We start from the raw sequence: 55924 nt of genomic DNA on the forward strand, positions 1-55924 counted from the left end.
CCCGTGACGGTCCACGTCTGGACGTCGCCGTTTGAAAGCACGACCTCGACGGTGTCACCCTCCTTCAGCCGGGCGAGGTGCAGAAACACCCCGGGGCCCGTCGTCGAGTCGATGTGGCCGGCAATGATCGCCGGGCCGACCGCACCCGGCACGACGCCCTTCGCGTACCAGCCGGCGTCGGTCGCGTTCGTCGGCGGATCGAGCTCGCCCGCGGCCCCGATGGCGAGGTCTTGCATGCCGGCCGAGACATCCAGCGACGGGATGACGATCTTCGACGGGACCACCCCGGCAGCCGGGGCGTCCGAGAGCGACTCGGTGTCGGGATCCTGAATCCGTCCGGCCGCGCCTGCACCCGGCGTCGCGGAGGCGGTCGGCGACGCGGTCGTCTTCGGGGCGGAGCCATCGGCCTCGCCGGAGCCCGCCGAGCATCCGGCGACACCGAGCGCGACGATGGCGGCGAGCGCCGCAGCACCCAGGGCCGTCTTCATTCGGGAGAGCATCTACTGTCCTTTCAGGGGAGCGCACGCTCCGAGCGAGTCGGTCTGCAGCTGGAGCGCGCCGAGCGCATCCCATGCCGCTCCGTAGTACGTCGGCGTCGACTGCGCGAGTTCGTCGGCCCGCTGGAGGTCGCGCTGGGCTGCGCCGTCCTGCCCGTCGGCGGCCAGGGCGCCGGCCCGAGCGACGTAGCCGAGCGGACTCTGGTCCTGGCTGAGGGGCGAGCCCCCGAGATCGAGTTGCATCGGCAGCGGATCCTTGCCCGAGAGTGGTGCGGCGAGCTTCGCCGCGATCTTCTGGTCGGCGGGGGTGCACGACTCAGCGAAGCGAATGGCTACGCGGCCGGCGTCGTAGCCGTACTCGACGGTGCCCGAGTCGCCGGTGGGGCCGGGCAGGGGCACGACGGTGCCGTCGGTCTTGACCTGGGCCCAGTCGCTGGGAAGAGCGGCGGACTCCAGGATCCTGGTGGTCACCTTCCGCGACCCGCTCGCCAGCTCGCTCCACCGCGCGTCTCCGGTCGACTTCGCGAGCTCATCGAAGGCCGCCGGGGCCGCGTACGACGGGTTGTACGACCACGGGCCAGACCCCTGGGCCCAGACCCCGGGCAGCAGGATCCGACCGAGCGGTGTGACGGCCGTCATGTCGTCGAGCACGTGCGCGCCCAATGTCTTCCCCTCGCGGGTGTAGGTCGGTGAGTCGAAGGTCTTCCCGGCCAGCAGGAGCGCGCGGGTCATGTCCATGTCGGCGTCAGAGGCGGGCTCGTCGTCGACGATTTTCCCGTCATCCCAGCGCCAGGCCATGAGCCCGTCTTTCTGCTGCAGGTGGGTCGTGGTCCACGACCAGATGGAGTCGAACGTCTTCTCGTCGCCCAGGGCGACCGCGACGAGCATGCCGTAGGCCTGCCCCTCGCTGACGGTGTCGCCACCCTGGTCACGGCGGACCACGCGGCCCGCCGCCGCCCCGGAGTCGATGACGTAGTCGTCGAGGAACGCCCGTCCGATCTCGGTGGCCGACCGGGTGGGGTCGGCCGACTCGGACGGCTGCGGGGTGCTGGAGGCGGACGGAGCGGCGGTCGACGAGCCCGGGAGCCCGCCGATCGCCGCCGTGGCGATGCCACCCGTGACCAGGACGGCGAGAGCGATTCCTCCGGCGATGAGTGCTTTCGTCTTCGCGGTCATACAGCCCCTAGCGGGTTGCCTCGCTCAGGTCGGCGAAGCGGTCGAAGCTCTGGAAGCCTCCGAAGTACTCGACGTGAGTGGCCTCGTAGCCGCCGCCCGTCTGCACTCCGCCCTTCGGCGTGGTCGTCGTCGCCGCGCTGTCGACCACGGGAACGACCGTGATGCCGTTCTGGGAGTTGTCGAGCACGAAGAGAGTGGTGATGCTGCCCGAGGCGAGGTTGACCGTCTTCGTCGCGTCGACGGCCTTGTCGCGCCCCTGGATGTCGAGGGTCCACTTGCCCGCTCCGACCGAGGCGTAGCCGGACGCGCTGCCGAACGCCGCGTCTTTCGCGATCGCGACGCCGGTCGACGTCTCGATGCTGACGGTCTTCGACACGTTGGCCGCCTGGACGAGGCGGATTCGCGACTTGTCGGTGGCGGGCTTCGTGAGGTCGTCCTCGAAGACGGTGGTCTTCAGGTTGGCGTTGGTGCCGTAGGCCACGACGGTGATCGGCTTGCCGGTCGCCACGGTGATCGATGCGCTGATGACCGGCTTAGCGGTGCTGGAGGCACCCGCCGTCGTCATCGCGACCGTGTATTTTCCGCTCGGGAGCTGCTTGTACGGGCTGATCTGGCCGTACTTCACGTTGTCGAGCTCGTACACCGTCTGACCGCCCGAGAAGGAGGTGAGGCGGACGTCGACCGACTTGGTGTCGGGCGAGAGATGGCCGACCCGCACCCAGCCTTTGCCCGCGGTGGTTGCGTTGGCATTGGTGGCGGCGTTGGCAGCGGGCGCGGAGCCGAGGAGGGCGGTGCCGACCGCGATGGCGACGGCTACGACGAGAGCCAGCACGAGGGCGAGTCGGCGGTAGTGGAGGAGACGCGATTCGGTGTTCTCGGGGAGTTCGGACGTTCCCAGGGCGGAGGCCATGGTGGTTCCTTTCTTCGGGTGGGTGCTGCTGCGGGTTGTGCGACGGGTTTTTCGGGTGGAGCGTGCGTGGGTGCCCATCAGCCGAGGAGGCCGGTCGGCTCGATCGCCGGGAAGACGACCTCGGTGCCCGCGCCCGTGGTGCGGATGGTCGAGGGGGCGTAGGTCGATCCCACGTTCTTCAGCCAGTCGGTGAGCTGCGAGCCGGGTTCGCCGGCTGCCGACTCGATGACGAGGCGGCGGAACGACGACCCCTCCTCGCCCGGGAGCGGCTCCAGGTCGGCGACAGTGACCTTGCCTGTGCCCAGCAGCTGTCCGAGCACGACGAGTGCCCGAGAGTTCAGCTGCCCGGCGGCGAGCTGCTTCTTCAGAGCGTCGGAGGCGACGAGGTTCGGGTTCTCCGAGATCTCGGTGCCGGCGGCCGTCTGTGCCGCTTTCTCGGAGTCGGCCGTCTGCTTCGCGGTCGCGGCACCCTCGGGGGTGATGCGACGGACGTCGACCAGCTGGTTGCCGGTGCCGAACGAGGCGACGATGGTCGAGTTCTTCAGCGCGTTCTGCACATCCGGGCTGCCCGCGGCGGAGGTCCGGATCGAATCGGTCGTGACGATGTAGTCGCTGTCCTTCCAGCCGTTCGGCGACTGCGCCTCGACGGCCCCGTCGGTGTCGATCTTGTAGAACCAGATGACGTTGTCCTGATCGAAGCCATCGTTCACGAGGTCGACCCACATGGAATCGTCGACGAGCAGCCGGGAGTCGTGCGGCACGTTGTCGTCGACCCACTGCTCGGCACTCACCATGGGCTGGTCGAGGTCGGTCTGCAGGAACCCGCGGAGCTGGACGGTCCACAACGGCACGAGTGCCGCGATCGCGACCGCGCAGGCCACGAGCCACGCGGTACCGCCGACGCGGCTGAGGGTCGTGGTGACCTTCCCCGCCCGGCGAGCGCGGTACGTCTTCACGGCCGCGTCGGCGACACCGGCGAGGAGGAGCGCGGCGAACGGGATCAGCATGATGACGTACGGCACCGGCACGTAGCTGTTCGGGCGGAACATGACGGCGACCGCGAAGAGCACGAGCACGGCCAGGGGGCGGAAGCGCTTGAGGAACAGCGCGACGACGGCCGAGAGGACACCCATCACGATGAACACCTGGTCGAGGACCCACCACTGGTCGACGACCTTGAAGAACAGGCTTCCGGTATCGAAGATCGATCCGCTGTCGGCGCGGGTGCCGAGCTGGAAAGTGAGCCCGGAGATCAGGCTCGTGTGGCCCGGGCCGGGGATCAGCTCGCCGCGCACGGCCGCCAGCACGACGTAGCTGAGCCCGACGAGGGCCAGGACGGCCCCCGAGGTCGCGAGGGTGTAGCGGCGGGTGCTCTTGTCGGAGTTCCGGATCATGACCCACGCTAGGAACGGCAGGGCAAGGAGGAACGTCTCTTTCGAGAGCACGGCGATCCCGAAGGCGAACGCCGCGCCGATGAACCCGGCCAGCTGGTTCTTCCGGCTCAGAGCCAGGAGGAAGGCCAGCAGCAGCCAGGGCACGGCCACGTTGTCGAGGTACACGGTGCGGTGGAACTGCACGGCCAGCGGCGAGACACCGAACACGAGCGCGGCGACGGCTGAGGCCGGACGGCTGAGGCCGAGACGACGACCGAGCAGCCACACCAGGAGCACGGAGACGAGGGCGAAGAAGAGCATTGCCTCGCGGCCGGCCATGACGGCCTGGTCGTAGCGCCCGAAGGCACCGGTGAGGCCGGTGTAGCCCGCGATCTGAATCCAGCCGAGCGGCGGGTGGTCGTACCAGTAGGTGTAATGCGTCAACTCACCCAGGTGGCCGATGGCCCAGGCTTGCGCCGTGTAAGTGCCCTCGTCGTCGATGCGCTGGGGCGACCCGGCCATGTTGATGCGCTGGACGATGCCGGCGAGGGCGAGGACGGGCAGGATCCAGACGAGGGAGGCTCCGTGACGAGCCAGCCAGCCTCGGATCCTTCGGTTCTTCGGCGCAGCCGCGGGCGGGCCCGCGAGGTCGCGGCTCGCCTGGCGCGGCGGGGCCTGGACCGTGGGACGTTCCTGCGTGGCGGTCATCGCTCGTCTCCCGACACCATCGCGAGCGCGGATTCGGGCTGCTTACGGCCCTCGCCGATCGGCACGACGTTCGATTCGGAGGTGGGCACTTCAGCGTCGCGGTGCAGGCCGCTGTGCTCCGTCTTCTCCCAGCCGTTCTGGCCGCGGAGCTGGCGGTAGACCGCCCGCACTGCGCCGAGCGCGAGGAAGATCTGGTACGGAATCAAGCCCCAGACGAGACGGAAGTAGTCGAGGGCGCGGACCTTGATGCCGTAGGTCCGGCCGAACTCGGCGAGTCCGGTGATCTCGACCGCGAGCAGCACGAGGGTCGGTGCCACCGGGATGAAGGTGATCAGGGCGATGCCGGTCGGAACCTTGATCGTGAAGATCAGCACGACCGAGATGGGGATCAGAAGACCCGTGACGGCCTGGATGAACGGCATCGTCAGGAGGTAACGGGCGTAGAAGCGCTGACGGAAGGTGGGCAGTTTGCGCCACTCCCCCTTGCCGAGCACCTGCATGAAGCCCTGGTTCCAGCGCGTCCGCTGCTTGAGCAGGGAGGTGAAGGTTCCCGGCGTCTCCTCGCGGGTGACGACCTCGGGCGTGTAGGCGACGACGACGTTGGCACCGGCGCTCGAGAGCCGCACGCCGAGCTCGCAGTCTTCGGCGAGACATCCGGCGTCCCAGCCCTCCGACCAGTCGAGCCACTTTTTCGTGACGAAGACCGTGTTCCCGCCCAGCGGGATGAACTTCGACTTGGCGTGGAAGTGCAGACGCGACCGGAACCAGAAGTAGTACTCGAGCACGTTGCGGAGGCTCCACCACGACGACTGGAAGTTCATCAGCTGCACGCCGCCCTGGACGACGTCGGCATCGGTCTCGGTGAACTTCGAGTCGACCAGTGTCAGCAGGCGCGGGTGCACCTCGTCCTCGGCGTCGAACACGCCGACGATCTCGCCGCGGGCCGTCTGCAGCGCCAGGTTCAGGGCCTTCGGCTTGTTCTTCGGCTCGGAGTCGTCGACGATCACCCGGATCAGCTCGGGGTGTCGGGCCGCCGCCTCGCGAGCGACCCGCTCGGTGCCCGGGTCGTCGTGGCCGACGATCGCGATGATCTCGAAGTCGGGGTGGTCTTGCAAGGCCAGACGGTCGAGCGTCTGCCCCATGACCTCCTCTTCATGCCGGCCCGGTACGAGCAGCGTGAACGAGTGGCGGGCATCCAGCGGGTCATCGCTGAACGACGTGCCCTCGAGGTTGTCCTTTGAGCGCCAGGCGTGGAGCATCCACCAGAGGGTCGACACGGCGACAGCCGTCAGAAGCAGCGACACGACGACGAGCGCCGAGTAGCCGATCCATTCCGCCGGCGTCCAGGCGGGGAACTGGAATCCGAAGACGGAGCCGTCGGCACCCGTCGAGACCCCGCGGTTGGGAACGAAGGATCCGTCGGACGGCGCCTGGGGAGTGAGCAGCGGCGCGGGTTCGCTGGCTGCGGGCAGGCTGAGGTGACGCGTCGGGTCAGTCGACACGGAGGTCTCCTTTTCGGGGGGAGATCGGGAATGATGCTCGGGTGGGTGAGATCGTCAGCGATCAGAGGGAACTTCCGACCCCCAACAAGGGGGCAGGGAGTCCGGCCATGCCCCTCGTTCGGGTACCCCCAGGGGAACGGTTTGGTCGGGGTACAGCAATTGGACGGGATTGCCAGACAAAGGTCACAAGTTGTTCATATGCGGGCCTTGGCCCGTGGCGCGTAAGTTGGGGGCCATGGAATTCAGATACCTCGGCAACTCCGGCCTCAAGATCTCCGAGATCACCTACGGCAACTGGCTGACGCACGCATCGCAGGTCGAGAACGACCAGGCGACCGCCTGCGTGCGTGCCGCTCTCGACTCCGGCATCTCGACCTTCGACACCGCCGACGCGTACGCCAACACCGCCGCCGAGCAGGTGCTCGGCGACGCCCTTAAGGGCGAGCGACGCGAATCGCTCGAGATCTTCACAAAGGTGTACTGGCCCACTGGGCCGCGCGGCCACAACGATGTGGGTCTCAGCCGCAAGCACATCCTCGAGTCGATCGACGGATCGCTGAAGCGCCTCGGCACCGACTACGTCGACCTCTACCAGGCACACCGCTTCGACAACGAGACCCCCCTCGAAGAGACGATGCAGGCGTTCGCCGACGTCGTCCGCCAGGGCAAGGCCCTCTACATCGGCGTCTCCGAGTGGAGCGCCTCCGAGATCCAGCGGGGCCACGAGCTCGCGCAGAAGCTCGGCGTCCAGCTCATCTCGAACCAGCCGCAGTACTCCCTCCTCTGGCGCGTCATCGAAGAGGAGGTCGTGCCCGCCTCGAAGCAGTACGGCCTCTCGCAGATCGTCTGGTCGCCGATCGCCCAGGGTGTGCTCACCGGCAAGTACAAGGCTGGCCAGCCGCTCCCTGCGGGCTCGCGGGCCACCGACGAGAAGGGCGGCGCCAACACCATCAAGCGCTTCCTCACCGACGAGGTCTTGACGGCCGTCGCCGATCTCGAGCCGATCGCCGCCGATCTCGGCATGTCGATGGCGCAGCTCGCCGTCGCCTGGGTGCTGCAGAACGACAACGTCGCGTCCGCGATCATCGGCGCCTCGCGCCCCGAGCAGGTCGTCGACAACGTCAAGGCGGCCGGCGTGAAACTGCCCGCCGAGGTGCTCGCGAAGATCGACGCAGCCGTGGGGCACCTGGCCGAGCGCGACCCTGCCAAGACGGTCTCGCCCGACTCGCGCCCGGCCTAAGCCCCGGGCCGAACTTCTTTTCTCGGATCCTTGGGAATTTCTCCCGAATCGATACACTTGCATCTATTCGTCCGGTCGGTGACACGTCACCGATCTCTCGGATCCCCTTACCGCTTCTCACTTACGGAGACACCACATGGCTATCACCACCGAAACCATCCCCGGCTACGTCGCAGGCACCTGGAACATCGACCCGATGCACTCCGAGCTCACCTTCTCGGTGCGCCACCTCGCGATCTCGAAGGTCAAGGGCAACTTCTCGAAGTTCGACGTGACCCTGACCACCGGTGAGTCGATCGTCGACTCCACCGTCGAGGCCGTCATCGACATCTCGTCCATCTCGACCGGCAACGCCGACCGCGATGGCCACCTGCACTCCGACGACTTCTTCTCGACAGAGACGCACCCCACCGCGACCTTCAAGTCGACCAAGGTCACCGAAGACGGCGACGACCTGCTCATCGACGGCGAGTTCACGATGAAGGGCGTCACCAAGCCCACCACGCTGAAGGCCGAGTTCGGTGGCATCGTCACCGACGGCTACGGCCAGACCAAGGCCGGTTTCTCGGCTAAGGGCAAGATCGACCGCACCGAGTTCGGTGTCTCGTTCAACCAGAACCTCGAAAAGGGCGGCGTGCTGCTCGGAAACGACATCTCGTTCGACCTCGAGATCCAGGTCGTTCTCGCCTCCTAGCAGTCACTCGCTCCGAGGCTGAGACCTCGAAAACGACCGGATCCTTGAGATCCCGCTGGTCGTTTTCGAGGTCTCGCTCCGTTAACGGGCGCGCGAGGTGCGTCGGCCCGACCAGAAGGCGAGCGAGGTCAGGCCGGCAGCGACGAGCGTGAGGCCCGCGCCGGAGACCCACCGGATCACCTCGAAGGGAACGACAGCGCTTGCGTCAGACGGATATGAGCTGATCGATGCCGTGTCGCCTGGCCCACCCGAGAAAGGGATGAAGGTGTCGACCGGCGAGTCGGACGGCAGAGCCGACTGGATAACGAACACGATCCCGATCACGAGAAGCAGCAGGCCGACGGGCACCAGGATCCGGGTGGCCCACCACCGAGACCGTGTCGCGCTGTGCTTTCGCCTCGCGTCGACGGTGAGCCCCGACCAGAACCCGAGCACGCCGAGACCGATCACGGCGAGAACGACACCCGGCGTGAAGTCGCTCGCGATATCCGGCGTGAACGTGGTGTCGCTCAGCGGCGCGTAGGCGAACCAGCCGAACGAGACGGGCTGCGCATCCGCCCAGATGACGGCGGCCACACCCACCACCGTCGCCGCTACCGAGGCAACCGGCCAGATCAGGCCGCGCCGTCGGATCCTGCGCTCTTCTCCCCCACCACCCATTCGGCGATTCTCCCATCAGCGAACGAGGCCCGGGAACACCTCGACAAGGGTCAGAGTTGCACCAAGCCCCGGGGCCGTGTGCCACTGCTCAGGGCCCGACACGAGAGGATCACACCGTGACCACCGACTGGATCGCCCTCCTTCGCCTCGCCCACGCCGAGTTCGCCGACCGCATCGCCGCTGTCACCGACTGGGATGCCCCGACACCCGACACCGACTGGACCACCCGCGACCTCGTCGCCCACGTGATCGACGACCAGCAGTGGGTGCCGCTCTTGCTTGCCGGCAAGACCACCTCCGAAGCCAAGCTCGCCGTCGCCCCGCTCGGCGACGACCTCGCACACGAGTGGCATCGCTACGCCGCTTCCGCTCTGGACGCGTGGCAACAGGCCGACCTCGACCGCGAAGTGCATCTCTCGTACGACACCGTGACCGCGTCCGACTACCTCGCCGAGCAGGTCGGTGACGTGACGATCCACTCCTGGGATCTCGCCCGCGCCACCGGCACCAGCGAAGAGCTCGACGACGCGCTCGTCGACGCCGTGTGGGGAGTGTTCGAGCCGCAGGCCGAGGGGCTCGCCGCGAGCGGCCTCTTCGCGCCGATCGTGCCGGTGCCCGATAACGCGCCGCTGCGGGTGCGCCTGCTCGCGCTGACGGGTCGCGACGCGAGCTGACCTCCGTGGCTCTGGCGAGCCAGGGCTTTCTGACGCGGATCGGCCAATCCGACCTGGCGCGCCGCGTCGGTTTGGCCGATTCGCGTCGCTCAGCGAAGCTCAGCGCCCTCGCCCGGGCTGCCACTCCACCACCGCACCCCCACAGCCACCCATGGTTGGCTTGGCCCATGTCAGCCTCACAGCTCCCGGTCGACGCCGACCGCCCCTGGCTCGCGCACTACGCCCCCGGTGTTCCGCCCGACATCGAGCCCTCTGACGCGACACTGGTCGACCTCATCGACGAGGCGGCGAGCACTTACCGCAGCCGAACGGCGCTGGAGTTCTTCGGGCGCGAGACCACCTACCGAGACCTGCACGATCGAATCCTGCGCGCCGCGGAGGGCCTCCGACGCCTTGGTGTCGAGCCTGGCGATCGGGTCGCTCTGCTGCTGCCGAACTGCCCTCAGCACGTCGTCGCCTTCTACGCGGTCCTTCGACTCGGCGCCGTCGTCGTCGAGCACAACCCGCTGTACACCGATCGCGAGCTTCGTCACCTCTTCGAAGACCACGAGGCGAAGGTCGCGATCGCGTGGGACACCCTCGTCGACCGCCTCGCGTCCATGCCGAGTGACATCCGCTTCGACCGGATCGTCGCCGTCGACATCACCCGGGAGCTGCCTCTGGGCAAGCGCCTGGCCCTTAGGCTGCCCGTGAAGAAAGCGCGCGACTCGAAGGCGGCGCTGACAACCGCCAAGCCCGTCACGAGCGGCAAGACGGTCACCACCTGGGCCGACCTCGTCGACCACCGTCCCCTGCGACGAAAGCACGATCGACCCGCAGCCGACGACATCGCGCTGCTGCAGTACACGAGCGGCACGACGGGCACGCCGAAGGGTGCGATCCTCAGCCACCGCAACCTGCGCAGCAACGTCGAACAGGGCCGGGCCTGGGTGCCGGGTCTCGACGACGGGGCCGAGACCGTCTACGGCGTCCTGCCGTTCTTCCACGCCTACGGCCTCACGCTGTGCCTCACGTTCGCGATGCGCATCGGTGCCCGACTCGTGCTGTTCCCGAAGTTCGACGTCGACCTCGTGCTTACCGCGGCGAAGAAGCACGCTCCGACGTTCCTCCCGGCCGTGCCGCCGATCTACCAGCGTCTGGCCGACGCCGCCCGTGAGCGGAAGGTCGACCTGACGGCCTGCCGAGCTGCCATCTCGGGTGCGATGAACCTGCCGGCCTCGACCGTGACCGCGTGGGAGGAAGTGAGCCGCGGGATCCTCGTCGAGGGATTCGGCCTGACCGAGACCTCTCCCGTCGCGCTCGGCAACCCGGTCGGCCCGTCGCGCCGCTCGGGCACGGTCGGCGTGCCCTTCCCGTCGACCTTCGCGAAGGTCGTGAAACGCGAGGATCCCACGGTGCCGGTCGAGCCCGGACAGCCAGGTGAGCTGCTCCTCAAGGGTCCGCAGGTGTTCCAGGGGTATTGGCGCAGGCCCGACGAGACGGCCGCCGTGCTGCTCGAGGGCGGGTGGTTCCGCACCGGCGACATCGTCACCATGAGCGACGACGGCTTCATCACTATCGTCGATCGCATCAAGGAGCTGATCGTGACCGGCGGCTTCAACGTCGCGCCCTCCGAGGTGGAAGACGCCGTGCGCGGCATCGACGGGGTTGCCGACGCCGCCGTCGTCGGTCTGCCGCGTGAGGCCGGCGGCGAGGATGTCACCGCCGTGGTCGTGCTCGAACCGGGCGCGTCATTCGACGAGGAGGCCGCTCGGGCGCAGTTGCGCGACAACCTCGCCGCCTACAAGGTGCCGAAACACCTGTTCGTGGTCGACGAGTTGCCGCGCAACCTGATCGGCAAGGTGCTGCGGCGGAAGGTGCGCGACGAGCTCATCGCCCGCTCGTGATCGCCGCGCGACCTCGCGTGGATCGGCCAAGGTAGCGGCGCCGCGGCGCGCGACGTCGGCCGATTCGCGCGACCTCGCCCTCGAACGCTACGCAGGATCCGCGATACCGAGCCGTGCCCTCCGCAATCGCGCGTGTTTGGCGGCGACCGGCTCCGGCCCCAATAGGGCGCCGATCCCGGCGAGCATGGCGCCCGCGGGGGCCCGCGTCGGTAGGTCGAGCGGGCCGACGTGGGGCGTGCGAAGCCCGAGTAGTTCACGATGGCGCGGCGATAGGGTGCTGACGGCGCCGTTGAACAGCACGGGGTAGCCGGCGCGCAGCACCGGAAAGAGCGGTGGTCGGCGCAGGAACTTCACGACGTCATCGGTGCGGGCCGAGCGCTCGAGGGTACCCGCTTCGTCGAAGGCCGCCAGTTGCGCCTGCATCTGAGCGACGGAACGCGGCGGATCCTGGACTCCCATGAGCTCGCCGGCTTTGGCCCACTCGCGCACGTACGCGTCGGGGCCGCCTGGGATGGGGTCGCCCCATGCCATGGCCGCCGCCAGGAACGAGTCGGCGAACGCCATGTGAACCCAGGCGAGCAGGTCGGGGTCGTTGGCCTTGTAGTCGTGCGAGACGCCGTGGCGGTCGTCGTAGCTGCCACTCACCTTCTCGTGCAGCCGGAGCACCCAGTTCGACGCGTGGGTCGCGGCCTCCTGCGAACCGTACGAGACGGTGAAGATCCAGCGGATCGTGCCGGCGAGACGGCCCAGAGGATCCTCCCGATACCGAGAGTGGTCGTGCACCCCGGCGAGCGCTCCCGGGTGAAGCGCCTGCACGAGCAGCGCGCGAACTCCCGCGGGGATAGTCGACATGCCGCCGTGCACGGCCCACACGGCCGATCCCGGCCCGAAGAAACCGGGGTCATCGCCCTTCTCGAGGTCGCTGACCCACTCGGGCGTGCCCGTGCGCTGACCGTTGAAGGTGTACTGAAGGCGCGAGCGGATCGGTTCGGTGACGCGGGCGAGACCCGAGGGGGCATCAGTCGAGGGGGCCCCGGACGAAGCAGTGGCTGGCATCCGTCCAGTGAATGCCAGCCACCTGACAGAGGGCCCCCTGATCGCTCGGGTCCGAGCGATCAGCGGGAGCGGCTGCCTGTGTTCAGTCGCTTTCGATCAGTTGCCGTGCGCCTCGACGGAGACGGGCTGCCATTCGTTCCAGGTCGCCAGACGGGACTCGTAGTCCTTCGTCGCGATCTCGATGGGCGCCTTGCCGAAGAAGATGCGCAGCGGCGGCTTCTCGGCGTCGACGACCTTGAGGATCGCCGTGCGGGTCGCCTTCGGGTCGCCGGGGTTGTTCGCCGACGGACGGCTGGCGGCGGCCTCACGGACATCCTTGTACTCGGGCAGCTCGTCGCTGCGCGAGGCCGAGGGGCCCGACCAGTCGGTCGAGAATCCGCCGGGCTCGATCAGGGTGACGTCGATGCCGAAGCCGGCGACCTCCTGCGAGAGCGACTGCGAGAACCCTTCGAGCGCCCACTTCGACGCGTGGTACGCGCCGACCGTCGGAAAGGCGCTGATGCCGCCGATGCTCGACACCTGGATGATGTGGCCCGAACCCTGCTTGCGCATGATCGGCAGCGCCGCCTGGGTGACCCAAAAGGCGCCGAACAGGTTCGTCTCGAGCTGGGCGCGGAGCTCGTCTTCGGTGATCTCCTCGATCATGCCGAAGTGACCGTATCCGGCGTTGTTGATGACGACGTCGAGGGCGCCGAAGTGCTCGGCCGCCTGCTGGACGGCGGCGAAATCGGCCGAGCGGTCGGTGACGTCGAGAGTCAGCGGCAGGACGCTGTCGCCGTACTGCTCGACGAGGGAGTCGAGCGTCTCGATCTTGCGGGCGGTGGCAGCGACCTTGTCGCCGCGCTCGAGGGCCGCCTCGGCCCACTCGCGGCCGAAGCCCTTGGATGCGCCGGTGATGAACCAAACCTTGCTCACTGTCGTGTTCCTTTCGATGAGTGATTCCTGGGTCAGGCAACTCCCTCGGATCCTCGGCTTCCCCAGGTTCGTCCCCCGAACCTTCTAGAGTGGTGCAGTGACCATCGACAGCGCCCGTCCCTGGCTGGGCTCCTACGCCCCCGGCATCCCTCACGACATCGAGCCCGCGACCGGCTCCCTCATCGATCTGGTCCGCGACACCGCTCAGAAATACCCGAAAGCCGTGGCGCTCGAGTACTTCGGCGCGGAGACGACCTACGAAGACATGGTCGAAGAGATCCAGCGGGCCGCCGAAGGCCTCCGCCGCCTCGGGGTGAAGAAGGGCGACACCGTCGCGCTGATCCTTCCGAACTGCCCCCAGCACGTCGTCGCGTTCTACGCGATCCTGCGTCTCGGCGCCATCGTCGTCGAGCACAACCCGCTCTACACGCCGCGCGAGCTGCAGCACCAGTTCGAAGACCACGGCGCCCGCTTCGCCATCGCGTGGGACAAGACGGTAGCGACCCTGCAGAAGTTCCCGGCCGAGGTGCCCCTCGACGGTATCGTGTCGATCGACGTGACCAAGGCGATGCTCTTCTCGATGCGCGCCCAGCTCCGCCTGCCGATCAAGAAGGCCCGCGAGTCGCGCGAGCGCCTCACGACGAGCGTCTCGGGCACGACTCCGTGGGAGAAGATCGCGGCGTCCCCTCGCATCGACGCGAACCACCCGCGCCCCGAGACGGGCGATCTGGCTCTCATCCAGTACACCTCCGGCACCACGGGCAGCCCCAAGGGTGCGATGCTCACCCATGGCAACCTCCTGTCGAATGCCGCGCAGTGCCAGGCCTGGATCCCGCAGATCCAGGAGGGCTCGAGCGTCGTCTACGCAGTGCTGCCGATGTTCCACGCGTACGGCCTCACGCTCTGCCTCACCTTTGCCATGCGGATGGGATCGCGCCTCGTGCTGTTCCCCGCGTTCGAGCCGTCGCTCGTGCTGAAGGCGATGAAGAAGCACCCGCCGACATTCCTGCCCGCCGTGCCTCCGATCTACCAGCGGCTGCAGCGGGCGGCCGACGATGCCGGCGTCTCGCTCAACGGCATCGAGATCGCCATCTCGGGCGCCATGCCGCTCTCGGCCTCCGTGGTCGAGCCCTGGGAGGAGCGCTCGCACGGGTGGCTCATCGAGGGCTACGGCCTCAGCGAGACCTCCCCCGTGCTGATGGCGAACCCGGTCGCCGACAGCCGCCGTGCCGGGACCGTCGGCATGCCCCTACCGAGCACCGAGGCCCGCGCCGTCGACCCGGACGACCCGACGAAAGACGTCCCGCTCGGTGAGCGCGGCGAGCTCGTGGTGCGCGGACCGCAGGTCTTCAGCGGCTACTACAAGCGCCCCGACGAGACCGCCGAGGTCTTCACGGGCGACTGGTTCCGCACGGGCGACATCGTCACCATCTCGGACGACGGCTACTTCACCATCGTCGACCGCATCAAAGACCTCATCATCACCGGTGGGTTCAACGTGTCGCCGTCCGAGGTCGAAGACACGCTCAAGCAGTTCGCGGGGGTGGCCGATGTCGCGGTCGTGGGTCTCGGATCCTCGTCGAACGAGCAGGTGACCGCCGCGGTGGTCGTCGAGCCCGGCACGACCCTCGACGAGGCGGCACTGCGCGAGTTCGCGCGAGAGAACCTCGCCGCCTACAAGGTTCCGCGTCGCATCGTCGTCGTCGACAGCCTGCCCAAGTCGCTCATCGGCAAGGTCATCCGCCGCCACGTGAAAGAGCAGCTGCTCAAGAAGTAGGGCTTGCCTACCGAGGGCAGCGCCGGCCGCGCGTCAGCGCCCGGCGCGCCCCTCGGCGAGCCAGGCGAGACGCTGCAGCGCCTCGGTGTTGCGGATGTTGAGCGCTATCGCCATGAGTGGTTTCGGCACCACGAGGCCGGGGCCCTTCGAGGCGAACTCTTCCATGCGGACGACGCAGCCGTCTCTGTGCCGCTTGACGTCGATGATCACGACCGCTTCGCCGATCGGCCAGCCTCGCGCGACGAACTTCGCGTGCCGAGGGGCATCCCACTCCACCGACGAGGTCGTGTCGTCGATCACGACCGGCCAGGAGCCGAACGAGTGATGGATCTCGGATCCAGGGGCCGGCCAGGCATCCGACACGTCGCGGATCCGGGCGGAGCCCACGACCCAGCTCGCGAACAGCCAGCCGTCGGCGAGCACCTCGAAGACGGCTTCGGGTGTGGCGTGGATCAGGCGGTGGCGAACAGACATGGCGCCCCTTTCAGAGTCCGAGGTGAGGAAGCGAGCGTATGCCGAATTCATGCCGGAGCGCACTCCGGGCCGCGTAGGCGCCACCGAGACCGTGCACGCTCGGGCCTGGCGGGGTCGACGACGACCCGAGGTAGATGCCCTTTTCCGGCGTGCGCCACGGGTCGATATCGACGATCGGCCGCGCGATGAGCTGCTTGACGCTCGGCGCCCCGGTCGCGATGTCGCCGCCGATGTAGTTCGGGTCGTAGTTCTCGAGGTCTTTGGCCGTGCGCGACACCGACGCGAGGATCGTGTCGCGGAACCCGGGCGCGTATTTCTCGATCTCGCGGGTGATGACCTCAGTCTGATCGATGTCGCTGTCGCGCGGCACGTGCGTGTACGCCCAGAGAGCCGCCTTGCCTTCGGGGGCTCGGGTCGGGTCGATCACTCCCTGCTGAACGACCAAGACAAAAGGATCCGGCGCATGGCGCCCCTGGGCCACCGCTCTCTCGGCGGCCGCCACTTGCTCGCGGGTGCCGCCGAGATGCACGGTCGGCGATCGGCGCACGTCGGCGTTCAGCCACGGCACCGGCTCCGAGAGCGCGAAGTCGACCTTCGAGGCGGCGTTGCCGTACTGGAACTTGTTCAGCGCGCGCGAGTACCAGGAGGGGAAGCGGTCGCCGCCGATCGCGGCCATCGCTCGGGCGCTGACGTCGAAGACGACTGCTTTGGCGCGGGCGACCTCGTCGAGCGACGTCACCTCGACGCCGGTCTCGATCTCGCCCCCGTGCGCGATCACGTCGGCGGCGAGAGCGTCGATGATGCTCTGACTTCCACCCTGAGGCAGAGGCCAACCGCGAGCGTGCGCGTGCACCGCGAGAGCGAGGCCCGCGGCGGACGCCGCGAGGGTCGGCATCGGACGGATCGCGTGCGCCATCACGCCAGCGAGCATTGCCGGCGCCTCTTCGGTGCGCCAGCGCTCGTTCCACCACGGCATGCCCTGGTCGAGCATCGCGAGGCCGAAAAGGGCTGCGGTGGCGGGATGGCGTGGAAGCTGCAGCAGCGATGACAGCGAGAACTGCGCGAGCTGGTCGTCGCGGGCGACGAGGTCGCCGAGCAGATGCTCGTACGAGCGGCCATCGGGGCCCAGGCCGGCCACCGTGTCGGCGAGACTCCGGTGCGCGATGCCCGCCCGGCCGTCAGCCAGCGGGTGCGCGTAGCTGATGACGGGGGTGAGCATCGGGATCCTGCGGTCGAGTTCGAACCGCCGGAAGAAGCCGGAGACAGCACCCATGGGGTGCACGGCAGAGCAGATGTCGTGCAGGAACCCTGGGAGCGTCAACTCGGCCGTGCGCGCGCCGCCGCCGATCGTGTCGTTCCGTTCGAGCACCCTTACCTTCAGCCCGGCCCGCGCGAGCACGACGGCCGCTGCCAGCCCGTTGGGGCCGGCTCCGACGACGATGGCGTCGTCGGTCACTTGCGCGCCTTGACGCCCGCCACCAGCGCCGTGAGCCCCGCCGCCGCCGCGCCGATCGCGGCGGCGTAGCTCACCGTCCGGTGCTGGGTGTACCAGATCTGCGGGCTCGACTCTTTGGCCTTGTCGCTGAAGATGCCGCGTGAGCCGTGATCGCCGGCCACGGGCTCATAGAGGTTCGTCGGCAGCATGGGCTCTGACTTCTCGGGGGCCTGCTGACCGGAGTAGCCCGTCTTGGCGAGATAGACGTCGAGGAAGCTCGCGACGAATCGGTTGCCGAGCACCGTCATGACGGTCGGCTCGCCGATCCAGCTGCGGCGGCGAGGTCGTTCGGCGACGTCGGCGACGGCACGGGCGCAGGTCTCCGGCTGGAAGATCGTGGGAACGGGCTGCGGGTGGTCGGGCAGCTGCGACTTGACCCAGTTGAACTGGATGGTGTTCATCGCGGGCATGTCGACCTGCGAGATCTTCACGTGACTCTTGTTGTGGATCAGCTCGGTCGTGACCGACTCGGTGAAGCCCGTGATCGCGTGCTTGGAGGCGCAGTAGGCGGCCTGGAGCGGAATGCCGCGGTGCGCGAGTGCCGACCCGATTTGGATGACGTGGCCACGGTCGCGGGGAACCATGCGCTTCAGAGCTGCGCGGGTGCCGTTGACGAAGCCGAAGTAGTTGACGTGCGTGGCCCGCTCGAAGTCGCCCGGGTCGGTGGTGAGGAACTCGCCGAAGACGCCCACCATCGCGTCGTTGACCCAGAGGTCGATCTCGCCGAGCTCGCCTTCGATCCGCTCGGCTGCGGCCTCGACGGCGTCGTTGTCGGCCACGTCGACGCTGATCGAAAGGGCTCGGCGGCCCGTGCTGCGAACGTCGGCGGCTGCCCCGTCGAGCCCGTCTTCGCCGCGCGCGAGGATCGCGACATCCCACCCGCGCTCGGCGAGTTCGCGGACGATGGCGCGACCCAACCCGGCGGTTCCGCCGGTGACGACTGCGATCTTGTTCGACATGGATCTCCTCGGTGCTGTTGCGTCGGTCGGCTGACCGCGGGATGCTTCACGGTAGTCGTGCGACCCTGAGCCCGCGCGGGCTCCGTCGTCAGGTACCCTCGTTTCGCCGCACTCGTGTCATCCGGGACTCGTGCGGCGTCACCACCAAGGAGAACCATGGGATCACTGATCTACGGTTCGACCTCGATCGAGATCGAGTTCGAAGACCGCACGCTCGAACACCTGCAGATCGTGATCGCCACCAAGCTCCGTCGTCGCGAGTCGTTCTTCTTCTCGTGGCGAGACCCGCAAAAGGTCGGCGACGGTCGGTCGAGCCTCTGGATGGATCCCGGCATCCCCCTCTACTTCAAGTACAACGGCGGGCGCGTGCCTTCGATCAGCCGGGCCTGGCTGGCCGAGCTGACCACGAGCGCGAACAGCTCGAGCGGCCTCGTGCTCTCGGACGAGCCGTCGCTCGACAACAGCGTCAAGTCGTAGGTCCGGCGCCTTTCGGGCGCGCCGCTCGGGGCTCGCCGCTCGGGGCTCGCCGCTCGTCGAGAGTGCGAAAATGGCCCTGCCTGCGCTAGCGGAGGGCCATTTCTGCACTCTCGCCGCAAGCCCGGCCGGTCGGTGGGCCGGCGGGCCGTCTGCCCTGCCGCTCGGGGCTAGGCAGCCGTCCGCTGACGCCGCTTCGCCAGTGTGATCGCCAAAGCTCGCCACCCGAGAAGAAAGACACCGAGCACGATGGTGGCCACGATGACGAAGCTCACCGCAACGCCCTGACCCGACGAGTCCCGCAGCAGCATCCCGACGAACACGGTCGCGACCCAGATCACCACTCCCGAGTGCAGCGTCACGAACGGCCACCGGAATCCGACGATGCCGAGCCACCCGATCACCAGCCCGCACGCGAACGGCCAGGCCGTCGTCAGCACTCCGACGAACGCGTCCGACTCCGCGTGACTGCGTCGACCGATCAGCACGAAGACCAGCACCAGCACCAGGTCAATTCCGAACGACCACCACGGGAACCGCCGAAAGACGGTCGACGACGGATTCACGATCCGATCGATGACACCCATCAGCGCGACCTCGGGTTTTCGAGGGCCCGCGACAGCTCCGCGAGGAGCTCGTCGATCTGCGGTTCGACCAGGCGGTCGATGGCGTCGGAGATACGGGTGCGGTGCTCGACGAGAGCAAGGCAGACGGCGGTGCCGACCTGCCGGGCGTGGTCGTCGGCGAGTTCGAGTTCGGTGCGCAAAGCGGCTTTAGCTTCTTCCGAGTAGCTGGCGGGGGCGTCGGCGAGCGACGAAGGGGCAGGATCCGTCGGCTCGGCACGAGCGGGCGGCACGACCCGGTCGGCTTCCGCGAGTTCGGCGAGGGTGAAGAGGTAGGGCTGCCCGGGCTCCGGCTCGGGGTCGATCTCGAGCCCCTGGAACTCGAGGGCGAGGCCCTCGTCGGGCTTGTAGCCGGCGGGCTCCGGCTCGGCGGCCCGGCTCAGCTCCCGCGAGACGAGGGGCAGGTTGCGCGCCGTGTACTCCTCGACCGCCTCGTCGATGATGACGCGCATGCGACTGAGCAGAGCGTGCTGCACGGTGTGCGGCACCTCGTGGTCGAACCCCGCCGCTGTCGCGACCGGCGAGCCCAGGCAGAGCCGGCACACTTTCGTCCGTGCCCGGGAGGTGCCGATCTCCCAGCGCGGCAGCCATCGAAGGAAGGCGTCGACGCCGTTGCGCACGCGCCCCTCGATCGAATCGGCCATGCGCACATCGTACGGCGAGGACCCCGTATTCACCGCTACGCCGATCGCGTGCCCCCTCTGCCGATCGCGTGCCCCCGCTGCAAATTTGAAGGAGAAACCGGGCGGCGACCCCGTCGGATCCTGATGTCTTCGTCGGCGGCGTGACGTTTCTCCTTCAAATTCGGGCGGGCCACAGCTCGGGTGGGCAGCAGACCGGGCGGGCCACAGCTCGGGCGGGCCACAGCTCGGGCGGGCAGTAGACCGGGCAGGCCTGTCAGGCGCCGGCAGCAGCCGAGTTGACCATCCAGTCGACGCCGAACTTGTCTTTCAGCATGCCGAACCGATCGCCCCAGGGAGCCAGCTCGTAGGGCGCGACGATGGTGGCGCCCGCGGCGAGCCCTTCCCAGTACGCGGCGAGTGTCTCGGAATCGCCGTCTCCGCCGCCGGACAGCGAGACGCTGATCGCACTGCCCGACTCGCCGGGCATCGACGACGGGGCATCCGCGGCCATCAGCGTCAGGCCGCTGTCGGTGACGAGTTGGCCGTGCATGAGCAGCTGCTCCTCGCCGGGGAACTGCTCCGCCATGCCGCCCTCGGCGAACGTCATCGTGGTGGGGGTGCCGCCGAGCACCGAGGCGTAGAAGTCGAGGGCCTCGCGAGCCTGACCGCGAAAATTCAGATACGGGTTGAGCGTGATAGCCATGGGACCCTCCCGGTCTCGATGTCACAGCCGTTGTGACGGCGCCAGTCTCCCGCCCGGAGGAGGTGCACCACAAGGTGCCCGTACGATTGGCAGATGCCGAAAACGAAGCGAAGGATCCGTCGGATCCTGCGCTTGGCCCCCGTCCTGGCCCTGCTCGTCGGTTGCGGCGTCGCTCTGCCCCTGCCCGCTACCGCGGCCACCTCGACCGCGAGCCCGGCGGACGGCCCCGAGTACGTCGCCCTCGGCGATTCGTATGCCGCGGGCTACGGCCTCGCTCAGCCGACGGGCCGCCCTGTCGCCGCGTGCGGTCAGTCCGCCCTCGACTACCCCCACCTCATCGCGTCGTCGTTGGGCCTCGACCTCACCGACGTGTCGTGCGCGGGTGCGACCACCGCCGACATCGTGTCGACGCGCCAGCACGGCGCCGCTCCGCAGGCTGAGGCCCTCGGCAGCCAGACGAAGGTGGTCACGGTGTCGATCGGCGGCAACGACGCGGGTCTCTTCTCGACGGCGTCGAAATGCATCGCCGTTGCGAAGGAGGGCCCCGTGATCAGCTCGGGGGCGTCGTCGTGCCGGTCAGCGCTCGTCACCGACGGCGTCGACTCGCTGGCTGCGGCGATCGACGGGCACGTCACCGCGGGGCTCCGATCGGCGTTCGCCACGATCGCGTCGCGGGCACCGCAGGCGAAGGTGATCGTGGTCGGCTACCCGGCCATCTTCCCGGACGCAGCCCACACTCCCCCCGCGGGATGCTTCCGCCCGGTCGTCTCGGCCTCGACCCTCACCGACGGGCTGCCCACGAACGGCTTCCCCTTCACCGCTACCGACGTGAAGTACCTCTCCGGTGTACAGGATCACCTCGACGACGCCCTCCGCTCCGCCACGAAGTCCGCCGGCTTCACCTACGTATCGACGCTCGCGGCGACCCGGGCGCACTCCGGCTGCGCAACCTCGGGGTCGTACATGCAGGGCATCACTCTGATTGCGTCGGCCGGGTTCGGCGACATCTCGTTGCAGCGCGGTGCCCTGCATCCGAATGCCGCCGGCGCTCGCTTCCTGGCTGCGCAAACGGGTGCCGCCGTCGCGGCTGCTCTCGCGCCCACCCCGTCCCCTTCGCCGACGTCGTCGCCCGCAGGGTCGGACGGCTTCACGATCGACCTCGGTTGGATCGTGTTCGGCGGGATCCTGCTGGTCTTCGCCGTGATCGTGCTGTTCGCCTGGCGGGGTATCACCCGCGCTCGCGCCGACCGACGCTAGCGAATTGCTGCTGCCCAGCCACCCGAGACGTCAAAAACGACCGGGCATCAGCGCCCCAAGAGGTCGATTCTGAGGTCTCACGCGGCGGGCGCCGTGACGAAGTCGATCAGCTCTTCGACTCGGCCCAGAAAGGCCGGCTCGAGGTCGGCGAACGTCCGCACCTGTCCGAGGATCCGCTGCCACGCCCGAGCGATGTCGGCCTGCTCGTCGTGCGGCCACCCGAGCGCCTGGCAGATGCCGTGCTTCCACTCGATGAAGCGGGGAATCGTCGGCCACTCCGTCATGCCGAGCCGCCCCGGCTTGACCGACTGCCACACGTCGACATACGGGTGCCCGACGACCAGCACCGAGCGGCCAAGCGGGCTGCGGCTGATCTGTTCGGCGATCCGGCTTTCTTTCGAGCCCTTCACCAGGTGATCGACGAGCACACCGACCTTGCGCGTGGGTGAGGGCTTGAACTCCTTGAGCACGTCGGCGAGGTGGTCGACGCCCTCGAGGTATTCAACAGCGACGCCCTCGATGCGCAGGTCGTGCCCCCAGACCTTCTCGACGAGCTCGGCGTCGTGCCGCCCCTCGACGAAGATGCGGCTCGGCAAGGCCACGCGCGCTGTGGCGTCAGTCACCGCGAACGACCCGGAGGCCGACCGGAGACGCCCCTGAGACGCGGCCCGGGGGTACTGCAGCCGCACGGGCTCACCGTCGACCGCGAAGGCCGAGGTGAGCGGAAACGCACGGACGCGGTCTTTCCAGTCGACGAGCTCCACTGTCTGGGCCTCGACGCGCACGATGGCGCCGGTGAACCCTGATCGAGTCTCTTCGACGACGAGGTCGCGCACGGCGTCGACGACACGGGGCGGTTTGCGCCCCGCATCTTTCCAGCCCTTCGCGAGAACGTCGTCGCCGTAGCGATCGAAGTCGGTCATGGCCCCTCCTCTAGCGGCGTCGCGCGGCCTTGGCCTCGGCCGGCTGGAATCCGTCGGCGAAGACCCACACCGCGAACACGAGCAGGCCGATGATGTACAGCGCCGAGACGACCACCGGGAGCCACGGCGATTCGAGCAGGCCGTTCTTCTGCGAGACGACCGCCACCATCACCTCGGCGGCGAGAAACCAGAACGTGATTCCGATGGCCCGCGACAGGTAGATGAAGTAGCGGTGCTTCATCTCGCGCACCCGCTCGCGTCCGCCCGACTTCCAGTAGGCGGCGTGCGGCACGAGCATGTGCCGCGCCGGGGTCACCGCGAAAGCGAGAGACCCGAGGATCCACGCCCCGAGCACGATGAGCCCGGCGATCGTGGCGGTGATCTCGAGATCGCTCCGTGACGCCGCCAGCCCCTGCTTGCCCGCCGACGTCCAGATGAGAATCGAGTGGGCGGGCAGCACCCGCGAAGCCACGATGACAGCGACCGCGAGTGCCACCAGGCCGATCAGGCCCGGACGCAGCGGCGTGAGCCACCAGGCCGTGCCCTTCGAAGCGGGGGAAGACACTGTGCCGGACAGCTCAGGCCTGCGCTCTCTCGAGCACGAGCTCGCGAACTCGGGCCGCGTCGGCCTGACCCTTCATCGCCTTCATGACCGCGCCGATCACCGCGCCGGCCGCCTGCACCTTGCCGTCACGGATCTTGGCCAGCACGTCGGGCTGGGCAGCCAGCGCGTCGTCGATGGCCGCGATCAGCGCACCGTCGTCGGAGACCACCTTGAGCCCGCGCTTCTCGACGACCTCGGACGGCGAGCCCTCGCCGGCGATGACCCCTTCGAGCACCTGGCGCGCGAGGCGGTCGGTGAGCTCGCCGGAGTCGATGAGCGTGATGAGCTCGGCGACCTGCTGCGGGGTGACCAGCGAGGAGGCCTCGACCTCGGGGCCGGCGGCGTTGGCAAGACGCGCGATTTCGCCGGTCCACCATTTGCGAGCGGCCTGGGGCGAGGATCCTGCGCTCACCGTCTCGACGATCTCACCGAGCAGACCGGCATTCTTGACGTCCTGGAACTCCAGGTCGGTGAAGCCCCACTCGGCCTTCAGTCGCGTCCGCATCACGGCCGGCGACTCGGGCAGCGCCGCGCGCAGCTCGTCGATCAGCTCGAGCGACGGCTCGACCGGGAGCAGGTCGGGCTCGGGGAAGTAGCGGTAGTCGTCGGCGTCGCTCTTGGGGCGCCCGGCGGAGGTGCGCCCGGTGTCTTCGTGCCAGTGGCGCGTCTCCTGCGTGATCGAGCCGCCGGCGGCGAGGATCGCGGCCTGACGCTGGATCTCGTAGCGGATGGCGCGCTCGACGGCGCGGAACGAGTTGACGTTCTTCGTCTCGGTGCGGGTGCCGAGCTTCTCCTGACCGCGGGGGCGCAGTGAGATGTTGGCGTCGCAGCGCAGGTTGCCGCGCTCCATCTTCGCCTCCGAGATGCCGAGACCTCGGACGATGTCGCGGATGGTCTCGACGTAGGCGGCACCGAGCTCGGGAGCGAGGTGCTCCGCGCCGATGATCGGGTGCGTGACGATCTCGACGAGCGGCACGCCGGCGCGGTTGTAGTCGACGAGGGAGTACTCGGCGCCCTGGATCCGGCCCGTCGACCCGCCGATATGCGTCAGCTTGCCGGCGTCTTCTTCCATGTGCGCACGCTCGACGGGCACCGTGAATAGGGTGCCGTCGGGCATCTCGACCTCGACCGAGCCCTCGAACGCAATCGGCTCGTCGGACTGGCTGATCTGGTAGTTCTTGGCGAGGTCGGGGTAGAAGTAGTTCTTCCGCGCGAAGCGCGACGTCGGGGCGATCGAGCAGCCGAGCGCGAGGCCCAGGCTGATCGCGTACTTCACGGCCTGGCCGTTGACGACGGGCAGCGAGCCCGGAAGACCGAGGTCGACCGGCGTGATGTTCGTGTTGGGCTCTCCGCCGAACTCGTTCGGGGCGTCGGAGAACATCTTGGTCTTGGTCGACAGCTCGACGTGCACCTCGAAGCCCACGACGGGCTCGAACATCTCGAGGGCCTTGTCGTAGTCCATCAGTTCTGGGCGGGCGGCCATCAGACGACTCCCTCGGTTGCGGCGGACTGTTCGGAGGCGCTGAGGCTCGGCGCCTTCGAGATGAGTGTGTGACCCCACGACTGCTCGAAGAGCTGCTCGAGCGCGGCGCCGTAGGTGTAGAGGCGGGCGTCTTCGCGGGCCGGAGCCATGAGCTGGATGCCGGTGGGCAGGCCGTCTTCGTCGGCGAGGCCCATGGGGATCGACATGCCGGGGATTCCGGCGAGGTTCGCCGGGATCGTAGTCAGGTCGTTGAGGTACATCGCCAGCGGGTCGTCGATCTTCTCGCCGATCGGGAACGCCGTGGTCGGCGCCGAGGGCGAGAGGAGGATGTCGACCTCGTCGAACATACGGGCGAAATCGCGCTGCACGAGCGTGCGCACCTTTTGCGCGCTGCCGTAGTAGGCGTCGTAGTAGCCCGCGCTGAGCGCGTAGGTGCCGAGGATGATCCGGCGCTTGACCTCGGGGCCGAAGCCCTGCTCGCGAGTCGCCGACATGACCTGCTCGACCGTGCCGCCGCCCTCGGGGTTGACACGGAGACCGAAGCGGACCGAGTCGAACTTCGCGAGGTTCGACGACGCCTCGGCGGGCAGGATCAGGTAATAGGCGCTGATCGCGTACTCGAAGCTGGGGGCCGAGACCTCGACGATCTCGGCGCCGGCACTCGTCAGCAAGGCGACGGCGTCGGCGAAGCGGGCCTTGACGCCCTGCTGGAAGCCGTCGCCGTTCAGCTCCTTCACGATGCCGATCTTGACGCCCTGCAGCGAGCCGGGAGCGAGGCCGGCGGTGGCCGCATCGGCGAACGACGGCCATTCGTCGCGCAGCGAAGTCGAGTCGCGCTTGTCGTGCCCCTTGATGACGTCGTGAAGCAGCGCTGAGTCGAGCACGGTGCGGCTGACGGGCCCGACCTGATCGAGTGACGATGCGAGCGCGATAGCTCCGTATCGGCTCACCGAGCCGTAGGTGGGCTTCACGCCGACCGTGCCCGTGACGGCGCCGGGCTGACGGATCGATCCGCCGGTGTCGCTGCCGAGGGCGAGCGGCGCCTCGAACGCGGCCACAGCCGCGGCCGAGCCTCCGCCTGAGCCTCCGGGGATCCGGTCGAGGTTCCACGGGTTGTGGGTCGGGCCATAGGCCGAGAACTCGGTGGACGAGCCCATCGCGAACTCGTCCATGTTGGTCTTGCCGAGCGGCACGAGGTCGGCGGCGCGAAGCTTCGCGACGACGGTCGCGTCGTACGGCGGCACCCAGCCCTCGAGGATCTTCGAGCCGGAGGTCGAGGGCATGTCGGAGGTGCACAGCACGTCTTTGATGGCGATCGGTACACCCGCGAGCGGGCCGAGCTTCTCGCCTGCACTGCGCTTCGCGTCGATCGCGGCCGCCGTCTGAAGGGCCGCCTCGCTCACGTGGAGGAACGCGTGCACGTCTTTGTCGACGCTCGCGATCCGGTCAAGGTGGGCTTTCGTGGCCTCGACGCTCGAGACCTCGCCCGAAGCGAGCTTCGAAGCCAGGTCGGCTGCCGACAGGCGAATAAGGTCGTCGCTCACTGCTCTTCTCCCAGGATCGCGCTCACCTTGAAGCGGCTTCCGTCGTGCTCGGGCGCACCCGCGAGTGCCTGCTCCTGCGTCAGCGTCTCGCCGACCACGTCGTCGCGGAACACGTTCGACAGCGGGATCGGGTGGCTGGTCGCGGGAACGTCTTGCCCGGCGACCTCCTGCACCTTCGCGATGCTGTCGACGATGTGCCCCAGCTCTCCGGTGAGTTTTTCGATCTCGTCGGGCGTGAGGGCGATGCGGGCGAGACCTGCCAGGTGCTCGACCTGCTCGCGGGTGATTTCAGACATGGCCCCAAGTCTATTCGGGCCCCGCCGAGGATCCGGCACGGCGCCGCTCTCCCCCGCGTTCGGAGGCGAGTCGGCGTTAGGCGCCCACCGACTCCCGGTTGATGTCCTGGGGCCGTACCAGCCCGAGCGACGGGCTGTTCGTGAGCTCGGGCGCGCCCGGGTCGGGCCGTCGGCCGTCGGCGAGGTCGCCGCGACCGATCCCGATGAGCGCCAGGCTGCGCATCGAGTGGCTGCCGGCCGTGAAGTACTCGTTGTGCGAGACGACGGCCGAGACCCTCTGCTCGGTGTACGGATCGACCATCGCCCCGAGATTGAGCTCCTTCGCCCCGAACGCCATCGATCCGGGATCGGCCCCGAACACCGCACTGCCCGCCACGGGGTCGAGGGCCGCCGCCGCGACGAAGACGTGACCGGCCGTGACGTCGAGCTTCGACGCCGTTGCGACCACGCTTCCGGGTGACCCCATGGCCACGAAGTCGTCGACCCGGATGCGACCGGACGACAGGGCGATGGTCGAGGTCGTCGATCCGTAGGAGTGCGCAATGAGGGTGACCCGCGGCATGTCCGTTCGGCGATCGGCGTCGAGCCCCTGGATGGCGTCTTCGAGTTGCCGTGCGCCCGTCGTGGCGAGACCGATTCCGAGCACGTTCGTCAGGCCCGGCGTCTTGTAGCCCATCCACGCGACCACCGCCGAGGTGGCGACGTGGTGCGAGACCGATGTCGAGAGGGTGTTCGACCAGAACGTCTGCGAGCTCTGCAGATCGGCGGCGGCCCCCGTGAGGCTCACCATCTGCGTCGTCACCGTGTAGAGCATGCCCGGCACGATTACGCTGACGTTGGCCGCCCGGTCGACATCGCCGACCGCCACGGCGGCCCGACCCGGAAATACTGTGTCGAGTGAGAGCAGACTCCGGTCGGCACCCGCTGCGAGTGCCGCCTGCACCTGGTCGAGCATGGCTACTCGTGGGGCCTCCGCCGACCTGCCGACGGCCCCGTGCGACTGCGCAGCCCGGGCACTCAGGCGCTGGAGGGTGCTCTCCAGGGTGAGTCGGTTGGCCGCGTCGCGGATCTTGTAGGGGATGCCCTCGAGGTTGCCGATAATCGACGGCAGTGCGGTGGCGAGGGCGGTGCGGCGCTCGAGCCCCAGAGATTGCCACCATGACCTCGTGGCCGTGGCGGATCCTTGGCGCCCAATGGCCGTCGCGAAGGCGACGTCTTCGCCGGTGTCGGAGTCGAGTGAACGGCCGAACCTCTCGAGCGTGGCGACGGGAGCTGTGCCGAGGCCGTCGAGACACGCGGCAGCGTCGGTGACCTCGCCCCGGCAGGCGGTCAGATCGCCGGCCGCGACGGCGGGCGCGAGCGAGACGGCCGCGCGGATCTCTCGACCGGGTGCGATGCGGCTGTCGACCAGGGAGACGGGCGTCGCCGTGGCCGACACGTGGTGGCTCGGCGCCGACACCTGCTGGGCGGTCGCGTCGCTTACGGGCACGGCTGTAGGCCCGGCCACACCAAGCACGTGGACCGAGGAAATCAGGATGGCTGCGGCAAAGAACAGCACGTCGGGGTTCCTCTACTAGCCCACCCGAATCTTGTACCCCTACAGACGAGATCGATGAGCTAGCACACAGCTTAGGAGCGCGATGCCTCCTGTGACCAGTACTGGGGTGGAATCACTCGGTATCGTCACCCGAACTGGGGATACCCTCATCCCCCTCACTGGGGTCGTCAAGCCCCGTCGGGCCCGTCGTGACAAGGATCGCGAATTCGGCGGCGTCGATGATGCGTACCCCGAGGGTTTCGGCCTTCGTGAGCTTCGAACCGGCGCCCGGCCCGGCCGCGACGAAGTCGGTCTTCTTGCTGACGCTGTTTCCGGCTTTACCCCCGGCCGCCAAGATGGCCTCCTGGGCGCCCTCGCGCGAGAACCCCTCGAGCGATCCCGTGGCCACGACCGTGAGACCCGCGAGGACTCCCCCGGCTGACACGGCAGCCCCGGGACCGGGGTGGCCGGGGGTCGCGAACTGCACGCCCGCGGCGGTCCACCGGTCGATGATCTCGACGTGCCAGTCGACCTCGAACCAGGCGAGGAGGGCGTCGGCGATGATGCCGCCCACTCCGTCGACCGCCGCGAGTTCGTCGCGGGAGGCAGCGCGGATCGCGTCGAGCGACCCGAAGTAGTCGGCGAGCGCGCGCGCGGCGACCGGCCCCACGTGGCGAATGCTAAGACCGACGAGGATCCGCCACAACGGGCTCGTCTTCGCCTTTTCGAGGTTTTCGAGCAGCACCTCCGCCCGCTTCGAAGGCGTCGGTGAGCCGTCTTCTTGCAGTTTTGCCACCCGGAACGGCGACATGACCTTCGGCTTGTCGCCGTCGAGCTTCTCCATGCCGGTCTCGGAGTCGCGCACGATCACGCGAATCGGCAGGATGTCGTCGATCGTCAGCTCGAAGAGGCCCGCCTCGGTGCGGAGCGGGGGCTCTTTCGGTTCGAGTGGCTGGGTCAGCGCAGCGGCCGCCACCTCGCCGAGGCCCTCGATGTCGAGCGAGCCGCGCGAGGCGATGTGCTCGACGCGACCGCGCACCTGCGCCGGGCAGCTCTTGCTGTTGGGGCAGCGGAGGTCGATGTCGCCCTCTTTGGCCGGCGCCAGCTTCGTGCCGCACTCGGGGCAGTTCTCGGGCATGACGAACTCGCGTTCGGTGCCATCGCGGAGCTCGACCACCGGGCCGAGCACCTCGGGGATCACGTCGCCGGCTTTGCGCAGCACGACGGTGTCGCCGATGAGCACGCCCTTCGCCTTGACGACCTGCTGATTGTGCAGCGTCGCCTGCCGCACCTCGGAGCCGGCGACCTCGACCTTCTGCATCACGGCGAACGGCGTCGCCCGACCGGTCCGCCCGACGCTGACAACGATGTCGAGGAGCTTCGTGTTGACCTCTTCGGGCGGATATTTGAAGGCGGTCGCCCAGCGCGGGGCCCGCGACGTCGCGCCGAGCTCTTCGTGCAGGCCGAGGTCGTCGACCTTGATGACGATGCCGTCGATCTGGTGCTCGACCGATGCGCGCTGCTCGCCGTACTTCGTGATGAACTTCTCGACCTCGGCGACGGTGTCGAAGACGCGGAAGTGAGTCGAGATGGGCAGGCCCCACGACCCCAGCAGGCCGTAGATCTCAGACTGGGCCGTCACATCGGTGGAGGCCTCGAGCTCACGGACCGGCCAGGCGCCGATGCCGTGGACGAGCATGCGGAGCCCCTTGAGCCGCTTCACCATGAGCGCCTTCTTCTCGGGGCTCTTGCCCTCCTCCTTCTGCCGGAGGGAGCCCGCTGCAGCGTTCCGCGGGTTGGCGAACAGACGCTCGCCTGCGGCGAGCTGCGCTGCGTTCAGCGCGTCGAACTCGGCCACTGGAAAGAAGATCTCGCCACGGACCTCGACGAGCGGAGGATGCCCCGTGCCCGACAAGCGCTCGGGGATCGTGCCCATCGTCAGCACGTTACCGGTGACGTCTTCGCCGACCACACCGTCGCCCCGGGTCGCCGCCGTGACGAGCACGCCGTTCTCGTAGCGGAGGTTAATCGCGAGACCGTCGATCTTGAGCTCGGAGAGAAACCGCACGCGCTCCGCCCCGGCGTCGCGCTCGACCTTGCCGGCCCACTCGGCGAGCTCGTCGAAGTCGAAGACGTTGTCGAGGCTGAGCATGCGCTCGGCGTGCTCGACGGGGGCGAACTGCGTGGTCTCGGCCCGGCCACCCACGGTCTGGGTCGGGCTGTCGGGCGACTGCAGCTCGGGGTGCTCGCGCTCGATCTCGTCGAGGCGGTGCACCATCTTGTCGTAGTCGGCGTCGGCCACCGTCGAGGCGTTGCCCTCGTAGTACTGGTCGCGCAGCTCGAGGATCCGGGTCGTCAGAGACTGGGCCTCATCGCGGGCCGCCTCGAGGTCTGTCGTCGGGGTGGCCTCGGCCATGCGGTACTCCTAGAAAGAGGGAACGGGAACCGGCACGGCGCTGACCGTGCGGTCGATCGTGCACTGACCGAGCACACGGGTGCCGACGTACACGACGGCCGTCTGGCCGGGAGCCACTCCGTTGAGGGGCTCGTCGGGTGTGACGACAAGTTCAGTTCTACCCTCGACCGCCGACACTCGGGCGACCGCGGGAACGGGATCGGCATGGGCGCGAATCTGCACGTCGCAGGCGAAGGGCTCCGTGGGATCCTCGGGAGCTTTTCCGGCCCAGGAGAACTTCGAGCCCGCGATCTCTCGGATGTCGAGGGCCTCTTTCGGGCCGACCACGACGGCGTTGTCTTTCGGGCGCACCTCGAGCACGAAGCGGGGCTTGCCGTCGTCCGACGGATAGCCGATATTGAGGCCCTTCCGCTGGCCGACGGTGAAGGCGTGCGCACCCTCGTGCTGACCGATCACAGCGCCCGTGCGGTCGAGGATCTCGCCCTGCTCTGCGCCGACCCGGTCGGCCAACCAGCCGCGGGTGTCGCCATCGGGGATGAAGCAGATGTCGTGGCTGTCGGGCTTCTGCGCGACCGTGAAGCCGCGGGCCGCCGCCTCGGCACGAACCTCGGCCTTGGAGGGCGTGGCGCCCAGCGGGAACATCGAGTGGTCGATCTGCTCCTTGGTGAGCACGCCGAGCACGTACGACTGGTCTTTGGCCCAGGCACTCGCCCGGTGAAGCTCTTTGTTGCCGTCGGCGTCGATCTCGATCGAGGCGTAGTGGCCGGTCGCGACGGCGTCGAAGCCGAGGGCCACCGCCTTCTCGAGCAGGGCGGCGAACTTGATCTTCTCGTTGCAGCGCATGCACGGGTTCGGGGTACGGCCGGCGGTGTACTCGGCGACGAAGTCGTCGACCACGTCGAGCTTGAACCGCTCCGAGAAATCCCACACGTAGTAGGGGATGCCGATCATGTTCGCGGCCCGCTGGGCGTCCATCGAATCTTCGATCGTGCAGCAGCCGCGGCTGCCGGTGCGCAGTGTTCCCGGCATCCGGCTCAACGCCAGGTGCACTCCCACCACGTCGTGCCCGGCGTCGACGGCCCGGGCTGCCGCTACGGCGGAGTCGACGCCGCCACTCATCGCTGCCAGAACCTTCATGCGAACCAGTCTACGTCTCGGGGCTCTGCCATCTCGGGGCTCTCCCGTCTCGGGGCTCTGCCATCTCGGGTCTAGAGTCGTCTTCGATGACCAGCGCCGACGGATCCTTCTCGATGCGATCCGTCGCACTCTCCGCCTTCCTCCCCGCCGCCCTCTTCGCGATCGGCGAGGGCGCGATCATCCCGATCATCCCGGTGGCGAGCGACAACCTCGGTGCGACCCTGGCACTCTCGGCGTTCGTCGCCTCGCTGATCCTCGTCGGCGAGCTCTTCGGCGACATCCCGAGCGGCTGGCTCGTCTCTCGCATCGGCGAGCGCACCGCCATGATCGGCGCGGCCCTGGTCAGCGTCATCGGCCTGCTCGTCTGCGTCTTCTCGCCGAACGTCGTCGTGCTCGCAATCGGCGTCTTCTTGATCGGACTCTCGACCGCGGTCTTTGCCCTCGCTCGCCACGCGTTCATGACCTCGTTCGTGCCGCCCGAGATCCGCGCCCGCGCGCTGTCGAGCCTCGGCGGAGTCTTCCGTCTCGGCTACTTCGTCGGCCCCTTCCTTTCGGCCGGGCTCATCCATCTGACCGGCGCCGTGCAGTCCGCCTTCTGGATCCACATCGTCGCGTGCCTGGCAGCAGCCGGCGTTCTCCTGGTGATCAAGGATCCGGCAGCAGCGCTCGCAACGAGGTCGCTGCGCCACCCCGGCGCCGCTCCCACCACCGGCGAGGTCGAGGTCGGCACCGAGTCGAAGGGCCTGTTCCCCACTCTCTGGAAGCACCGCGGCGTGCTCGTGAAGCTCGGCAGCGGTGCGGCGCTGATCGGCGCCATGCGCGCCGGGCGCCAGGTGATCCTGCCCCTCTGGGCGGTCTCGATCGGCATAGGCTCGTCGCAGACGGCGCTCATCATCGGTATCGCCGGGGCGATCGACTTCGCCCTCTTCTATACGAGCGGCCAGATCATGGATCGCTGGGGGCGGATGTGGAGCGCGATGCCCTGCATGGTCGGGCTCGGTCTCTCGTACCTCGTGCTGTCGGTCACGCATGCCCTCCCGAACAACGCGACGTGGTTCATCGGCGTCGCCATGTTCATGTCGGTCGCGAACGGGATCGGGTCGGGAATCCTGATGACCCTCGGCGCCGACCTCGCCGATAAATCCGACCCGGCACCGTTCCTCGGTGCCTGGCGCTTCACGGGCGACTTCGGCAGCGCGGCCGCTCCCCTGCTGATCGCCGGGATCACGGCGCTCGTGTCGATCTCGCTCGCGTCCGGCGTCATGGGCGTGCTCGGGTTCGTCGGGGCCGGGATCCTGCTCCGCTATGTGCCGCGGTATTCGCCGCACCAGCCGCATCTGAAGCGCTGACGAGGCTCCCGGTGCCGCGCTGCCGGGTACACTCGTCTCGCCGCGGGAGTGGTGGAATTGGCAGACACGCAGGATTTAGGTTCCTGTGCTTTCGAGCGTGAGGGTTCAAGTCCCTTCTCCCGCACTGTAAGCAGAGTTCCCGCACGAGCGTTCGGGCGGCCCGGAATACCGGAGAGATCCTCGGGGGTTACCCCCAGAGTCGCTGTCTTCCGTGTCCGATACGCTTGCCCCGATCACGAAGCGGGCGCACCGACCTCCTTCGGTTCGTTCTTCCTGGAGTTCTCCCCATGCTGCCGCTCGCCGCGATCCCCTTCCTCGATCCCGAGGCCCTCATTCACGCGTTCGGGCCGTGGGCAGTGCTCGGCATCTGCGCCATCATCTTCGCCGAGACCGGCCTTCTCATCGGCTTCATCTTTCCCGGCGACACCCTGCTCATCCTCGCGGGCGTCCTCGCGGCGACCACACCGGGCGGCCTCGGCATGCCCATCGTCCTGATCGCTCTCTTCATCGCGGTCGCGGCGTTCCTCGGGGGCGAGCTCGGCTATCTGATCGGGCACAAGTTCGGCCCGCGCATCTTCGAGCGGAAAGACAGCGGCATCTTCTCGTCCGAGAACGTCAAGAAGACGAACGAGTTCTTCACCCGCTTCGGGTCGGGCGCCGTCATTCTCGCGCGGTTCGTGCCGGTGATTCGCACGTTCCTGCCCCTTGCCGCGGGCATCGCCCACATGCACTACCGCCGGTACTCGCTCTTCAACGCGATCGGAGCCATCGCCTGGGGCTTCGGCATCACGATGATCGGCTTCGGCATCGGCCACATCCCCCCGGTGGCGCGGTTCGTCGAGAACTACATCGACCTGATCCTGCTGGGCGCCGTCGCGGCGACCGTCATTCCGATCGTGCTCAAGGTGCTGAGCTCGTCGCGCAAGGCGAAGAAGCTCGAAGAGGCGCACGCGTCCCCCCAGGCCTAGCCGGCCGCGGCCGCTCGGCAAGGCGGCATGAAACGGCCAACCCGACGTGCCGCGGCGCGTCGGGTTGGCCGTTCCACGTCGGATTGGCCTCGAAGTCGGAGTTGGGCCCTACGAGACCAGCGCGGCAACCCGCGGCGCGAGTGCCCGGAACGCCTGCGACCGGTGACTCGTCGCGTCTTTCTCGGCCGTGCTGAGCTCGGCTGCCGAGCGGCTCTCACCGGCGGGGCAGAAGATCGGGTCGTAGCCGAAGCCGCCGGATCCTGACGCCTTGTCGAGAACGTGCCCTGACCAGGTCGCGAGCTCCACGTATTCGTCGGATTCGACCGACTCGGCCGGGCCGTCGGGCCCGACGGAGGCGACCGACGGCGGTATGACGAGCGCCGCGGCGCACACGAACGAGGCGCTGCGATCGGCGCCGCCGAGGGCATCGAGATTGGTCAGCAGCAGGCGGAGGTTGTCGCCGTCGTCGCGAGTGCCGGCGTAGCGGGCGGAGTGGATGCCCGGGGCCCCGTCGAGGGCTTCGACGGCGATACCCGAGTCATCGGCGAGGGCCGGCAACCCGGTGTATTCGGCGGCGGCCCGCGCCTTGATGAGGGCATTGGCCTCGAAGGTGTCGCCGTCTTCGACCGGTTCTGGGCCGTCGTAGGTGAGGAGCTCGACTCCGTCGAGGGCATCGCCCAGGATCCGACGGAGCTCGGCTACTTTGTGGGCATTGTGCGTCGCCAGGACGACTTTCACGGTCGAGGGTGCCACGGTCACACCTCCAGGGTGCGCTTCTGGATCGCGCTGAGGTCGACGGCGCCCGCCAGCGCGAGGTCGAGCAGCGAGTTGAGCTCGTCGCGGTGGAAGGGGGCGCCCTCGGCCGTGCCCTGCACCTCGATGAAGGTGCCCGAACCGGTGACGACGACGTTCATGTCGGTCTCGGCGCGCACGTCTTCGACGTAGGCGAGGTCGAGCATCGGTTCGCCGTCGATGATGCCGACGGAGACGGCCGAGACGCTGTCGGAGAGGGGCGTGGCCTTCTGGGCGATGAACTTGTTGTCTTTGCCCCACTGGATCGCCTGGGCCAGCGCGACGTAGGCGCCGGTGATGGCAGCCGTGCGGGTCCCGCCGTCGGCCTGGAGCACATCGCAGTCGAGCACGATCGTGTTCTCGCCGAGGGCCTTCATGTCGACGACGGCGCGGAGGCTGCGGCCGATGAGGCGGGAGATCTCGTGCGTGCGCCCGCCGATCTTGCCTTTGACGCTCTCGCGGTCGTTGCGGGAGTTCGTGGCGCGCGGCAGCATGGCGTATTCGGCGGTGACCCAGCCCTTGCCCTTGCCTGCGAGCCAGCGCGGCACGCCGTTCGTGAAGGACGCCGTGCAGAGCACGCGGGTGTTGCCGAAGCTGACGAGGGCGCTGCCCTCCGCCTGCGGGCTCCAGCCGAGCTCGATGGTGACCTCGCGGAGCTGGTCTGTCTGTCGGCCGTCGGCGCGTACTGTCATGCGGTGTTCTCCTTGGTTCGGTTCGCCCGGAATCCCGGGGGAAGATCGATCGTTCCGGTCTCGAGGTGGCTCACCGTCGAGACCTCGGGGCCGAGGAAACGCTTGGCGAGCCGGATGAAGCCCGCCTGGTCGGCGCCGGTGGCCTGGAAGTCGTAGAAGGGCGTAGCGCCATCGCGACGGTCGAGGTCGTGGGCGACCAGCGTCGAGTAGACGTCGTTGGCGGTTTCTTCGGCGCTCGAGACGAGGGTCACGTCGGGGCCCATGACGTACTGGATGGCTGCCGACATGAGCGGGTAGTGCGTGCAGCCGAGCACGAGGGTGTCGACGCGGGCGTCGCGGAGCGGGGCGAGGTACTCCTCGGCGACGGCGCGCAGCTCGGCGCTGGAGGTGTCGCCCGCCTCGACGAACTCGACGAAGCGCGGGCAGGCCTGCGTGAAGAGAGCGAGATCGGGGGCGGCCGCGAAAGCGTCTTCGTAGGCCCGCGAGTCGATCGTGCCGGAGGTGCCGATCACGCCGACTCTTCGGGTGCGCGTCTGCTTCATCGCGGCGCGCACGGCCGGCTGGATCACCTCGACGACGGGGATGCCGTGCGGGCCGGTGTAGCGCTCGCGAGCATCGCGGAGGACGGCCGCGGATGCCGTGTTGCAGGCGATGACCAGCAGCTTGACTCCCTGGGCAACGAGGTCGTCCATGACGGCGAGCGCGTACTCGCGCACCTGGGCGATCGGCTTGGGGCCGTAGGGCATGTGCTCCGTGTCGCCGACGTAGCGGATCGACTCCCGCGGCAGCTGGTCGATGATCGCCCGGGAGACGGTCAGGCCGCCGACGCCCGAGTCGAAGACTCCGATGGGTGCGTCCGTCACGATGGTCGAGTCTACCGGTCGGGCCGCTGCCGAATTTGAAGGAGATCCGCGCGCTCGACCCCGCGCGATCGGCATGACTTCGTCGGCGTCCGCGGGTTTTTCCTTCGAATTTGCAAGAGGCCCGCGGCACGATGGCGGGGCCTAGGCTGGCTGCGTGACCAGTGCACTCCTGACCGACCGGTACGAACTCACCATGCTCGACGCGGGCCTCCGCGACGGCACCGCCCTTCGCGAGAGCGTGTTCGAGGTGTTCACCCGGCGCCTCCCGCCGGGCCGCCGTTACGGTGTCGTCGCCGGCACCGGCCGGTTCTTGGAAGAGCTCCGGCGCTTCCGCTTCGGCGAACCGGAGCTCGAGTGGCTCCGCGAGCAGAACGTCGTGGGCGCCCCCACGATCGACTGGCTCGCCGACTACCGGTTCACTGGCAACATCTGGGGCTATCGCGAGGGCGAACTCTTCTTCCCGAACTCGCCTCTGCTCATCATCGAGTCGACATTCGCCGAGGCGGTCCTCCTCGAGACGCTCGCGCTGAGCGTCTTCAACTACGATTCCGCCGTCGCCAGCGCTGCGGCGCGCATGGTCGCGGCGGCAGACGGGCGCCCCCTCGCCGAGATGGGTTCGCGGCGCACCGGAGAGTGGAGCGCCGTTGCGGCGGCACGGGCCGCGTTCATCGCCGGCTTCGGAGCGACGAGCAACCTCGAGGCGGGTCGCACCTGGGGAGTTCCAACGATGGGCACTGCCGCCCACGCCTTCACGCTCCTCTACGACACCGAAGAGGCCGCCTTCACCGCGCAGGTCGACGCCCTCGGCCCGTCGACGACGCTTCTCGTCGATACCTACGACATCGAGGCTGCGGTCGAGACGGCTGTGCGGGTGGCCGGGCCGGAGCTCGGCTCCGTTCGCATCGACTCGGGCGACCTCCCCCAGCTCGTCGCGCAGGTGCGGCGCCAGCTCGACACGCTCGGTGCCACCGGCACGAAGATCACCGTCACCAACGACCTCGATGAGTTCACGATCGCGGCGCTGCGGGCAGCCCCCGTCGACAGCTACGGCGTCGGCACCAGCGTCGTCACTGGCTCGGGCCACCCGGCCGCCTCGATGGTCTTCAAACTGGTGGCGCACCGTGACAACAGCGGCGAGTGGGTGTCGGTCGGCAAGAAATCCGCCGAGAAGGCCACCGTCGGCGGTCGCAAGTTCTCCGTCCGGGCCCGGCGCAAGGGCATCGCATCAGAAGAGATCGTCCGGGTTGGCTCGACCGAAGTCGGCCCCTCCGAACGCACGCTGCTGGTGCCGCTCGTCACGGACGGCACGATCGACGAGCGCTGGACCGGCCCCGAGGGCGTCCTCCGTGCCCGAGCGCACCGCGAAGCCGCCGTGGGCGAGCTGCCGCAGGCGGCGTTCAGCCTGGGCCGCGGCGAGCCAGTCATCCCAACCCGTTACGAGTGAGCGGGGCCGGACGGGCCGAGACCCCGGGTGCGTCAGCAGAGAGTCGAGCCGGCGAGGCCTCTACTCGGACTTCATCTTCTCGTAGATCGCCTTGCACGTCGGGCAGACCGGGAACTTCTCCGGGTCGCGACCCGGAGTCCACTTCTTGCCGCAGAGCGCCTTGACGGCCTTGCCCGAAAGCGCCGACTCCATGATCTTGTTCTTCGGCACGTAGTGCGAGAAACGTTCATGATCGCCCGGCTCGATGGCCTCCTCGTTGAGGAGTTTCTCCAACTCGCGGTCGAGAACGTCCGTTCCGCCGCCGGTAATTTCGCTTCCGCTACCCGTGTCGCTCATGCCAACCATCGTACGCCGCCCGCCGCGTCCTCTGAAGGGCGACCCGAAGGATCCTGCACCCCGGCACCCGGCGCGGGTCAGCTCCGCAGCGCGAACGCCAGCAGCTCGGGGGCTCGGCGTGAGAACACCCACGACCCGATGGCGACTCCCGCCACCAGCACGATGACTCCGGTGCCGAGGCCCGTCCAGAGAGCGGCCGACGCGAGGTCGCTGCGCCCGTCGAGCGTTGCGACGATCGCCATCACGCCGGTCGGCACGCTGAGGAGGACAGCCCCGCCGACGAGCAGCGATTGCGACCAGCCAGCCGCCGAGCTCGTCGACTGGGGTTGCTGGAACGGGTCGTCACCGGGGCGGACTGCCGCGTAGGGCAGCGCTGCCGACAGGATGCTCGACAGGCCGAGACCGCAGAAGAGCAATGAGACGCAGATGCCCAACTCAGGGCCGTAGGCGGTGTAATCGCCCCGCAGAGCCACGGCCACCAGCGAGCCGACGAGCGCCAGAGGGATGCCGATGACGAGGGCGGGGGTCAGCCGTCCGAGGCGATCGGGGAGCCCGCGCGTATTCGCCGAGATGTGCATCCACAGGGCCGTGTTGTCGTAGGCCACGTCGTTGTGGGGCAGGAAGCCGAGCAGCAGGCACATGACCGGCACGGGGATGAGAGCGAGCAGACGCCAGTCGATCCCCGCGATTCCGAGAGGCACGATGAGCACCGGGAGGAACGGGAGGATCACGAGCGACCAGCGGTACCGGGCGTCGCGCACCCAGTACGTCAGGCTGCGCGCGGCGATGGCACCGCCCGGTGTTCCCCGAGTGAAATCGAACCAGCCGAGGCTCACTCGCTCCGCCTCGAGAGTGGGCGCCGGCGGGCGGTGCAGAGCGCGACCCACCAGCATCCGCCAGACCCACCACAGCACGGCGAGCGTGAGCAGGGCAACAACGACGTCGGCGACCACGCGACCGGTGCTGCCGGTGGCGGCGTGGCCGGGAAGGGCAACCGCGGCACCGAAGGGCGTCGCGGCGAGGAGAGACGCGACGGTGCCGGATCCTCGGTATCCGCCCGGAAGCACGACGCGGATGAGGTCGATCACGAGAGGCACCAGCACGAGGGCGACGACCACGCCTCCGACCGCGAGGAGGTCTCGAGCACGGCGCCCGGTGATCATCGTGTTGATCGTCGAGGCGACCAGCGCGAGGAGGAGCGCCGTGAGCCCCGCGAGAACGGCGGACACGATGGCCAGAGCGGCGATGCCCGAGCCTTCGCCGAACGACCGGACGTAGCCGGCGCCGAGGATCAGCAGCGACAGCGTCGGCAACCCGATGGCCCCGGCGAGAGCGAGACCGCCGGCCGCGGCGTCGGTGCCGATCGGGTAGCCGTACAGGCGACGCGGGTCTCCCCACGGTGGGCGTGACGAGGCGAACGGTGCGACGAGGAACGCCACCAGCAGAAGGGCGCCACCTCCGACGACGAGCGCCTGGACCTCGGGCAGAGGGTCGAAACGAAGCCGGCTGGTGAGCGTCGCAACGGCGATCGAGGCCGCGAGCACGATGACAACTCGCACGACCGTGGCGAAGGCCGGACGCAGGCCGAAGCGCACGAGGTTCGCGATCGAGAGCAGCCTCAGTCGGAGAAGCTGTGCAACCATTCCATCCCCTCCGTCGCTGCTCCCCCGCCGGCCAAATCGACGAACCGCTCCTGCAGCGAGCGACCCGCCCGCACGTCGTGGACCGTTCCCTGGGCCAGGACGTGCCCGTCGACGATCACGGCGACGCTGTCGCAGATGCGTTCGACGAGATCCATGCTGTGGCTCGACAGCAGCACGGTGCCGCCGCCGCGCACGTAGCGCTGGAGGATCTCGGTCACGGTCGCGGCCGAAACGGGGTCGACGGACTCGAACGGCTCGTCCAGGATCAGCAGTCGGGGCGAGTGGATGATCGCGGCCGCGAGTGCGACCTTTTTCGTCATGCCGACCGAGTAGTCCATGACGAGGCGTCCGAGGGCGTCCTGCAGGCCGAACGCCTCGGCGAGGTCGGCGGTCCGCTTGCGAGCTGTGGCACCGTCGAGGCCCCGGAGCGTGCCGGCGTAGTAGAGGAATTGCGCCCCCGTGAGCCGATCGAACAGCCGCAGCCGGTCGGGCAGAACGCCGAGCGATCTCTTGGCCTTCGATGACTCCTTGGCGCTCCAGACGTCGTCGCCGAGGATCGTCACGGTTCCTTCGTCGGGGCGGAGCAGCCCGGTCGCTATCGACAGGGTGGTGGTCTTGCCGGCGCCGTTCGGCCCGACGATTCCGTAGAACGAGCCCGCGTGCACGTCGAGGTCGATGTTCTCGACGGCCGTCGTCGTGCCGTAGCGCTTCACCAGGCCCTTGATCGAGAGCACGACGGGCGCGCTCTCGCGAGCGGCATCGGCTGAAGGATCCGACTCGGGCAGCGGGGTCTCGTCGACCTCCGTCTCGGGATCGTCTTCGGCGATCGGGGCAACGGTCGCGTCCGCCTCGGGAGCTTCGTCCGGCTCCGGCTCGACCTGGAGTTCTGCGGGTGCCTCCGGCTCTGGGGACGCGATCACGACAGGCGTCTCGGCCGATGCCGTCGGCGACTGCGACGGCGACGTGCGCCTTCGCGTCGCGGCGGATGCGCGCGGTGCGCGGGCCGGCGTCACACGGACGACCGGCTCGGCCTCGTCGGCGATCGAGTCGGAACCGGCGACGGCTTCGCTCTCGTCGGCTGCAGCCTTGGCCGCCTCGGCCTTCACCTTCGCGGCTGCTTCCTTCGCCGCGGTCGCCTTGGCTGCGGCCGTCTTGGAGGCGGCCGTCGTGCGCGACGCCCCCGCCGGCTTCGAGGCAGTGGTTTTCGCGGCAGCCGTCTTCGCGGCAGCGGCCGTGCGGGCGGTCGCGGGCGCCCGTTTCGGCGTGGGCTTGCGAGCGCCCGGGCTCGCCGGGGTCCGCTTCGCAGCCGGTGTGCGCGTCACCGGAACCGCCTTGTCGGCGGGTGCCCCGCCGGTCTCGATCTGGTCGCCCTGCCCGTGTGCGACCCCGCCGTCTGCGCCTTCCGTGTTGCTCACGGTGTCCCCCAATGCACGAGTGGTCGTCGTCCTTCTTCCCGGACGCTCAACCGTAGCAACCGGTCGAGGATCCCGGTCCCCGCCTCCCCGAGGCGAGTCGCCGACGTCACGAATAGGCGACAAACACCTGACAATCCGTCCCCCTATCACGCTTTGCCGGTACTCTCAGATTGCACATCGCTGTGCCGCAGACGACAAACCCCAGGTGTGACGACGACGAACAGTCGGTAACGCACGGGCTGCTCTCGCCCCGGGCGAAGCGCCCGGCCGGGTTCGAACCAGAGGAGACACGCATGAGCACGCAGATCGTTATTTTGGCAGCAGGTATGGGCACGCGCCTCGGCCGCTCGCTTCCGAAGTGCCTCACCGAGCTGGCCGACGGCCGCACCATCATGCAGCAGCAGATGGAGAACATCCGCAGCGCCTTCGGTGCCGACGTGAAGATCACCGTCGTCGTCGGGTACAAGTACGAGCACATCGTCGAGGCCTTCCCGACCGCGAGCTTCGTCTACAACGAGCAGTATGACCAGACCAACACCTCGAAGAGCCTCCTCCGCGCCCTCAAGGCGACCGGCTCGTCAAGTGTGCTCTGGATGAACGGCGACGTCGTCTTCGACCCCGCAGCCCTCACCCGCGCCGTGCCGTACATCTCGTCCGACCAGTCGTTCGTCTCGGTCAACACCTCGAGCGTCTCCGACGAAGAGGTCAAATACACCACCGACGCCGAGGGCTTCATCGACGAGCTCTCCAAGCAGGTCAAGCACGGTCTCGGTGAGGCCGTCGGCATCAACTTCGTCTCGAAGGCCGACAAGGCCGACCTGATTCGCCAGCTCGGTCGCGTTGACAGCCAAGACTATTTCGAGCGCGGCATCGAGCTGGGCATCGAACAGAATGCCCTACGCTTCGTACCGGTGGACATCTCCGACCTCTACGCCGTCGAGGTCGACTTCGCGGAAGACCTCGAGCGCGCCAACCTGTTCGTCTGACGCGTTCGGCGGGGTGTCCTGACGACATAGGACTCCCGTGACGACTTTCTCTCCCTCTTCGAGCACGATCGCCCCGCCCCGAGCGACCGGTTTCGCGCGCTACCGGCAGGTGCTCTGGCTGCTGACTTCGCGCGACCTCAAGGTCCGTTACTCGACGAGTGCGCTCGGCTACCTCTGGTCGATCCTCGACCCGTTGCTGATGAGCGCGATCTACTTCTTCGTCTTCACCGTCGTCTTCAAGCGTGACGTCGGCGAAGAGCCGTACATCGTGTTCCTGCTCAGCGGGCTCCTCGCCTGGCAGTGGTTCACCGGTGGGGTGTCGGATGCCACGAAGGCGTTCACCTCCGACGCCAAGCTGGTCCGGTCGACGAAGATCCCTCGCACCATCTGGGTCAACCGGATCGTGGCCTCGAAGGGCATCGAATTCCTGTTCAGCCTCCCCGTGCTGGCGATCTTCGCTCTGATCACCCGGGCCCCGTTGCACTGGGAGGTGGTGTTCTTCCCGCTGGCGATCATCCTGCAGGCCATCCTCGTCACTGGCCTGGGCCTCATCATCGCGCCGCTCGTCGTCTTTTTCCGCGACCTCGAGCGCGCCGTGAAGCTCATCCTGCGCTTCCTCTTCTACGCGTCGCCCATCATCTACGGCACGAAGAACCTCCCCGAGTCCTTTCACGTGGTCGCGGCGTTCAACCCCCTCAGCGGCATCTTCGGGCTCTACCGATCGGCGTTCTTCCCCGATCAGCTCCGACCGCTGGAGGTCGTCGTCGCCGCCCTCATGTCGGTGGTGATTCTGTTCGTCGGGATCCTCGTCTTCCGCGCCTCGGAGCGCGCCGTCTTGAAGGAGATCTGATGGGCGAGAACCATCCCGTCATCCGGGTCTCGGGCGCCGGCATCCGGTACCGCCGCAATCGTCGCGCCCGTCGGTCGTTCAAAGACCTCTTCGCCGACAGCAGCCGTCGCACCAGGCCGGGCGAGTTCTGGGCCCTCCGCGACGTCTCGTTCGAGGTGCAGCCCGGTGAGTCGATCGGGGTCGTCGGCCGAAACGGCCAGGGCAAGTCGACCCTGCTGAAACTCGTGGCTGAGGTCGTTCTGCCCGACGAGGGACGCGTGTCGGTCGAGAAGGGCGTCGCGCCGCTCATCGAGATCACCGGCGGCTTCGTGGGCGACCTCAGCGTGCGCGACAACGTCTACCTGACCGCGGGCCTCCACGGCATGCGACGGGCCGAGATCGACGAAGCCTTCGATGAGATCATCGACTTCGCCGAGATCGCCGATTTCGTCGACACGCCCTACAAGCACCTGTCGAGCGGCATGAAGGTGCGAATCGCCTTCTCGGTGATCTCGCGCCTCGAAGAGCCCATCATTCTGGTCGACGAGGTGCTCGCGGTCGGCGACCGAGCGTTCCGGGAGAAGTGCTACCGCCGCATCGAAGAGATGCTCAGCGCGGGTCGCACGCTGTTCTTCGTCTCGCACAACGAGAAAGACCTCCGGCGCTTCTGCACCCGCGGTCTCTATCTCAACAAGGGGGCGCTGGTGTTCGACGGCCCGATCACCGAGGCGCTGGCGAGGTACAACGCCGATCTGGCTCCCAAGACCAAGGCGTAATGTCACGAGGATGCGACGATCCAAAAAAGCAGCTCTCGAGAAGGCCGAACTCGACCGAGCCTCACTCGAGAAGGTCGATCGGGCCGATTCCCGTTCTTCGGCGGTCGACGAGACCTGGGCCGTTCCGATTCAGGGTCAAGAACTGCGCGAGGTCGGTCGTGAGTTAACGCGCGACACCGACAGCCCCAAATGGCAGCGCACTCTGAACCGGGTCTTGACGGTTCAGCACCCGGTCGTCGTCAGTCACGTGCGCCAGCTTCGACGCCGTCACCCGAATCACACCCCGGCGCAGATCCTCCGCACTCTCGAGCGCGAATACCTCGCCGCCGTGACGACGGGTGGGGCCGCGGTGGGAGCGAGCGCCGTCATCCCCGGCATCGGCATTCCGCTCTCCCTCGCTCTCTCCGGGGCCGAGACGGCGTACTTCCTCGAGGCCAGCGCCCTCTATGCCCAGTCGGTGACCGAGGTGCACGGCGTCGCCGTGACCGACCCGGAGCGCGCACGCACCATCGTCATGGCGATGATGCTCGGCGGGCCGGGGGCAGACCTGGTCAAGCAGCTCGCGGGCGAGGCCATCGGCTCGGGCCCCGCGCGATCGGCGTTCTGGGGCGACCTCGTCGCCGAGCGCCTGCCCAAGGCGTCGCTCTCCGGTCTCTCCGGGCTCGTGCGCAAAGAGTTCACCAAACGCTTCCTCCGCTCGCAGTCGACGTCGATCATCGGTCGCGCGATTCCGTTCGGCATCGGTGCCGTGATCGGTGGCGTGGGCAATCACACGCTCGGTCGCCGGGTCGTGACGAGCTCCCGTACCGCCTTCGGGCCGCCGCCCGCGTCGTTTCCGGTCGAATTAGGATCCTGACCGCCGTCTGCAATCACCCAGCACACGGGGTCGTCCGCGCCTCCACAGACCCCCGCCCTTGGGGTTATCCCCAGCAATTGCGCCCTCCACAGGGGTGCCGGGCCATTCGTCGTAGGCCCCTTTTAGGGTCGTCCCATGAGAAGCCACGCCCCTGCCTACCCCGTCCCGTTCTGGATCGACCGCGACGATGCTCCGCACGTCATCCGCCTCGTCAATATGAGTGACGAGAGGGTCACCAACGTCCGAGCGACCCTCCTCGGGTCGGGCCACCTGGTCCCGCTAGAACCACTGACCCTCGAGCCGGGCAGAAGCGCCCGACTCACCCTGATCGGGGTGGAGAGCACCGACTCGATCGTCGTCGTGCGCTGGTTCCGCCCCGATGGCGAGGAGTACCTCTGGCGCATCAGCTTCTGAGGCCGGTGGCGTCGCCGCCGGGTCGCTCCGTCAGTTGGGCTGGCGCCCGGCTCGACGGCGCTGCTCGGCGACATAGTCGGCGGCGCTGAACGCCTCGAGAAGCGCCGGGAGGTGATCTGCGGTGAGTCCGGCGACGAGCTGCGCCGGGTCGATGTCGAGAACTGCCGAGATGCGCACGAGCGTGTGCAGCACGGGGTTGCCGATGCCGCGCTCGATCTTGCCGTAGTTCGAGACGTTCATGCCCGCCAGATGGGCGACCTCGTCTTGACTGAGGGCAAGCCGTAGTCGTTCCGCCTTGATCCGTTCGCCGACGAGGCGTGACGCTTCAGAACTGGGAGCAGGCATACCCTACGAATACGGCACCCACGTCAGCATGTCCAGACTATATAAAGAGGCACTCTTTATGCCTCATTTGTATATGCCTTATTTGTGACTAGTCGCGGAGAGAGTCTTCGCCGTCATCTGGCCCCGCCTCAGAAGCGTCACCCGACGGTGACGCCTCCGGGCGCGGGCTCTGTGCCGCGAACTCGTGCCACCGGCTCTCGAGAAGCGCGACGGCCGACTCGAATCGGCGGGTCGCCACCCCCGGAGTCGTGTCGCCGAAGTGGTGTTCGGCCCAGAAGTCGAGGCGCTCCCGCGCATCGGAGTCGAGAAGCACCCGGTCGACCAATCGAACGATGTCGCTAGCCTGATCGGCCGTCACCCACTCGGCCGACCCGAGATAACCCCCCTCGTCGACTTCGGCCTCGGGTGAGACCGGTCGTGCAATAAGCAACGGTCGCCCTGTGGCCAGCCGGTCGTAGACCATCGCCGAGATGTCGGTGATCGCGACATCGGCCGCAGCGAGCTGCCAGCCGAGGTCGGGTCCGTCGTCGAAGAGGTGACCGGCAGCGGGATCCTTGCGGTTCGCCTCCTCGATCAGACGCTTGATGCCCTCATGAGCCGCGCGATAGTCGGGGTCGCGCACACCGCTGCGCGGATGCGGCCGATAGACGACCCGGTGCCGGCCGGTCGCCAGCAGCGCCGGCACGAGCGCCGAGTGCGACGCGATCGACCCGTATGCGGCGGCGGGACGGTCGCCCTCCCAGGTCGGAGCGTAGAGGACGACGATGCGGCCGTCGGGCGTGTAGGGAAGTGCGCCAGCGAAGTGGTCGGCCTGGGGGCGCCCGATCAGAATGGCGCGACGGTCGAGGTCGTAGTCCCAGAGCTTCGCGCCGAGCCGCTGCAATGCCGCCTTGCCTGCGACGAACGCGTAGTCGTACGTCTTGAACTGGTTGGTCGTCATGTACATCTTGTCGCTCTCGCCATGGTTGACGAAGACGTGCCACATGCGCGCGTATCGCATCATCTGGAAGTTGCGAGAGTTCTGGTTGACGTACAGGGTCATCGCGATCGGCTGCGATTCGACGAAGGCCTCCAGGTCGGCGACCTGGCGCGCATAGGCCACCGGAACCGGCGACTCGTCCAGCAGCGCCAGCATCGTCGCGGGGCTTCGCACGACGATCGCAACCGGGGTGGTCCTGTTGAGATGCGCCAGGGGCGCGTACCACTGCCGAATTTGGTAGAGGTTCACCGGCCCGTCGGCGAAATAGACCGCGACGCGCACGACACCTGGCCGAGGCGCTGTCAGGGTCAGGTCGCGTTTCGCCAGCTGCTTGCGCGTGCGACGGGCGCGCACCGAGCGTTTGACCAGCCCGAGGGCGAGACCGAGATCTCGAACGATCGGCATCAGGCTCCTTCGAAGTGGATGACAGCGGTGGCGGCACCTGAGACGGGCCAGTTGGCCCGACCGAGTCCGCTCTCTCCCAGCATTGCAGAACCCGCCTTAGAGAATCGGAGCGCGCCCGGCGCGGGTCATCCGAATGACCGTCCGCCAGCCCATCGACCGCCGCCCCCCGGGAGCCGAAGACCACCCCTCTCGGAATCCAGCGAGCCAGGGGCGCATGCGGTCGGGTCGACGACCCCACCGCACCAGGGTCACCAGAGTCCAGGATCCGACGTAGACCGGCACGAGAGGCCACGGCAGATTGCGCTTGGCCAACCACACGCGGTTGCGGGCGTTGAGCCGGTAGTACTGGCTGTGCCGCGCCGGGTCGATGGCGGGGTGGTGAGCCACCAGGTCGCCCGCGTACCAGACGCGCAGGCCCTGCGCCCAGACCCGCCAGGCCAGCTCGATGCCCTCGTGGGCGTAGAAGTAGGGCTCTCCCCAGCCGCCGCACGCGTCGAACACGCTCCGACGCAGGAGGGTCGCGCCCTCCCACACCGAGAAGACGTCGCTCGAGTCGGTGGCCGACCCCTTCTTCAGGCGAGGGATCCATCGGCGCGGGTCTCCGAGACCGCGCGGGTCGGTCACGCGCGGCTGAAGCAGACCGATGTCACCCGCCGTCTCGACGAGGGCGATCGCGTCGGCCAGGAAGGTGTCGGAGGCGAGGGCGGCGTCGTCGTCGAGGAAGAACACGTAGTCACCGGAGACCGCCTCGGCGCCCCGGTTGCGCCCGGCCGAGATTCCGACGTTCTCAGGGAGCACGAGCGACCGCACGCCGCTCGGAAGCGCGCCGGGATCAGCCCCGTTGCCCACGCAGACGATGTCGAGCTCGACGTCGATCTGCCGCAGGACCGACTCGAGCCCGGCCCGCAGGTCGTCCGGTCGACGCCCCTGGGTCAGGCTGACGACGCCCACCGTCGGCCGGACAGGCGGCGAAACGCTCAGGATCGCACCCGCTTCGACGACATGATGGCCACGAAGTGCCCGACGAGGGCGAGCAGCGACAGCGGCGTGAGGATCTGGAGGAGAAGACGGTCGGCGTGCATCTGACCGACGAAGATGCCGACGATCGACACCACGAAGATGATCATCGTGAGCTCGACCGAGTGATACAGCCGATGGAACGGCACGAAGCGGGCAGCCCGCCGCAGCCGCGCCAGGAGGCGACCGCTCGGCACGGTCACTCCCCCGCGCTTGTCTTCGAGCTTGTCGAGACCGGCGTTCGCCCGGGCGACGTGCACCATGTCGTTCAGCGCCTTGTTCAAGACGATGATCAGCGCCAACGTCAACCCGAGGGTGGTCCAGAGGAAGTCAGCCGGGGCCTGGAACGGGAATCCCGCCGCCCGGAACCCCAGCATGACCGGAATGAGCGCCTCGGTCGTGTAGTGCCCGACCTTGTCGAGGAACACCCCGGCCGGCGACGACGTGCCGCGCCAGCGGGCCACCTCTCCGTCGCAGCAGTCGATCAGCATCTGCACCTGCCCGAGCACGAGAGCGAGCAACGGCCCGGCAATACCGGGAATCAGCAGCGAGAAGGCGGTCGCCCACCCGGCGAGGATCATCAGCCCGGTGACACCGTTCGCCGAGATGCTCGTGCGCAGCAGCACCCAGGTCAGGTACGGCGAGATGTCACGCAGGTAGAGCGAGGCGGTCCAGTGCTCGGCATTGGCCCGACTCCGCACCTCCGGTGGTTGCGCGACGCGCTTGAGCTCGGCGATCGACGAGGGTCTCGATCCGGGCGAAGGCGACATTCTTACCTTCCGACGTGGGCGGTGATGTTCTTGGTCAGCGAGAGGAACCCAGCGACGAAGCCGAGCCCCCAACCGAAATGGATGCAGGGCAACACTACGAGAAACCACAGTCTCGTCCTTGCGTCTTCCTCGCGGGCGGCCGTCAGAGTGGCCACGACGACGAACACGAGATAGACGGCCGGAACGGCAAAGCCGACGAGCAACCACCCCGCCCAGGATCCGAGGACGGCGCCGATGATTCCGACGATCCCGACCAGTGCGCCGACACCCACCCCGAGCACCATCGCGGGCGGTACGAGGTAGCGGAGCGAGTTGGCGAGCTTGAATCGGCGCACGAGCTCACCGCGCCAGATGCCCGTGGCGACGAACTGGCGGACGAGCTTGCCGAGACTCGGCCGGGGCCGATACGTCACGGTCAGGGCGGGAGTGAACCACACGGTGCCGCCCGACGCACGAAGGCGCCGATTGAGCTCCCAGTCTTGACCGCGCTTGATGTCTTCGTCGAACAGGCCGACCTCGATCAGGCGACTGCGTCGGAAGACACCCAGGTAGGCCGTCTCGGCCGGACCCTCCTTGCCTCCCACGTGATGGGGAGTGCCACCGAGACCGACGCGGCTGCCATAGGCGCGCGCAACGGCCTTCTCGAAGGGGGTGCGGCCCTCGGCGTGCATGATGCCGCCCACGTTGTCGGCCCCGCTGCGGAGCAGGGTCTCGACGGCCAGCCGCGTGTAGTCGGTGGGGAGCACGGAGTGCGCATCGACGCGGACGGTCACGGGGAACCTCGAGGCGAGGATCGCGACGTTCAGGCCCGCGGGAGTCGAGCCGATCGGATTCGGGACCGATCGGATCCTCGGGTCGGCCTGAGCCAGTCGCGCGACGACCTCGTTCGTGCCGTCGACGCTCGGCCCGAGGGCGAGGAGCACCTCGAAGGGGCCCTCGTGATCCTGGGCGATGAGCGACGCCACCGCCGACTCGATCTCGTGCACCTCGTTCAAGACGGGCATCACATACGAGACGCCGACGGTGCGACTGTCGACCGAGTCGCCGCCGAGGGCATCGTCACGATCGTGGGTGCTCATGTCGTCCTGGCATGGGTTTGACGGTCGGCCGGGCGCCGTCCGGGGAAATCCGGACGAGCTTACCAGGGCGTCTCCGTCCGGTTGCCGGGCGTCATCCCTTGAGCGTGCCGAGGGTCACCGTCAGCGACTTGGTGCTGCCATCGCGGATGTACGTCAGCGAGGCCGTTGAACCGCCCGCGAGAACGCGCACCTGGGCCGAGAGATCGGTGCCGCTGGTCACCTGAACGCCGTCGAACTTCGTGACGACGTCGCCGGCACGGAGGCCCGCCTTCTGAGCGGCGCCACCGGAGGTCAGCGTCTTGATAAGGGCACCGGTCTGCGTCGCCGACGTGTCGCTCGTTGCGTCGTCGACGGAAGCCCCGAGAAGGCCGTGCGTCGCCGATCCGGTGTCTTTGATGTCGTTCGCCACGCGCTCGACGAGCTTCGACGGGATCGAGAACCCGACCCCGATGCTGCCGGCGGCACTGCTCGACGACGACGATCCGCCGGCGCTGGCGATAGCCACGTTGATGCCGATGAGCTTGCCGTCGGTGTCGAGCAGGGCACCGCCCGAGTTACCCGGGTTGATGCTCGCGTCGGTCTGGATCACGGGGAGTGCGATGGTCGAGGTCGTCGAACCGGAACTGCCCTGGCCGTTGTCGAAGCTGAAGGGGCCCTGGCCGTTGTTGTCTTGCGAGCCGCCCGAGGTGTCGCCGCCCGTGTCGGGGACGGCCGACGAGGCGACCGTGATGCTCCGGTTGAGGGTCGACACGATGCCGTCGGTGACGGTGTTCGAGAGCCCGAGGGGGGCGCCGATCGCCACGGTCGTGTCGCCGACATTGAGTTTGGACGAGTCGGCGAACGTGATGGGAGTGAGGCCGGTCGCGTCGATCTTGATGACTGCCAGATCGACGAGAGGATCCGTACCGATCACCTTGGCGGAGTACACCCGGCCGCCCGAGGTCGTCACCGACACGGTTCCGGTCGAGCTCGCTCCGTCGAGGGTGACCACGTGGGTGTTCGTGACGATGTAGCCGTCGCTGGTGAGGATGACGCCCGAACCCGTTCCACCGGAAGAGCCCGACGTCACGCCGATGGTGACGACGGACGGGGTCGCCTTCGCCGCCACCGCGGTGATCAGCGACGCGTCTTTGTAGTGGCCGATCGAGAGGGTGTCGCTCGTTCCGCCGGTGGCCGCGGTCGCCCCCCGACCGAGCAGGGCATAGCCCCCGGTGGCGACGAGAGCGCCTATGACGGCGGCCACCGCGGCGACCGCGACGAACCCGCCGAGGCCGCTCCGCTTGCGCCGAGAGGAGGCCGGACGCTGCCAGACATCGTCGGAACCTGCTTCGGCGGCCGGCTCGGGCTCGCCGTTCTCTCGGAGCGTGCCGAAGGCCGAGGAGTGAGCTCCCGCGTACGGGGCGTGCGACAGCGACGGCGGAGCCTGGTGCACACCGGAGGTCGGCGCGGGTGCGGGGCGTGTGTCGGCCAGAGAAGAGGGGGTCTCGCCGGGGAGAGCCGGAGCGCCGACCGGGGCCTGCCACGGCGAGCGCTGCTCGGGGACGACGGGTGCGGTCGTGTCGGCGAGGGGCTCCGTCGGATTCGTCTCAGACGAACCCGGGTTGTCGGAAGGGCCGGCGTTCTCGGATGAACGGTAGTTCTCGGAAGAGCTGTCGCTGCCGGGGAACTGACTCATGCGCGGAGGGATCCTTTCGTGTCTCGACGGCCCTGCCGGCGATCCTTCTGGACCTCCGACACACCGCGAGCGAACTGATTTCACATCATAGGCTGGCTCTGTAAGGGTCAGCCGAGAACGCCGACCCCGGCCACGAGCGCTTTCGCTCCCAGACCTGACGAGGATGCCATGACGACACCGGCCCCCTGGGAACGCGCCGCTCGCGGCGCCATGCTCCTCGACAGCCGCGGCCATCTCGCGCCCACGATCTTCGCCGAGATGTCCGCCCTCGCCGCAGCCACCGGCGCGATCAACCTCGGTCAGGGCTTCCCCGACGAGGACGGGCCCGAAGAGGTTCTCGAGGCGGCCCGCCGAGCCATCACCGACGGCGTGAACCAGTACCCGCCCGGGCGGGGCATGCCGGTGCTCCTCGAGGCCGTCGCCTCGCACCAGAAGCGCTTCTACGGCCTCGATGTCGACCCCGTCACCGAGGTACTCGTGACCGCCGGTGCGACCGAGGCCCTTGCGGCGACGCTCCTCGCTTTCGTCGAGCCGGGCGACGAGGTCGTGACCCTCGAACCGTTCTACGACTCATACGGCGCCGTCATCGGGCTCGCCGGTGGCGACCACCGCACTGTCGCCCTTCGCGGCCGCGACTTCGAGGTCGACGAAGACGAACTGCGTCGAACCATTACGGACCGCACCCGAATCATCCTGCTCAACGACCCGCACAACCCGACCGGCAGCGTCCTCAGCGACGCGACCAAGCGTCTGCTCGTCGAGCTAGCCCACCAGCACGATGCCCTCCTCGTCTCCGACGAGGTCTACGAGCACCTGCTGTTCGACGGCGCCGAACACCGCCCGATCGCGACCCTGCCCGGAGCGGCCGAACGCACCGTCACGATCTCGAGCGGCGGGAAGACGTTCTCCACCACCGGCTGGAAGATCGGGTGGCTCACGGCCCCGGCTGAGATCGTGACCCGGATCCTTGCGGTCAAGCAGTTCTTGACATTCGTCAACGGGGCCCCGTTCCAGCCCGCCATCGCCGTCGGCCTCGGCCTGCCCGACACCTACTTCAGCGGAATCGCCGCCACACTGCAGAGCAAGCGCGATCTGCTCCGGACGGGGCTCGAGGCGGCCGGCCTGCCGACCTCGACGCCGCGCGGGTCGTATTTCGTGGTCGCCGACGCCGCGGGGCTCGGTTTCGACGATGCTGTCGACCTCTGCCGCCGTCTCCCGTCGCTGGCCGGGGTGGTCGGCGTGCCGATCTCGGCGTTCTGCCACGCCGATCTCGCCGAGGAGTACTCGTCGCTGGTGCGGTTCGCGTTCTGCAAGAGGTTCGAGGTGCTCGAGGAGGCCGTCGGGCGGCTGTCGCGTCTCGGCGCTTAGTCCGCTCGCCGCTCGCCGCTAGTAGCACGCCGCTAATTTGAGAGCGATCCGCCGCTGCATTCCCACCCGTTACTGCCGTGCGGGGGTGTCTGCCCCGGATCGCTCGCAGAATGGCGCCCGTGCCCCCGAAGTCAGGCCGGAGTCACCCGAAAGCGACGCAACGCCAGCGCCGGGTTGACCTGCCGAACATGCTCGAGCCGTGCGCGCGAGATCTCGGCGACCGCGATGCCGGTCTCGTCGCCGAGGGTCGCGATCTCGACACCGAACGGGTCGACGATCATGCTGTTGCCCACACCGATCGGCGGCACGTGGTCGGCTGCGGCGATGTAGATGGTGTTCTCGATGGCTCGCGCCGTGACGAGTGTGCGCCAGTGGTGCTCTTTCAACGCCCCCCGCACCCACTCGGCGGGCAGCAGGACGACCTCGGCGCCGGCGTCGACCAGAGTGCGAGTCACCTCGGGAAAGCGCACGTCGTAACAGGTCTGAAGCCCGACCCGGAAGCCCTCGATCTCGAACGTCTGCGGGGCCTCGATATCGCCGGCGACGACCCACTCCGACTCCTTCGATCCGAACGCGTCGTAGAGGTGCAGCTTCGAATACGTCGCGACTACTCCGCCCTCCGTGTCGACCGCCACGAGCGTGTTGGCAAAGCGACGAGGATCCGATGGCCGCGTCTCGACCAATCCTGCCACCACGTACAGGCCGTGCTTCGACGCGATGGAGCCCAGCCCGCGCACGAACGGTCCGTCGATCGGCTGAGCGCCCTCGACGAAGTTCACCCCGAGCTGCGCCTCGAAGAACGAGGAGTACTCCGGAAACACCGCCACGCTCGCCCCGCGCGCCGCGGCCTTCGCTGCCAGCTCGTCGATGACCCGCAGGTTGGCTTCGAAGTCGGCCGTCGGCGCAAACTGGGCCACTGCCGCGAGCATGGTGTCGGTCATGTCGCCACCCTAGCCGCGCTCGGCGAGGCGCTTTCTGACACGATGACTATCGGAAAGCATCCGTTCGGGTTTGGGGGAACACTTGGCGCACCACGGCTATGCAGTGATCGACTTCGAGACGACCGGCCTTTGGCCGGCCCGGCACGATCGTGTCATCGAAGTCGGCATCGTTCAGGTCTCGCCGAGTGGCGAGATCGAGGGCGAATACGAGACCGTCGTCAACCCGGGTCGCGACCTCGGCCCGACCCATATCCATCGACTCCGTGGCAGTGACGTGGCGGACGCTCCGTCCTTTCGCGACGTGGCCGGCGAGCTCCTCGACCGGCTCGCGGGCCGAGTCGTCGTCGCTCACAACGCGCGCTTCGAGGTCGACTTCCTCCGCGCCGAACTCGACCGAGTCGGCCTCGAGTCGCCACTCGACACCGATCGTGCACTCTGCACGATGAAGCTGGCGTCGCGATATCTGCCGGGGTCGGGCCGGAAGTTGGCCGACTGCTGTGCCGCGTTCGACATCGATCTGACCGACGCGCACGAGGCGCTGGCGGATGCAAGGGCGACGGCGCAACTGCTCGGTCAGTACCTGAGAGTCGGGCAGGAGGACACGCGGGAGTGGGCGGCATGGGGCGACCGGGCAGCGACACTGCGCTGGCCTCTGACTACGTGGCCGGGATCCTCGTGGACTCCTCGGCCCCGCCTTGCTGTCGCTGACGTCGAGGCGACCGCGAACCACGTTGCACCGCAGAAATCCACCGCTCTCGCCGACGCCGCGACCCACCTGCCGTCGCTAGAGACAACCGACAGCGAATCGGAATACGCGGCCATGCTCGACCGGGCCCTCTCGGACGGCTACCTGTCGCTCGACGAAGCCGATGAGCTGCGGGAGCTCGCAGCCATGCTCGCGATCATGCCCGCGCGTCGCCGTTCTCTTCATGAGGACTACTTTCGGGCGCTTGTCGATGCGGTGTGGATGGACGGCATCCTCACGGCCGAAGAACGGAGCGAGCTTGACGCAGTCGGCCGCATGCTCGACATCCCCGCCGAGATGCAGGAGGCCGCACTCGTGCCGCCGGTGGCCGGATCCTTCGCCGGCGCGACCCTCCTTCGGACCGATTCGGTCACCCTCAATCCCGGTGACGTCGTGGTACTGACCGGAGATATGTGGCTGCCCCGGGCCGAGATCGAGCGACTTCTTGCGATGGTTGGCGTCGTCGCATGGCCAGCGGTAACCAAAAGGACAACGCTGCTCGTCGCCGCCGATCCAACGTCCCTGTCGGGCAAGGCCCGGAAGGCACGCGATTACGGGGTGCCGGTTGCGGCTGAGGCGGATCTTCGGCGTGTGCTCGCTGCCGGGTAACGCATGCCGCCGTGAGAAGCCGCGACCGGGCTCGTCTCAACGGCTGAGCTAGCCAGCGGGTCTGCCAGTCAGCGAGTCAGCGGATCGCTCAGGCCGAGCGACCACACGACCACGCCGCCGATGCGCAGCTGCTTCGCGTAGGCGAGACGAGCACGGTACGACTTCGCATCGGACCACCACACGACCGTGCCGTTCGACAGGGTTGCGTGCCACTCGAGCTGGGTCGTGCTCCAGACGGCCTTCGCGTTGGCCCGCTTGACGAGTGCGCGAGCCGCGCCATCCGACACCTGCGTGCCGTCGCCCTTCGCGGGCCAGGTGTAGCCGTACCCGGCGATGCCCAGTTGGATCCTCGCCGTGGGAACCGTGTGCACAAGCGGCGCCATCGTCTTCTTCACCCAGGGAAGGCCGCCCACCGGGCCGGCTTTCGTCCAGGTCGGACCGTGCTGGTCGTAGGCCATGAGGACGACGTGGTCGGCCACACGCCCCAGGCCGCGCACGTCGTAGCCGAGATCGGCGTAGCGACCCGTCGTCGCCATCAGGCAGATCGAGACGCTCTTGCCCGCCCCCAGGGCCGAATTCAGTTTCGAGACGAGATTCGTCAACCCCGTCGGGTACTTCGACGACAGGCTCTCGAGGTCGATGGTGACGCCGTCCCAGCCGTGCTTCTGCACTTCGGCGGCCAGCTGCGCCACGACAGAGTCGATATTCGTCGGCGAGCCGAGGAGCGCGTCACCGATGGCCGGAGAGAAATCGCCGAGATCCCCGTCGAAGTTGCCGACGAGCAGCTCCGCTTTCTCGTGCCGCGCGTGGGCTGCCTTCAGGAGCGCGAGTGCCTCCGGCGAGACGGCGCTCAGGCTCGCTCCCCCGCGCTCGACGTTGATGCCGTCGACCCCGACCGTCGTGAGAGCGGTCTTGGATGCATCGAGCCTGCTGGTCGGCGTCGAACCGGCCTCGGCATAGCCGACGACCTGCATCGTCGTGGCCGCGCTGGCCGGTGTCGCGGTGCATCCGG

At 68.3% G+C, this 55924-nt stretch carries 53 protein-coding genes and 1 tRNA gene (2 of these 54 cut by a window edge); 18 read left to right on the plus strand and 36 right to left on the minus strand.

Going from position 1 to position 55924, the window contains the following annotated elements:
* The 5 genes from EDF39_RS09805 to EDF39_RS09825 form a co-directional block, all read right to left on the minus strand.
* Positions 1-488: the 5' portion of a sortase domain-bontaining protein gene (locus tag EDF39_RS09805; protein ID WP_158613204.1), read on the minus strand. Its footprint begins 172 nt before the window's first position; 488 of the gene's 660 nt are visible here — the first part of the coding sequence; its start codon is at positions 486-488; its stop codon lies off the left edge, out of view.
* Positions 489-500: 12 nt separating this feature from the next.
* Positions 501-1673 carry a glycosyl hydrolase family 8 gene (locus EDF39_RS09810; RefSeq protein WP_123942705.1) on the minus strand — a complete coding sequence of 391 codons (1173 nt, stop codon included), beginning with the start codon at positions 1671-1673 and terminating at the stop codon, positions 501-503.
* Between the two features lie 7 nt (positions 1674-1680).
* A complete protein-coding gene (locus tag EDF39_RS09815; protein ID WP_158613205.1) occupies positions 1681-2583 on the minus strand; it encodes a DUF4397 domain-containing protein in 903 nt (300 codons plus the stop codon).
* Positions 2584-2660: 77 nt separating this feature from the next.
* The gene (locus tag EDF39_RS09820) at positions 2661-4664 is read right to left on the minus strand and encodes a glycosyltransferase family 39 protein (RefSeq protein ID WP_123942709.1); all 2004 of its coding nucleotides are present in this window, start codon (positions 4662-4664) and stop codon (positions 2661-2663) included.
* Positions 4661-6166: a glycosyltransferase gene (locus EDF39_RS09825; protein ID WP_233573087.1), complete on the minus strand. Its 1506-nt coding sequence runs from the start codon at positions 6164-6166 to the stop codon at positions 4661-4663. Before EDF39_RS09825 ends, EDF39_RS09820 begins: the two co-directional genes overlap by 4 nt.
* Before the next feature lie 235 nt (positions 6167-6401).
* Between EDF39_RS09825 and EDF39_RS09830 the strand changes: the two genes are divergently transcribed.
* Together EDF39_RS09830 and EDF39_RS09835 are read left to right on the plus strand one after the other, a co-directional pair.
* Positions 6402-7406, plus strand: a complete 1005-nt coding sequence (locus tag EDF39_RS09830; RefSeq protein ID WP_123942711.1) for an aldo/keto reductase family protein — start codon at positions 6402-6404, stop codon at positions 7404-7406.
* Positions 7407-7542: 136 nt separating this feature from the next.
* A complete protein-coding gene (locus EDF39_RS09835; protein ID WP_055962878.1) occupies positions 7543-8100 on the plus strand; it encodes a YceI family protein in 558 nt (185 codons plus the stop codon).
* Between the two features lie 81 nt (positions 8101-8181).
* Here EDF39_RS09835 and EDF39_RS09840 read toward each other — a convergent pair whose 3' ends face one another.
* The gene (locus tag EDF39_RS09840; RefSeq protein ID WP_123942713.1) at positions 8182-8760 is read right to left on the minus strand and encodes a hypothetical protein; all 579 of its coding nucleotides are present in this window, start codon (positions 8758-8760) and stop codon (positions 8182-8184) included.
* 116 nt (positions 8761-8876) lie between these two features.
* Here EDF39_RS09840 and EDF39_RS09845 point away from each other — a divergent pair, with 116 nt between their 5' ends.
* Together EDF39_RS09845 and EDF39_RS09850 are read left to right on the plus strand one after the other, a co-directional pair.
* On the plus strand, positions 8877-9434 hold the full coding sequence (locus tag EDF39_RS09845) for a TIGR03086 family metal-binding protein (protein ID WP_123942715.1): 558 nt from the start codon (positions 8877-8879) through the stop codon (positions 9432-9434).
* Between the two features lie 167 nt (positions 9435-9601).
* The gene (locus EDF39_RS09850; RefSeq protein WP_123942717.1) at positions 9602-11320 is read left to right on the plus strand and encodes a long-chain-fatty-acid--CoA ligase; all 1719 of its coding nucleotides are present in this window, start codon (positions 9602-9604) and stop codon (positions 11318-11320) included.
* 87 nt (positions 11321-11407) lie between these two features.
* Here the strand turns inward: EDF39_RS09850 and EDF39_RS09855 are convergent, their stop codons facing one another.
* Positions 11408-12376, minus strand: coding sequence for an oxygenase MpaB family protein (locus EDF39_RS09855; RefSeq protein ID WP_123942719.1), 969 nt, complete (start codon positions 12374-12376; stop codon positions 11408-11410).
* Positions 12377-12472: 96 nt separating this feature from the next.
* Positions 12473-13291, minus strand: coding sequence for an SDR family oxidoreductase (locus EDF39_RS09860; protein WP_123942721.1), 819 nt, complete (start codon positions 13289-13291; stop codon positions 12473-12475).
* 97 nt (positions 13292-13388) lie between these two features.
* Here EDF39_RS09860 and EDF39_RS09865 point away from each other — a divergent pair, with 97 nt between their 5' ends.
* Complete coding sequence (locus EDF39_RS09865) at positions 13389-15068, plus strand: long-chain-fatty-acid--CoA ligase (protein WP_123942723.1); 1680 nt, start codon at positions 13389-13391, stop codon at positions 15066-15068.
* A gap of 33 nt (positions 15069-15101) precedes the next feature.
* Here EDF39_RS09865 and EDF39_RS09870 read toward each other — a convergent pair whose 3' ends face one another.
* Genes EDF39_RS09870 through EDF39_RS09880 form a run of 3 tightly spaced genes read right to left on the minus strand, consistent with a single transcriptional unit; the run spans position 15102 to position 17996 of the window.
* The gene (locus EDF39_RS09870; protein WP_123942725.1) at positions 15102-15542 is read right to left on the minus strand and encodes an SRPBCC family protein; all 441 of its coding nucleotides are present in this window, start codon (positions 15540-15542) and stop codon (positions 15102-15104) included.
* Between the two features lie 10 nt (positions 15543-15552).
* Positions 15553-16998, minus strand: a complete 1446-nt coding sequence (locus EDF39_RS09875) for an NAD(P)/FAD-dependent oxidoreductase (RefSeq protein ID WP_123942727.1) — start codon at positions 16996-16998, stop codon at positions 15553-15555.
* Positions 16995-17996 (minus strand): SDR family oxidoreductase, encoded by a 1002-nt coding sequence (locus EDF39_RS09880; protein ID WP_123942729.1) that lies wholly within the window; start codon positions 17994-17996, stop codon positions 16995-16997. The genes EDF39_RS09875 and EDF39_RS09880 overlap by 4 nt, the downstream gene beginning before the upstream one ends.
* Positions 17997-18152: 156 nt before the next feature.
* Between EDF39_RS09880 and EDF39_RS09885 the strand changes: the two genes are divergently transcribed.
* Complete coding sequence (locus EDF39_RS09885) at positions 18153-18473, plus strand: hypothetical protein (protein ID WP_055962903.1); 321 nt, start codon at positions 18153-18155, stop codon at positions 18471-18473.
* A gap of 167 nt (positions 18474-18640) precedes the next feature.
* On the opposite strand, the gene EDF39_RS09890 is transcribed toward EDF39_RS09885, so the two are convergent.
* The 3 genes from EDF39_RS09890 to EDF39_RS09900 form a co-directional block, all read right to left on the minus strand.
* Positions 18641-19057: a DUF3054 domain-containing protein gene (locus tag EDF39_RS09890; protein WP_123942731.1), complete on the minus strand. Its 417-nt coding sequence runs from the start codon at positions 19055-19057 to the stop codon at positions 18641-18643.
* Positions 19057-19737 (minus strand): spermidine/putrescine ABC transporter substrate-binding protein, encoded by a 681-nt coding sequence (locus EDF39_RS09895; RefSeq protein WP_123942733.1) that lies wholly within the window; start codon positions 19735-19737, stop codon positions 19057-19059. Before EDF39_RS09895 ends, EDF39_RS09890 begins: the two co-directional genes overlap by 1 nt.
* A 253-nt stretch (positions 19738-19990) precedes the next feature.
* The gene (locus EDF39_RS09900; RefSeq protein ID WP_055962909.1) at positions 19991-20419 is read right to left on the minus strand and encodes a VOC family protein; all 429 of its coding nucleotides are present in this window, start codon (positions 20417-20419) and stop codon (positions 19991-19993) included.
* Between the two features lie 93 nt (positions 20420-20512).
* Here EDF39_RS09900 and EDF39_RS09905 point away from each other — a divergent pair, with 93 nt between their 5' ends.
* Entirely contained in the window at positions 20513-21676 is a 1164-nt protein-coding gene (locus tag EDF39_RS09905) for an SGNH/GDSL hydrolase family protein (protein ID WP_123942735.1), read from the plus strand.
* Between the two features lie 77 nt (positions 21677-21753).
* On the opposite strand, the gene EDF39_RS09910 is transcribed toward EDF39_RS09905, so the two are convergent.
* The 8 genes from EDF39_RS09910 to mnmA form a co-directional block, all read right to left on the minus strand.
* Positions 21754-22599 carry a DUF3097 domain-containing protein gene (locus tag EDF39_RS09910; RefSeq protein WP_123942737.1) on the minus strand — a complete coding sequence of 282 codons (846 nt, stop codon included), beginning with the start codon at positions 22597-22599 and terminating at the stop codon, positions 21754-21756.
* Positions 22600-22609: 10 nt separating this feature from the next.
* Entirely contained in the window at positions 22610-23164 is a 555-nt protein-coding gene (locus EDF39_RS09915) for a hypothetical protein (protein WP_123942739.1), read from the minus strand.
* Positions 23165-23177: 13 nt separating this feature from the next.
* Positions 23178-24686 carry an Asp-tRNA(Asn)/Glu-tRNA(Gln) amidotransferase subunit GatB gene (gatB, locus tag EDF39_RS09920; RefSeq protein ID WP_123942741.1) on the minus strand — a complete coding sequence of 503 codons (1509 nt, stop codon included), beginning with the start codon at positions 24684-24686 and terminating at the stop codon, positions 23178-23180.
* Positions 24686-26230: an Asp-tRNA(Asn)/Glu-tRNA(Gln) amidotransferase subunit GatA gene (gene gatA, locus EDF39_RS09925; protein WP_123942743.1), complete on the minus strand. Its 1545-nt coding sequence runs from the start codon at positions 26228-26230 to the stop codon at positions 24686-24688. The genes gatB and gatA overlap by 1 nt, the downstream gene beginning before the upstream one ends.
* Positions 26227-26526 carry an Asp-tRNA(Asn)/Glu-tRNA(Gln) amidotransferase subunit GatC gene (gene gatC, locus EDF39_RS09930; RefSeq protein WP_055962927.1) on the minus strand — a complete coding sequence of 100 codons (300 nt, stop codon included), beginning with the start codon at positions 26524-26526 and terminating at the stop codon, positions 26227-26229. The genes gatA and gatC overlap by 4 nt, the downstream gene beginning before the upstream one ends.
* 76 nt (positions 26527-26602) lie before the next feature.
* Complete coding sequence (locus tag EDF39_RS09935) at positions 26603-28084, minus strand: alpha/beta hydrolase (RefSeq protein WP_123942745.1); 1482 nt, start codon at positions 28082-28084, stop codon at positions 26603-26605.
* 112 nt (positions 28085-28196) lie between these two features.
* A complete protein-coding gene (gene ligA, locus EDF39_RS09940) occupies positions 28197-30479 on the minus strand; it encodes an NAD-dependent DNA ligase LigA (RefSeq protein ID WP_123942747.1) in 2283 nt (760 codons plus the stop codon).
* 9 nt (positions 30480-30488) lie between these two features.
* Positions 30489-31616: a tRNA 2-thiouridine(34) synthase MnmA gene (gene mnmA, locus EDF39_RS09945; RefSeq protein ID WP_084816215.1), complete on the minus strand. Its 1128-nt coding sequence runs from the start codon at positions 31614-31616 to the stop codon at positions 30489-30491.
* Positions 31617-31702: 86 nt separating this feature from the next.
* Between mnmA and EDF39_RS09950 the strand changes: the two genes are divergently transcribed.
* The 3 genes from EDF39_RS09950 (at position 31703) to EDF39_RS09960 (ending at position 33933) form a co-directional block, all read left to right on the plus strand.
* Entirely contained in the window at positions 31703-32965 is a 1263-nt protein-coding gene (locus EDF39_RS09950) for an MFS transporter (protein WP_123942749.1), read from the plus strand.
* A 42-nt stretch (positions 32966-33007) separates the two neighbouring features.
* Positions 33008-33089: transfer RNA gene (locus EDF39_RS09955), tRNA-Leu, on the plus strand.
* Positions 33090-33252: 163 nt separating this feature from the next.
* A complete protein-coding gene (locus EDF39_RS09960; RefSeq protein ID WP_123942751.1) occupies positions 33253-33933 on the plus strand; it encodes a DedA family protein in 681 nt (226 codons plus the stop codon).
* 108 nt (positions 33934-34041) lie between these two features.
* Here the strand turns inward: EDF39_RS09960 and EDF39_RS09965 are convergent, their stop codons facing one another.
* From EDF39_RS09965 to murI, 3 genes are read right to left on the minus strand one after another with little or no spacing between them, the layout of a single operon-like run.
* On the minus strand, positions 34042-34692 hold the full coding sequence (locus tag EDF39_RS09965; RefSeq protein WP_233573086.1) for a non-canonical purine NTP pyrophosphatase: 651 nt from the start codon (positions 34690-34692) through the stop codon (positions 34042-34044).
* The gene (rph, locus tag EDF39_RS09970) at positions 34689-35417 is read right to left on the minus strand and encodes a ribonuclease PH (protein WP_123942753.1); all 729 of its coding nucleotides are present in this window, start codon (positions 35415-35417) and stop codon (positions 34689-34691) included. Before rph ends, EDF39_RS09965 begins: the two co-directional genes overlap by 4 nt.
* Positions 35414-36280, minus strand: a complete 867-nt coding sequence (gene murI / locus EDF39_RS09975; RefSeq protein WP_123942755.1) for a glutamate racemase — start codon at positions 36278-36280, stop codon at positions 35414-35416. Before murI ends, rph begins: the two co-directional genes overlap by 4 nt.
* A 193-nt stretch (positions 36281-36473) precedes the next feature.
* Between murI and EDF39_RS09980 the strand changes: the two genes are divergently transcribed.
* Positions 36474-37724: a nicotinate phosphoribosyltransferase gene (locus EDF39_RS09980; RefSeq protein WP_233573114.1), complete on the plus strand. Its 1251-nt coding sequence runs from the start codon at positions 36474-36476 to the stop codon at positions 37722-37724.
* A 60-nt stretch (positions 37725-37784) separates the two neighbouring features.
* Here EDF39_RS09980 and EDF39_RS09985 read toward each other — a convergent pair whose 3' ends face one another.
* The 3 genes from EDF39_RS09985 to EDF39_RS09995 form a co-directional block, all read right to left on the minus strand.
* Entirely contained in the window at positions 37785-38060 is a 276-nt protein-coding gene (locus EDF39_RS09985) for a DUF3039 domain-containing protein (RefSeq protein WP_123942759.1), read from the minus strand.
* Between the two features lie 77 nt (positions 38061-38137).
* Positions 38138-39703 (minus strand): hypothetical protein, encoded by a 1566-nt coding sequence (locus EDF39_RS09990; RefSeq protein ID WP_123942761.1) that lies wholly within the window; start codon positions 39701-39703, stop codon positions 38138-38140.
* The gene (locus tag EDF39_RS09995; protein WP_233573085.1) at positions 39679-41118 is read right to left on the minus strand and encodes an ATP-binding cassette domain-containing protein; all 1440 of its coding nucleotides are present in this window, start codon (positions 41116-41118) and stop codon (positions 39679-39681) included. The genes EDF39_RS09990 and EDF39_RS09995 overlap by 25 nt, the downstream gene beginning before the upstream one ends.
* 293 nt (positions 41119-41411) lie before the next feature.
* Between EDF39_RS09995 and EDF39_RS10000 the strand changes: the two genes are divergently transcribed.
* The 5 genes from EDF39_RS10000 to EDF39_RS10020 all read left to right on the plus strand — a co-directional run bounded on the left by EDF39_RS10000 (position 41412) and on the right by EDF39_RS10020 (position 44979).
* Positions 41412-42104 (plus strand): NTP transferase domain-containing protein, encoded by a 693-nt coding sequence (locus EDF39_RS10000; protein WP_055962958.1) that lies wholly within the window; start codon positions 41412-41414, stop codon positions 42102-42104.
* A 37-nt stretch (positions 42105-42141) separates the two neighbouring features.
* Positions 42142-42954 carry an ABC transporter permease gene (locus EDF39_RS10005; RefSeq protein ID WP_370275179.1) on the plus strand — a complete coding sequence of 271 codons (813 nt, stop codon included), beginning with the start codon at positions 42142-42144 and terminating at the stop codon, positions 42952-42954.
* A complete protein-coding gene (locus tag EDF39_RS10010; RefSeq protein WP_055962961.1) occupies positions 42954-43709 on the plus strand; it encodes an ABC transporter ATP-binding protein in 756 nt (251 codons plus the stop codon). The genes EDF39_RS10005 and EDF39_RS10010 overlap by 1 nt, the downstream gene beginning before the upstream one ends.
* A 10-nt stretch (positions 43710-43719) precedes the next feature.
* Positions 43720-44565, plus strand: a complete 846-nt coding sequence (locus EDF39_RS10015; protein WP_123942763.1) for a hypothetical protein — start codon at positions 43720-43722, stop codon at positions 44563-44565.
* Positions 44566-44700: 135 nt separating this feature from the next.
* On the plus strand, positions 44701-44979 hold the full coding sequence (locus EDF39_RS10020) for a hypothetical protein (protein ID WP_123942765.1): 279 nt from the start codon (positions 44701-44703) through the stop codon (positions 44977-44979).
* A gap of 30 nt (positions 44980-45009) precedes the next feature.
* Here the strand turns inward: EDF39_RS10020 and EDF39_RS10025 are convergent, their stop codons facing one another.
* From EDF39_RS10025 to EDF39_RS10050, 6 genes are all read right to left on the minus strand, one after another.
* Entirely contained in the window at positions 45010-45324 is a 315-nt protein-coding gene (locus tag EDF39_RS10025) for a helix-turn-helix domain-containing protein (RefSeq protein WP_123942767.1), read from the minus strand.
* Positions 45325-45412: 88 nt separating this feature from the next.
* The gene (locus EDF39_RS10030; protein ID WP_123942770.1) at positions 45413-46708 is read right to left on the minus strand and encodes a CDP-glycerol glycerophosphotransferase family protein; all 1296 of its coding nucleotides are present in this window, start codon (positions 46706-46708) and stop codon (positions 45413-45415) included.
* A 96-nt stretch (positions 46709-46804) separates the two neighbouring features.
* On the minus strand, positions 46805-47659 hold the full coding sequence (locus tag EDF39_RS10035) for a glycosyltransferase family 2 protein (RefSeq protein WP_233573084.1): 855 nt from the start codon (positions 47657-47659) through the stop codon (positions 46805-46807).
* A 26-nt stretch (positions 47660-47685) separates the two neighbouring features.
* A complete protein-coding gene (locus EDF39_RS10040; RefSeq protein ID WP_055962971.1) occupies positions 47686-48495 on the minus strand; it encodes a CDP-alcohol phosphatidyltransferase family protein in 810 nt (269 codons plus the stop codon).
* A 2-nt stretch (positions 48496-48497) separates the two neighbouring features.
* Entirely contained in the window at positions 48498-49574 is a 1077-nt protein-coding gene (locus EDF39_RS10045) for a glycosyltransferase family 2 protein (RefSeq protein ID WP_123942774.1), read from the minus strand.
* 91 nt (positions 49575-49665) lie between these two features.
* Positions 49666-51249 (minus strand): S1C family serine protease, encoded by a 1584-nt coding sequence (locus tag EDF39_RS10050; RefSeq protein ID WP_123942776.1) that lies wholly within the window; start codon positions 51247-51249, stop codon positions 49666-49668.
* 168 nt (positions 51250-51417) lie between these two features.
* Here EDF39_RS10050 and EDF39_RS10055 point away from each other — a divergent pair, with 168 nt between their 5' ends.
* Positions 51418-52617, plus strand: coding sequence for an aminotransferase class I/II-fold pyridoxal phosphate-dependent enzyme (locus EDF39_RS10055; protein ID WP_123942778.1), 1200 nt, complete (start codon positions 51418-51420; stop codon positions 52615-52617).
* 131 nt (positions 52618-52748) lie between these two features.
* Here the strand turns inward: EDF39_RS10055 and EDF39_RS10060 are convergent, their stop codons facing one another.
* Positions 52749-53558 carry a carbon-nitrogen hydrolase family protein gene (locus tag EDF39_RS10060; RefSeq protein WP_123942780.1) on the minus strand — a complete coding sequence of 270 codons (810 nt, stop codon included), beginning with the start codon at positions 53556-53558 and terminating at the stop codon, positions 52749-52751.
* Between the two features lie 82 nt (positions 53559-53640).
* Between EDF39_RS10060 and EDF39_RS10065 the strand changes: the two genes are divergently transcribed.
* Positions 53641-54912, plus strand: a complete 1272-nt coding sequence (locus tag EDF39_RS10065; RefSeq protein WP_255410123.1) for an exonuclease domain-containing protein — start codon at positions 53641-53643, stop codon at positions 54910-54912.
* Between the two features lie 68 nt (positions 54913-54980).
* Here the strand turns inward: EDF39_RS10065 and EDF39_RS10070 are convergent, their stop codons facing one another.
* On the minus strand, positions 54981-55924 hold the 3' portion of the coding sequence (locus tag EDF39_RS10070) for a glycosyl hydrolase family 18 protein (protein ID WP_233573083.1). 70 nt of this gene lie beyond the right edge of the window; 944 of the gene's 1014 nt are visible here — the last part of the coding sequence; the start codon falls outside the window, past its right edge; it ends in the stop codon at positions 54981-54983.

It is taken from the genome of Frondihabitans sp. PhB161 (assembly GCF_003814635.1).
Lineage (GTDB): Bacteria > Actinomycetota > Actinomycetes > Actinomycetales > Microbacteriaceae > Frondihabitans.

Coding starts and splice junctions, on each gene's coding strand:
- EDF39_RS09810 (WP_123942705.1), bottom strand. CDS start 1,673: ATGACCGCGAAGACGAAAGCACTCATCGCCGGAGGAATCGCTCTCGCC.
- EDF39_RS09815 (WP_158613205.1), bottom strand. CDS start 2,583: ATGGCCTCCGCCCTGGGAACGTCCGAACTCCCCGAGAACACCGAATCG.
- EDF39_RS09820 (WP_123942709.1), bottom strand. CDS start 4,664: ATGACCGCCACGCAGGAACGTCCCACGGTCCAGGCCCCGCCGCGCCAG.
- EDF39_RS09830 (WP_123942711.1), top strand. CDS start 6,402: ATGGAATTCAGATACCTCGGCAACTCCGGCCTCAAGATCTCCGAGATC.
- EDF39_RS09835 (WP_055962878.1), top strand. CDS start 7,543: ATGGCTATCACCACCGAAACCATCCCCGGCTACGTCGCAGGCACCTGG.
- EDF39_RS09840 (WP_123942713.1), bottom strand. CDS start 8,760: ATGGGTGGTGGGGGAGAAGAGCGCAGGATCCGACGGCGCGGCCTGATC.
- EDF39_RS09850 (WP_123942717.1), top strand. CDS start 9,602: ATGTCAGCCTCACAGCTCCCGGTCGACGCCGACCGCCCCTGGCTCGCG.
- EDF39_RS09855 (WP_123942719.1), bottom strand. CDS start 12,376: ATGCCAGCCACTGCTTCGTCCGGGGCCCCCTCGACTGATGCCCCCTCG.
- EDF39_RS09870 (WP_123942725.1), bottom strand. CDS start 15,542: ATGTCTGTTCGCCACCGCCTGATCCACGCCACACCCGAAGCCGTCTTC.
- EDF39_RS09880 (WP_123942729.1), bottom strand. CDS start 17,996: ATGTCGAACAAGATCGCAGTCGTCACCGGCGGAACCGCCGGGTTGGGT.
- EDF39_RS09885 (WP_055962903.1), top strand. CDS start 18,153: ATGGGATCACTGATCTACGGTTCGACCTCGATCGAGATCGAGTTCGAA.
- EDF39_RS09890 (WP_123942731.1), bottom strand. CDS start 19,057: ATGGGTGTCATCGATCGGATCGTGAATCCGTCGTCGACCGTCTTTCGG.
- EDF39_RS09895 (WP_123942733.1), bottom strand. CDS start 19,737: ATGGCCGATTCGATCGAGGGGCGCGTGCGCAACGGCGTCGACGCCTTC.
- EDF39_RS09900 (WP_055962909.1), bottom strand. CDS start 20,419: ATGGCTATCACGCTCAACCCGTATCTGAATTTTCGCGGTCAGGCTCGC.
- EDF39_RS09905 (WP_123942735.1), top strand. CDS start 20,513: ATGCCGAAAACGAAGCGAAGGATCCGTCGGATCCTGCGCTTGGCCCCC.
- EDF39_RS09910 (WP_123942737.1), bottom strand. CDS start 22,599: ATGACCGACTTCGATCGCTACGGCGACGACGTTCTCGCGAAGGGCTGG.
- gatB (WP_123942741.1), bottom strand. CDS start 24,686: ATGGCCGCCCGCCCAGAACTGATGGACTACGACAAGGCCCTCGAGATG.
- gatC (WP_055962927.1), bottom strand. CDS start 26,526: ATGTCTGAAATCACCCGCGAGCAGGTCGAGCACCTGGCAGGTCTCGCC.
- ligA (WP_123942747.1), bottom strand. CDS start 30,479: ATGGCCGAGGCCACCCCGACGACAGACCTCGAGGCGGCCCGCGATGAG.
- mnmA (WP_084816215.1), bottom strand. CDS start 31,616: ATGAAGGTTCTGGCAGCGATGAGTGGCGGCGTCGACTCCGCCGTAGCG.
- EDF39_RS09950 (WP_123942749.1), top strand. CDS start 31,703: ATGACCAGCGCCGACGGATCCTTCTCGATGCGATCCGTCGCACTCTCC.
- EDF39_RS09960 (WP_123942751.1), top strand. CDS start 33,253: ATGCTGCCGCTCGCCGCGATCCCCTTCCTCGATCCCGAGGCCCTCATT.
- rph (WP_123942753.1), bottom strand. CDS start 35,417: ATGACAGTACGCGCCGACGGCCGACAGACAGACCAGCTCCGCGAGGTC.
- EDF39_RS09980 (WP_233573114.1), top strand. CDS start 36,474: ATGCTCGACGCGGGCCTCCGCGACGGCACCGCCCTTCGCGAGAGCGTG.
- EDF39_RS09985 (WP_123942759.1), bottom strand. CDS start 38,060: ATGAGCGACACGGGTAGCGGAAGCGAAATTACCGGCGGCGGAACGGAC.
- EDF39_RS09990 (WP_123942761.1), bottom strand. CDS start 39,703: ATGGTTGCACAGCTTCTCCGACTGAGGCTGCTCTCGATCGCGAACCTC.
- EDF39_RS10000 (WP_055962958.1), top strand. CDS start 41,412: ATGAGCACGCAGATCGTTATTTTGGCAGCAGGTATGGGCACGCGCCTC.
- EDF39_RS10010 (WP_055962961.1), top strand. CDS start 42,954: ATGGGCGAGAACCATCCCGTCATCCGGGTCTCGGGCGCCGGCATCCGG.
- EDF39_RS10015 (WP_123942763.1), top strand. CDS start 43,720: ATGCGACGATCCAAAAAAGCAGCTCTCGAGAAGGCCGAACTCGACCGA.
- EDF39_RS10020 (WP_123942765.1), top strand. CDS start 44,701: ATGAGAAGCCACGCCCCTGCCTACCCCGTCCCGTTCTGGATCGACCGC.
- EDF39_RS10025 (WP_123942767.1), bottom strand. CDS start 45,324: ATGCCTGCTCCCAGTTCTGAAGCGTCACGCCTCGTCGGCGAACGGATC.
- EDF39_RS10030 (WP_123942770.1), bottom strand. CDS start 46,708: ATGCCGATCGTTCGAGATCTCGGTCTCGCCCTCGGGCTGGTCAAACGC.
- EDF39_RS10040 (WP_055962971.1), bottom strand. CDS start 48,495: ATGTCGCCTTCGCCCGGATCGAGACCCTCGTCGATCGCCGAGCTCAAG.
- EDF39_RS10045 (WP_123942774.1), bottom strand. CDS start 49,574: ATGAGCACCCACGATCGTGACGATGCCCTCGGCGGCGACTCGGTCGAC.
- EDF39_RS10050 (WP_123942776.1), bottom strand. CDS start 51,249: ATGAGTCAGTTCCCCGGCAGCGACAGCTCTTCCGAGAACTACCGTTCA.
- EDF39_RS10055 (WP_123942778.1), top strand. CDS start 51,418: ATGACGACACCGGCCCCCTGGGAACGCGCCGCTCGCGGCGCCATGCTC.
- EDF39_RS10060 (WP_123942780.1), bottom strand. CDS start 53,558: ATGACCGACACCATGCTCGCGGCAGTGGCCCAGTTTGCGCCGACGGCC.